Source organism: Parabacteroides sp. MSK.9.14, from assembly GCF_019041495.1.
GTDB classification, from domain to species: Bacteria; Bacteroidota; Bacteroidia; order Bacteroidales; family Tannerellaceae; genus Parabacteroides; species Parabacteroides merdae.
Genome location: NZ_JAHPXO010000011.1, coordinates 1 through 57,671, shown reverse-complemented (window position 1 = coordinate 57,671; position 57,671 = coordinate 1). Strand labels below are relative to the sequence as shown.

General features: G+C 47.4%; 41 protein-coding genes (1 of these 41 running past the window's edge). 16 read left to right on the top strand and 25 right to left on the bottom strand.

The annotated features are described in order from the left end of the window. The 4 genes from KTG12_RS07830 to KTG12_RS07815 all read left to right on the top strand — a co-directional run. Nucleotides 1–172, top strand: partial view of a P-loop NTPase fold protein gene (locus KTG12_RS07830; protein WP_009291489.1) — the final stretch only. Its footprint begins 1,709 nt before the window's first position; only the last 172 of its 1,881 coding nucleotides appear in the window; the start codon falls outside the window, past its left edge; its stop codon occupies nucleotides 170–172. Between the two features lie 25 nt (nucleotides 173–197). Continuing rightward, the gene (locus tag KTG12_RS07825; protein WP_025813736.1) at nucleotides 198–437 is read left to right on the top strand and encodes a hypothetical protein; all 240 of its coding nucleotides are present in this window, start codon (nucleotides 198–200) and stop codon (nucleotides 435–437) included. Between the two features lie 80 nt (nucleotides 438–517). After that, the gene (locus tag KTG12_RS07820) at nucleotides 518–811 is read left to right on the top strand and encodes a helix-turn-helix domain-containing protein (RefSeq protein WP_008640965.1); all 294 of its coding nucleotides are present in this window, start codon (nucleotides 518–520) and stop codon (nucleotides 809–811) included. A gap of 1 nt (nucleotide 812) precedes the next feature. Then, nucleotides 813–1,130, top strand: a complete 318-nt coding sequence (locus tag KTG12_RS07815; protein WP_008640967.1) for a helix-turn-helix domain-containing protein — start codon at nucleotides 813–815, stop codon at nucleotides 1,128–1,130. Between the two features lie 91 nt (nucleotides 1,131–1,221). Here KTG12_RS07815 and KTG12_RS07810 read toward each other — a convergent pair whose 3' ends face one another. The 5 genes from KTG12_RS07810 to KTG12_RS07790 form a co-directional block, all read right to left on the bottom strand. Then, nucleotides 1,222–2,517 (bottom strand): site-specific integrase, encoded by a 1,296-nt coding sequence (locus KTG12_RS07810; protein WP_216945423.1) that lies wholly within the window; start codon nucleotides 2,515–2,517, stop codon nucleotides 1,222–1,224. A gap of 745 nt (nucleotides 2,518–3,262) precedes the next feature. Next, the gene (locus tag KTG12_RS07805; protein ID WP_122116173.1) at nucleotides 3,263–4,294 is read right to left on the bottom strand and encodes a DUF4925 domain-containing protein; all 1,032 of its coding nucleotides are present in this window, start codon (nucleotides 4,292–4,294) and stop codon (nucleotides 3,263–3,265) included. A 159-nt stretch (nucleotides 4,295–4,453) separates the two neighbouring features. After that, a complete protein-coding gene (locus KTG12_RS07800) occupies nucleotides 4,454–5,821 on the bottom strand; it encodes a TolC family protein (RefSeq protein ID WP_005638721.1) in 1,368 nt (455 codons plus the stop codon). After that, nucleotides 5,821–8,949: an efflux RND transporter permease subunit gene (locus KTG12_RS07795; protein ID WP_138273025.1), complete on the bottom strand. Its 3,129-nt coding sequence runs from the start codon at nucleotides 8,947–8,949 to the stop codon at nucleotides 5,821–5,823. Before KTG12_RS07795 ends, KTG12_RS07800 begins: the two co-directional genes overlap by 1 nt. Beyond that, nucleotides 8,949–10,016, bottom strand: a complete 1,068-nt coding sequence (locus KTG12_RS07790) for an efflux RND transporter periplasmic adaptor subunit (protein ID WP_122206169.1) — start codon at nucleotides 10,014–10,016, stop codon at nucleotides 8,949–8,951. The genes KTG12_RS07795 and KTG12_RS07790 overlap by 1 nt, the downstream gene beginning before the upstream one ends. Before the next feature lie 351 nt (nucleotides 10,017–10,367). On the opposite strand from KTG12_RS07790, the gene KTG12_RS07785 reads away from it, so the two are divergent. The 8 genes from KTG12_RS07785 (at nucleotide 10,368) to KTG12_RS07750 (ending at nucleotide 25,522) form a co-directional block, all read left to right on the top strand. Next, nucleotides 10,368–14,234 (top strand): TIM-barrel domain-containing protein, encoded by a 3,867-nt coding sequence (locus KTG12_RS07785; RefSeq protein ID WP_046451944.1) that lies wholly within the window; start codon nucleotides 10,368–10,370, stop codon nucleotides 14,232–14,234. A 163-nt stretch (nucleotides 14,235–14,397) separates the two neighbouring features. Further along, entirely contained in the window at nucleotides 14,398–16,062 is a 1,665-nt protein-coding gene (gene menD, locus KTG12_RS07780) for a 2-succinyl-5-enolpyruvyl-6-hydroxy-3-cyclohexene-1-carboxylic-acid synthase (protein ID WP_005648772.1), read from the top strand. Nucleotides 16,063–16,099: 37 nt separating this feature from the next. Further along, nucleotides 16,100–16,924, top strand: coding sequence for a 1,4-dihydroxy-2-naphthoyl-CoA synthase (menB, locus tag KTG12_RS07775; RefSeq protein WP_005638730.1), 825 nt, complete (start codon nucleotides 16,100–16,102; stop codon nucleotides 16,922–16,924). A gap of 12 nt (nucleotides 16,925–16,936) precedes the next feature. Next, nucleotides 16,937–17,986, top strand: a complete 1,050-nt coding sequence (locus tag KTG12_RS07770) for an o-succinylbenzoate synthase (protein ID WP_046451943.1) — start codon at nucleotides 16,937–16,939, stop codon at nucleotides 17,984–17,986. Next, nucleotides 17,961–19,076: an AMP-binding protein gene (locus KTG12_RS07765; RefSeq protein WP_022322096.1), complete on the top strand. Its 1,116-nt coding sequence runs from the start codon at nucleotides 17,961–17,963 to the stop codon at nucleotides 19,074–19,076. The genes KTG12_RS07770 and KTG12_RS07765 overlap by 26 nt, the downstream gene beginning before the upstream one ends. Nucleotides 19,077–19,129: 53 nt before the next feature. After that, nucleotides 19,130–21,097: a DUF3857 domain-containing protein gene (locus KTG12_RS07760; protein ID WP_022322097.1), complete on the top strand. Its 1,968-nt coding sequence runs from the start codon at nucleotides 19,130–19,132 to the stop codon at nucleotides 21,095–21,097. Nucleotides 21,098–21,141: 44 nt separating this feature from the next. Continuing rightward, the gene (locus KTG12_RS07755; protein ID WP_022322098.1) at nucleotides 21,142–22,836 is read left to right on the top strand and encodes a DUF3857 domain-containing protein; all 1,695 of its coding nucleotides are present in this window, start codon (nucleotides 21,142–21,144) and stop codon (nucleotides 22,834–22,836) included. A 190-nt stretch (nucleotides 22,837–23,026) separates the two neighbouring features. Beyond that, entirely contained in the window at nucleotides 23,027–25,522 is a 2,496-nt protein-coding gene (locus KTG12_RS07750) for a beta-N-acetylglucosaminidase domain-containing protein (protein ID WP_022322100.1), read from the top strand. A gap of 77 nt (nucleotides 25,523–25,599) precedes the next feature. Here KTG12_RS07750 and KTG12_RS07745 read toward each other — a convergent pair whose 3' ends face one another. The 5 genes from KTG12_RS07745 to KTG12_RS07730 all read right to left on the bottom strand — a co-directional run bounded on the left by KTG12_RS07745 (nucleotide 25,600) and on the right by KTG12_RS07730 (nucleotide 29,551). Then, nucleotides 25,600–26,577, bottom strand: coding sequence for a Gfo/Idh/MocA family protein (locus KTG12_RS07745; RefSeq protein WP_005644058.1), 978 nt, complete (start codon nucleotides 26,575–26,577; stop codon nucleotides 25,600–25,602). A gap of 101 nt (nucleotides 26,578–26,678) precedes the next feature. Beyond that, a complete protein-coding gene (locus tag KTG12_RS21715) occupies nucleotides 26,679–27,440 on the bottom strand; it encodes a 6-bladed beta-propeller (RefSeq protein WP_240142638.1) in 762 nt (253 codons plus the stop codon). After that, nucleotides 27,341–27,916, bottom strand: a complete 576-nt coding sequence (locus KTG12_RS21710) for a DUF4934 domain-containing protein (RefSeq protein ID WP_240142639.1) — start codon at nucleotides 27,914–27,916, stop codon at nucleotides 27,341–27,343. Before KTG12_RS21710 ends, KTG12_RS21715 begins: the two co-directional genes overlap by 100 nt. A 7-nt stretch (nucleotides 27,917–27,923) precedes the next feature. Then, nucleotides 27,924–29,132: a M56 family metallopeptidase gene (locus KTG12_RS07735; protein WP_022322102.1), complete on the bottom strand. Its 1,209-nt coding sequence runs from the start codon at nucleotides 29,130–29,132 to the stop codon at nucleotides 27,924–27,926. A gap of 44 nt (nucleotides 29,133–29,176) precedes the next feature. Then, nucleotides 29,177–29,551, bottom strand: a complete 375-nt coding sequence (locus KTG12_RS07730) for a BlaI/MecI/CopY family transcriptional regulator (protein ID WP_005644064.1) — start codon at nucleotides 29,549–29,551, stop codon at nucleotides 29,177–29,179. Between the two features lie 408 nt (nucleotides 29,552–29,959). On the opposite strand from KTG12_RS07730, the gene KTG12_RS07725 reads away from it, so the two are divergent. Continuing rightward, complete coding sequence (locus KTG12_RS07725) at nucleotides 29,960–30,796, top strand: DUF6261 family protein (protein WP_005638750.1); 837 nt, start codon at nucleotides 29,960–29,962, stop codon at nucleotides 30,794–30,796. Nucleotides 30,797–32,096: 1,300 nt separating this feature from the next. Further along, complete coding sequence (locus KTG12_RS07720) at nucleotides 32,097–32,381, top strand: HU family DNA-binding protein (protein WP_005638763.1); 285 nt, start codon at nucleotides 32,097–32,099, stop codon at nucleotides 32,379–32,381. Nucleotides 32,382–32,422: 41 nt separating this feature from the next. Here the strand turns inward: KTG12_RS07720 and KTG12_RS07715 are convergent, their stop codons facing one another. The 8 genes from KTG12_RS07715 to KTG12_RS07680 all read right to left on the bottom strand — a co-directional run bounded on the left by KTG12_RS07715 (nucleotide 32,423) and on the right by KTG12_RS07680 (nucleotide 42,695). Then, nucleotides 32,423–34,861 (bottom strand): DPP IV N-terminal domain-containing protein, encoded by a 2,439-nt coding sequence (locus KTG12_RS07715; protein WP_005638765.1) that lies wholly within the window; start codon nucleotides 34,859–34,861, stop codon nucleotides 32,423–32,425. Between the two features lie 129 nt (nucleotides 34,862–34,990). Then, nucleotides 34,991–35,443, bottom strand: coding sequence for a hypothetical protein (locus KTG12_RS07710; RefSeq protein WP_005638767.1), 453 nt, complete (start codon nucleotides 35,441–35,443; stop codon nucleotides 34,991–34,993). 76 nt (nucleotides 35,444–35,519) lie between these two features. Then, entirely contained in the window at nucleotides 35,520–37,340 is a 1,821-nt protein-coding gene (locus KTG12_RS07705) for a V-type ATP synthase subunit I (RefSeq protein WP_005638769.1), read from the bottom strand. Then, on the bottom strand, nucleotides 37,337–37,960 hold the full coding sequence (locus KTG12_RS07700; RefSeq protein WP_005638772.1) for a V-type ATP synthase subunit D: 624 nt from the start codon (nucleotides 37,958–37,960) through the stop codon (nucleotides 37,337–37,339). The genes KTG12_RS07705 and KTG12_RS07700 overlap by 4 nt, the downstream gene beginning before the upstream one ends. Nucleotides 37,961–38,035: 75 nt before the next feature. Continuing rightward, the gene (locus KTG12_RS07695; protein ID WP_005638774.1) at nucleotides 38,036–39,355 is read right to left on the bottom strand and encodes a V-type ATP synthase subunit B; all 1,320 of its coding nucleotides are present in this window, start codon (nucleotides 39,353–39,355) and stop codon (nucleotides 38,036–38,038) included. Nucleotides 39,356–39,363: 8 nt separating this feature from the next. After that, a complete protein-coding gene (locus tag KTG12_RS07690) occupies nucleotides 39,364–41,121 on the bottom strand; it encodes a V-type ATP synthase subunit A (RefSeq protein ID WP_122116162.1) in 1,758 nt (585 codons plus the stop codon). Nucleotides 41,122–41,230: 109 nt separating this feature from the next. Further along, a complete protein-coding gene (locus KTG12_RS07685; RefSeq protein WP_005638778.1) occupies nucleotides 41,231–42,103 on the bottom strand; it encodes a DUF2764 domain-containing protein in 873 nt (290 codons plus the stop codon). Between the two features lies 1 nt (nucleotide 42,104). Next, nucleotides 42,105–42,695, bottom strand: a complete 591-nt coding sequence (locus KTG12_RS07680) for a hypothetical protein (protein ID WP_005638780.1) — start codon at nucleotides 42,693–42,695, stop codon at nucleotides 42,105–42,107. A gap of 768 nt (nucleotides 42,696–43,463) precedes the next feature. On the opposite strand from KTG12_RS07680, the gene KTG12_RS07675 reads away from it, so the two are divergent. Together KTG12_RS07675 and KTG12_RS07670 are read left to right on the top strand one after the other, a co-directional pair. Next, a complete protein-coding gene (locus KTG12_RS07675) occupies nucleotides 43,464–43,967 on the top strand; it encodes a GNAT family N-acetyltransferase (RefSeq protein WP_005638787.1) in 504 nt (167 codons plus the stop codon). Next, nucleotides 43,964–45,487: a cobyric acid synthase gene (locus KTG12_RS07670; RefSeq protein WP_005638788.1), complete on the top strand. Its 1,524-nt coding sequence runs from the start codon at nucleotides 43,964–43,966 to the stop codon at nucleotides 45,485–45,487. The genes KTG12_RS07675 and KTG12_RS07670 overlap by 4 nt, the downstream gene beginning before the upstream one ends. A gap of 10 nt (nucleotides 45,488–45,497) precedes the next feature. Here KTG12_RS07670 and KTG12_RS07665 read toward each other — a convergent pair whose 3' ends face one another. The 7 genes from KTG12_RS07665 to KTG12_RS07635 all read right to left on the bottom strand — a co-directional run bounded on the left by KTG12_RS07665 (nucleotide 45,498) and on the right by KTG12_RS07635 (nucleotide 57,293). Then, nucleotides 45,498–46,040 (bottom strand): UpxY family transcription antiterminator, encoded by a 543-nt coding sequence (locus KTG12_RS07665; protein WP_005638789.1) that lies wholly within the window; start codon nucleotides 46,038–46,040, stop codon nucleotides 45,498–45,500. Nucleotides 46,041–46,491: 451 nt separating this feature from the next. After that, a complete protein-coding gene (locus tag KTG12_RS07660; protein ID WP_371745027.1) occupies nucleotides 46,492–48,729 on the bottom strand; it encodes a GH92 family glycosyl hydrolase in 2,238 nt (745 codons plus the stop codon). A gap of 66 nt (nucleotides 48,730–48,795) precedes the next feature. Further along, nucleotides 48,796–51,105: a GH92 family glycosyl hydrolase gene (locus tag KTG12_RS07655; RefSeq protein ID WP_022321484.1), complete on the bottom strand. Its 2,310-nt coding sequence runs from the start codon at nucleotides 51,103–51,105 to the stop codon at nucleotides 48,796–48,798. A 169-nt stretch (nucleotides 51,106–51,274) separates the two neighbouring features. Further along, nucleotides 51,275–52,456: a TolC family protein gene (locus tag KTG12_RS07650; protein WP_022321485.1), complete on the bottom strand. Its 1,182-nt coding sequence runs from the start codon at nucleotides 52,454–52,456 to the stop codon at nucleotides 51,275–51,277. Then, the gene (locus tag KTG12_RS07645) at nucleotides 52,453–55,569 is read right to left on the bottom strand and encodes an efflux RND transporter permease subunit (RefSeq protein WP_138273029.1); all 3,117 of its coding nucleotides are present in this window, start codon (nucleotides 55,567–55,569) and stop codon (nucleotides 52,453–52,455) included. The genes KTG12_RS07650 and KTG12_RS07645 overlap by 4 nt, the downstream gene beginning before the upstream one ends. A gap of 23 nt (nucleotides 55,570–55,592) precedes the next feature. Next, a complete protein-coding gene (locus KTG12_RS07640; RefSeq protein ID WP_138273030.1) occupies nucleotides 55,593–56,789 on the bottom strand; it encodes an efflux RND transporter periplasmic adaptor subunit in 1,197 nt (398 codons plus the stop codon). 93 nt (nucleotides 56,790–56,882) lie between these two features. After that, a complete protein-coding gene (locus tag KTG12_RS07635; RefSeq protein WP_081579096.1) occupies nucleotides 56,883–57,293 on the bottom strand; it encodes a DUF6769 family protein in 411 nt (136 codons plus the stop codon). Nucleotides 57,294–57,671: the final 378 nt, after the last annotated feature.

Sequence of the window (57,671 nt, the reverse complement as noted above, 5' to 3'; positions counted from 1 at the left end):
TTGGGGCAGTGAAATAGAACACTTGAGCAAATATTGTCAATCAGATTTGCCACAACTAAAATTAATCAATGAAAGACTAAAGGCAGAAGCGGCAAACAGGAGATTGATAGAAAAGTATTCCATTGAGAAGATCACGAACCTGATAGATGAAATTACCGCAAAAGTAAAATAACTATTCCAGTCCGTTTTCGAAAGAGATGGCTTTGACAAGGGGCAAGCCGGTGACGAAATTTGCCCCGTGCCCCATCAACTTGCATCGTGGCTGGATGAGGGTGAAGTCGGTGCGTAGTACACATTTTCCTTTGAACCATCCGGAATTGGTGCTATGGATTCCGTTCTCGTGCGTACCCTTGAACTGGGTACGTTTATGTAGGACTTTTCCCCGCCTTTCATCGTTTGGGGTACGACAAGGCTACGAACGTGAAGCAAAACGCTGACAAGCTATACGGTTTTGATACATAGTTTTATATGAATCCATATATTTGCAGGGAAGTATAATGAAAAATGTATCAGAACGATGGAAATAGTAAGTATTGAAAAGAAGACCTTTGAGGAGATGAAGGAGCGGTTCGGCTGCTTCTCACGGCACGTGAAGGAACTTTGCGCCCGTTACCGCCCGCCCGGGAAGATGAACTGGATGGACGGGGCGGACGTGTGCGAGAAACTGGGGATCAGTAAACGGACGTTGCAGACCTACCGTGACCGGGGACTGCTGCCGTACAGCCAGATCAACCATAAGATTTACTACCGGACGGAGGACGTGGAGGTATTCGTGGAATCCATGAGCCGGGAAATAATGGAGGACGAGTGACATGGAAGTGATAACAAAAGACACGGAAGAGGTACGTGCGTACTTCGAGGCTCTGGAAGAGGGCATGAGGTATATTGATACGGTGACGGCGCATTTCCGTCCGGCGATGAACGGCGAGGTCTATTTCACGGGTGAGGATGTGTGCAGAATGTTACATATCACGTCAAGGACGTTGCAGGGCTACCGCACACAACGGTTGATCCCGTACATATCGCTGCCAGGCAAGACGCTTTACCGCCAGTCGGATCTGCTGCGTATGCTGGAAGAAAATTACGTGGACATGAGACAAAAGCGCAAACGGGGGAAAAGTCCAACATAAACGCACGGGGATATACATCGGAAAATGCAGCAAAGGCAGGAGCACTGTATCGGGGTTCCTGCCTTTGCCGTGTTTCGCATGGAGAAAGGTGTCAAGCCGTTTCCCGGAGGGACCGGTGCACCTGTTTCCTGCCTTGCTTCCTGTCCCTTTTCTCCAGTACGCTCCGCTGCATGGCGGCGAGGTTGCCAAAGATTGCCCGGAAATCTGAACTTACCATCTTGTTGGTTACTTCAGCGTAGATCTGCGTGGTGCTGATGTGCTTGTGACCGAGTATCTTGGAGAGCGCCTCTATCGTGCCGCCGTTGCAGAGATAGACGGTCGTGGCGAAGGTGTGGCGGCTCAGGTGGAATCCGATCTCCTTGCTGATGCCGCAGGCTTTGGCTATCTGTTTGAGATGCTTGTTGCATGTACCGTTAGAGGGCATGGGAAATACGAAATCGCCTCCGGCAAGTCCCTTGTACCTTTCTATCAGTTCCTTGGCTATTTCCATAAGGGGAACGTTGCTCGACACACGGGTCTTGGTGCGTCGGGTTATGATCCACTCCTCGCCGTCGAAGTCCATGCGCTGGATCTTGTCATGGGTGAGTGTCTTTATATCAATGTAGCTAAGTCCGGTGAAGCACCCGAAGAGGAACATGTCACGTACGAGGTTGGTCTGTTTTTTCACGAACACGGCGTTAGCCAGGGTGCGCAGTTCCTCTTCCGTGAGGTAGCCCCGGTCTGTCTCCTGCATTTCAAGGCTGTACTCACCGAAAGGGTCGGAACGGACGATACCACGCCGCCATGCCTTGTCTGTCAGGCTGAGCAGTGGCATGGTGTATATCCAAAGAGTGTTGTCACTCAATCCCTTTTCCACGCGCAGGTACTTATCGAAATCGGTGATAATCTCCTTTGTCAGTTCCTTGTAAGCCATATCGGTTCGTTTCTTCTTCTCCCAAAGGAAGGTGGCAAAATGGTTGTACACGGCCAAGTACTTGTTGTAAGTGGATTTGGCACGCTGTCCTTTCTCCACCATCGCCTCAAATTCCCGGTTCATGTTCTCGAAATCTTTCAGGATGCAGTTTTCCATCACACCGATACCCAGAAAGGCGTTACGCAGCTTTTCGGCGGTGACAAAATCCTCTTCCCGGAGGATGCGGTGATAGTGGTTGGTAAGCCGGGCACTGACTTCTTTGAGCTGCCCGTTTATCTCTGTCGCCTCGGCGGACTTGCCTTTTGCCTTACCATTCTCCCATAAATCCGGCGTAACGAATAGTTTGGTTCCCAATGCTTTGTCATCCCCATCAATGGAGATCTTCACCATGATGGGGGCTTTTCCGTCCCGGTTTCTCACTGCCGATCTCTTGATGTAGAACGAGGTTGCAAACGTACTTCTCTTTGTTTTCATAACTCTAAAATTTTCGTTTCTAAAGGTAGTTAATTATTTGTTACCAAGAGTTATGCAAAACAACGCAAAGTTATGAAACAGAACTTGTTATATTCCATATATCCTCTTTAGGACTGGTAGCTGCTTAGTAGCCGAACTTTGTCTGAAAGGGGGATTTTCAAGCGTTTTATGCCAAAGCTTGTTTCAATCCGTCCTACATACAAAATACTGACCTCCAATTATTTAAGTAGAACTTTGCTTTTCTTTGCGTCTTATGCCGATTTTTTAAACAAAACGACCTCGTTTTGTCGATGGCCATTTGGGCTTAAATAAATGCAAACAGCCCATTATCAATCATATAAGTAAACCAGCAAGTAAAAAGCATGATAGATGCATGATGGTAGAATGATAGTGGAAAACAGCAACTGTCATACTTTAATATATTGTGTAACAACAGCTAATAACCCAAAATGATAGTATGATGGTTGGTTTGCGAAATTTTCATGAAAGAAGAGAGGTAATCCCGAATAGTAATTTTTGGTGCGGTTACCCTGATTACCTTTAGAGTTTTCCAAAAGCAACAGGCAGCTCTTTTAGCTAAAACCCTCGTTTAAGATAGGTTTCATCCCATCTGAACGGTTTTGAGGAATGTCGAAGGGCCGGCATCCGGTGTCAAAAGGAATACCGGATAAAGGCTCATGCCGAGCATACAAAAAAAGAGGATACATAGTCTCGATGCATCCTCTTTTCCTTTAAATTTAATGAATTACTTAATCAATTTCAATCCAACTTCAAACTTAGTTGTCTTTTCCATCGCTTCGGGGAAGGCTTTCAGTATTGACTTAACCAATTGTCCCATTCCGTTTAAAGCGTCATCTCCGATAAGTTCAGCCAACGTAGGCAATAAAGGAGCGATCTGGCTAACTAAAGCTTTGTCAATATAGACACGGGCTGACTTGCCATCAGAAGCGATTTCATAATTAACAGGAATGCCATTCTGCAATAAAGCCATAATTTGTTCCAAAGGATCTATAGCAGCCTTACTCTTCAAACTTCCCATGATCTTAGTTATATCCAAGAAGACAAGTATTTGCTTATCCGTCACATTATAGGAAGCATATCCTGGTTCCGAAGTTTCCCAAACAGGTGTGACAGGCTTGCTCAAATCCACTCCCGCTTTAGAAATAGAAGCAACAATCTGCCCGTCTTCCTGGAACGTAACACTCTGAAGGACCTGTACCAAAGCGATACTTCCAAAACCTTCAGCTATATTAGGAATAGAAGTCACAGGTAAAAAACCAAGCATAGTGCCTTCAGCAGCTTCCCAAACCATAGACACAGGACCTGATACAAAAGTTTCACTCTCGTCTTTTGCTATTTCAGCCAATTTCCAAGTACCTGCAATAGGAGCTGTTATTTTCAAAGTTGCATCCAAAGTCAAAACACCGGCTCCAACGGTTCCTTTTGCAGAGACAGTTCGCAAGTCATTCGTGTTGCTTCCTTCCAATGCATAGCTTTCACCTGTCTTGACCATTTTGGCTTCAATCTTGACTTCTGCTTCACCCGGAATCAAATTCGCCAACGTAATAGTTGCCTGTTCAGCCGAACTTGCATCTACTTTTACAGATTGGTCAGCGACTTCAGTGCCTCCCATCGTCAATTTCAATGTTTCTGCCGTATAAGTCGCAGAAATAGCCTTCCAGCCGTCATCAGTCTTATTGTCATCATCGTCACTACAAGCAGTGAAGAAACTCAATGCACAAAGCATCGTAAACACAAAAAATAGATTTTTCTTCATAATCTTCTTTTTAAATTATACATAAAAACAGAGCGAAGATAAGTAATCTTAATGAGACATACAATACAAAAAAGTTAATGCCGGTTATTCCGAAAAAATAACCGGCATTATCATAAAAATAGACAATTCAATCGATAAAATTGAATCAATTATACAAGATTATTTTTTGACTTCAGACAACGCTCCCGCCGCTTTCAGATATTCGACATAATTCAAGTAGAGTTGAAAATGGGCATCGACCTGTGTTTCATAAGCCTGCTGCCACAAAGCCTGTGCTTCGAGATAGTCCGAGAGTGTCTCCAAGCCCACTTCGTACTGGCTTTTACTGACCTTCATGTTTTCTTCGGCCTGGAGGAGAGAACGGTCGGAAAGTTCGCTTTCCAGCCGGGCTTCGTCGAGGTTATTGGCGGCTTGTGTCAGTTCCAACATCATTTGTTCGTTCATGTTTTCCTGTTCCAGGCGGGATTGCATCAACTTGGCTTTGGCGGCACGCACCTTATTACTTCGCTCGCCGAAATGGAAAAGCGGGATGCTCACGTTCAGCAAGACGGAGAAACTGCCTTTGTCCATCAACATCTGGTCGTTCAGTTCAAAGCCGTGTACATAATCATAAGACCCCATGATGCCGACTTTGGGCAACAGCTCGCTACGGTTCAGCCGCACCTGCTGCCCGGCGATCTCGACCTGTTTATCCAAGATGGCATATTCGGGACGGGCACTGATATCGGAAACCTGGACATCCATCCCCTTTTCTACCGCCGGATAATTGCCGGAAATACGGATATCGGAGACAAGCGGTTTCCCGATCAGATGGCAAAGATTCATAGTCGCCAACCGCAGGGCGTTCTCCGCTTTACGGATGGAGAGTTCGCTTTCGTTCAGCTTCACCTGCACTTTCAAGACATCGTTCTGCGGTTTCAGGCCATGTTTGTAAGCGCTCTCGACATTCGACAGCAGTTCCCGGAGCACAGCGTTATATTTATCCGCCACCTTTTTCATCTCCTGCGCCTTCACGACCAGGGCATAGGCTTTGTCTGTTTTGAGGATCACTTCCGTCGCCGTCAGCGCCTCGTTCATCTCGGCCATCTCTTTCCCCAAGACAGACATCCGGTAGGCAGCCCGGATCTTACCGCCCATATAAAGCGGCTGCTCAACCCGGATTCCGCCCATGTAAACTGTCCCGACTTTATAATCGAGATTGATACCGGGGAAATGGGTATAAATGCCTGTCGGGACCAAGTTCCCGGCTGCATCATACAGAATGACGGGCATTTTGCCACCTTCAATTCCGAATCCGCCGTCCGCCGTACTGTAAAGGCCCATCCCGTTAGCGGTAAAGTTCGGGAAGAAATTCCCTTTATAGCTTTTCATCGTGTACAGGGCACTTTCGGTCTGTTTCACCGATGCCGCCATTTCCTTATTATATTGCAGCGCCATTTCCCGGCACTGCTGCAAGCTCAACGTCTCCTGTGCGAAAAGAGACGACGGGCAGAGAATAGACAACAGGATAATAGATATTTTCTTCATCAGTCTACATGTTTAATATGAAAGAATAATGCGTATAGGACAGGAATAAAAACGAGTGTGATCACCGTTCCGAACAGCAGGCCGCCCATAATGGATGCAGCAAGCGAACCGAACATGGCGTCGGTCAGCAACGGGATCATCCCTAAGATCGTGGTCAAGGCCGCCATCATCACCGGCCGCAGACGGCTCTGGGCACTGTCGATCAAGGCGGTGACCGGCTCCGTCCCCTGCCCGATCTGCAAAGTGATCTCGTCCATCAGCACGATACCGTTCTTTATGATCATTCCTATCAACCCCAATGTCCCGACAATGGCGACAAAGTTGAACGTCTTGCCGGTCACCAACATCGTCATCACCACTCCGACAAATACCATCGGGATACTGCAGAAGATGATAGCCGGCTTGCGGTAATCCTTGAACAGCATGATCAAGATCGCGATCATCAGGATAATGGCCAGCGGAAAATTCTTGAACAGATACTTCATGGACTGGTCGCTGGCGTTCTTCTCACCCTGCCATTGCAGCGAATAGCCTGCGGGGAGTTCGATCTGCTCCAACTTTTCCGCGACTGCCAATCGTGCTTTTTCCGTCTCGACACCCGGCACGGGAGAGCATTGCACGCGCTGGCTGCGTTGTCCGTTGTAGCGAGGAACAACCGGGTCCTCCCATCGCACGTCAATTCCCTTGCTGATCTGTTTCAACGGCGTGCTGCCCATCAGGCTTTCGATCAGTTCTTCCTTCGATAGTGTCCCGGCTTTCAGTTTCACCATGTTTTCTTCGTTCAGCAGGCCGTTCAGCGAAGGGAGCGTCGAAAAGACCTGCGTGTTTCCTAAATCCTCGATCGGTTTTCCCTGTCCGTCCAGGCATTTCAAGTAAATATTGTTTTTATGGATGCCTTCGTAGAAAGAACCGATAGGTATACCGCCTGTAGCTGTCAGTAACGAAAGGCTCACGTCGCTGCGGCTCAATCCCAACGCACGGGCGGCCGGTTGGTCGTACTCGATTGTCAGGACCGGAACCTGCGGTTCCCAGTCGGTCGTGATCAGGCAGACTTCTGGCGTATTCTCCATAATATGTCGTGCACTGTCCGCCAAACGGTGCAGGACGGCAGGATCAGGTCCTAAGAATTGGGCCTCGATGGGATATTTCTTAAACATCAGGTTATAACGTTTCAACTTGACGTAAGCATCCGGATACTGCCGTGTCAGGTACTCTTGTATCTCGTCGATATTTTCGACTAGCTCGTCGGGAGATGTAAAGTCGATGATCAACTCCCCATAGGCCAGCGAAGGATTGGCAATGCTTCGCACCAGGTTGTAACGTCCCGGCGTCCCACCGATGGAAGCTGTCACGTTCGTGATCTCCTTCCGGGTTTTCAGATAAGCTTCTATCTCTTTCAGGTCATTCGCCACACGGGTAGAATTATTGCCCTCCGGAAGTTTGTATTCCATATACAACTGATCGTACACCATATCGGGGAAGAATCCCTGGCGCAGGAACCGATAGCTATAGGCGGACAAGAGCAACAAAGCGACCATCGTCAGCGTAAAGCCAAGGCGGTGCGACAAACCGAAACGCAAAGCAGCCCGCAAGATGGCATATATCTTACCTTTATATACACGCTTGCCGGAATTATCGTTTTCCACCGCCGGATGTAACCGCCTGTTTGCCATCAAGGGAACGTGGAGTAATGCCAACACCCAGCTCAGCAACAGTGAAACGGCCAGTACGATAAACAGGTCGCACGTATAAACGCCTGCCGTATCCGGCGACATATAAATCGGCAGAAAGGCTATGATAGCGATCAACGTCGCTCCCAACAACGGCATCGCCGTCTGCCGTCCGATAGCGGTCATCGCTTCCATCCTATCTTTCCTGGCTTTCAAGTCCACCAATATGCCGTCGATAATCACAATGGCATTGTCTACCAGCATCCCCATCGCCAGCACGAAAGCCGCCAGAGAGACACGCTGCATCGTTCCCCCGGCGAATTGCAGGAAAAGAAATGATCCGAAAACAGTCACCACCAAACTGATGCCGATAATCAGGCCACTCTTGAACCCCATCGCCAGCATCAGTATAAACACGACGATGACGACGGATTCGATCAGGTTGATGACAAACGTTCCCAGCGAATCCCCCACACGCTCGGGCTGATAGAATATTTTATGGCAATCTACTCCGGCCGGCAGACGGTTATCTTTCAACTCCGCCAACTTCGCTTCCACGGCTTTGCCGACCTTCACGATATCCGAACCGCTCGAAGCAGCTACCAAAATGCCGATAGAGCGCTCCTGGTTATAGAACATCTCGTTACGGGTTGGATCTTCATACCCCTTTTCGATCAAGGCTATGTCGCGCAGACGCAATTGGTCGTCGTCATGGCCCTGGATAAACATCTTGCCGATGTCGTCCACCGTTTTGAAACGATCGTTCACCGTCACTCGGATGCGGTTGTCCCCGTTATCATAGTAACCGCTATAGGTTGTCTCGTTTTGTCCGTTCAAGGTAGCCAGGACTTCGGCCGGTTTCACGCCGAGGTTGGCCATGCGGTCCTGCAACAGGGAGATATTGATACATTCGGAACGTTCCCCATATATATCCACCCGGTCCACTCCTTCTATTTCGACTACTTCCCGTTTGATCAGTTCGGCATAATCAGCCATCTCCCGATCGGACAGTCCATCGCCCGTCAGTGCGTAGAACATGCCGAACACCTTGCCGAAATCGTCTTGTACGATCGGTGTATTAGCTCCGGAAGGAAGTAAGGCGGAGGCATCGTTGACTTTCCGCCTGAGAAGGTCCCAATGTTGCTCCACGTCATCGTCCTTGACGGTGGTCAGCAGTTCGACCTGGATCAAGGACAGATCATTGAACGAATAGCTTTCGACATTATCGACATTGTCCATCTTACGGATACTTTTCTCAAGCACATCCGTCACTTCCAACTCTACCTGATGGGCCGATGCACCCGGATAGGTAGTTGCCACCATTGCCAGCTTTACCTTGATCTCCGGATCTTCCAGCTTACTCATTTGATAGCAGGCCAAAGCTCCGCCCGCCAACAAAACCGCAACCAGAAAATAGACCAGGTTCCGGTTCTGAAATCCCCATTTGCTTATATCCATCACAACAATCCTCCTACATTCGTTTTAGAACCGGTGGCCAAAGGCCGGACATTTTCTCCATCTTCAATATGATGCACGCCGGAGGCAACCACGATTTCACCGGCATGCAGCGTATCGGAAACAACCATCGCACGTCCGTCGGACAACAGGCGCAGAACCGTCACCTCGCGGCTATGGACTTTCCCCGCGGACGGATCATAGACAAACACGTACGTTTTACCATCCTTTTGCAGAAGTGCCCCGCCCGGAACGGAAACCGGCTGCGAATCGCCCTCATTGCAATAGATCGTGACCATCGTATTCATTCCCGGCGAAGGGAGCGGCAACTTGCCGGGAACCATTTGCAGGCGCATCGTGTACAGCTGGTTCGCATTGGCTTTCGGAGTGACGCTGATCAATTTCAAAGGATAGTTTTCTCCCGGATAGAGGTCGAACGTACAGTGGTAGCCATCGAACCGGTCCCGCCGGATATAGTCGGCTGCCGGAAGATTGATTTCCACCTCCGGAATGCCGGCGCTGACCATCGAGATCACGGGCATACCTGCTCCGATCGTTTCATGTGCATCGAACAGCTTTTTCTGTATGAAACCACTGAATGGAGCATACAGCCGAGTATATTCCAACTGGTCTTTATGATGCTGATATTTTGCAGTGATCTGTTTCAGGCCGTACACGGCTTTATCGTTGGCATTAGGCGTGGTCCCGTTTTCTTTATAAAGAGCCATGACACGTTCGGCTTCCGCCTTGATCTGCTTGTATTCAGCCTCCGTAGCATCCAGTTGCACCCGATAATCTGCCGGATCCAATTCGGCCAGCAGTTGTCCTTCCCTCACGCGGGCGCCGTCTTCCACATATATTTTACGGATTGTCCCGCTCACACGGAAAGCCAGGCTGATATCCTGCGCAGCTTTCACTTTTCCTGGGAACTGGAGGGCAGTCTGACTGCTGGCGGAAACGACCGTATCGATCTTGACTGTCTGAGTATCCTTTGTCCCCTTCTCCGAACGGGCACAAGACATAAATAGAATCAAGGATATACCTGCTAAAATAAAATAAATTCGTTTCATAATTTAAGTGTATTTATTTAAAGACAAAATTATCCCGACAGAGCAACCTCGGAAAGGTCAATATGAATAATAAATTGTTCCATTTGTATATTTTCCTCAAAAAGAAGATATAAATATTCTGCGATTTGTATTTTCTTTACCGAAAATTCTTAACTTGATAAAAGAATGTCACCTAAAGAATACCGTAAGTAGCTTTTGGAATTGTTAAAACGCCCAAAACATGTCGTCATACATTTGAAAGCAAAAAGCCAGTTTTAGTATAGTTGTTCCACTGCTCCACAAGAACTATAGAATATTTTATGTACTTTTGTCTCAGAATATAAAAAAACTAAATAACTCAAATTAATCAACATGAAACGCTTAATGGCTAATCATAAACAGAAAAAAGCGATCCTGATCGCTCTTGCTGCGCCATTGATGTTTTCTCCTGCCCTTTTAATGGCTGTGACCGGAACCTCCGAGCCTGTAGTAGCTATCGCCCGGCAGGCGCAAACGATCGTCAGTGTGCAGCAGATCAATCCGACTACGGTCGATGTTGTGTTCTCCAACAATCAACGGATGACATTCGATTTCTATGGAGATAATATTTTCCGTATGTTCCAGGACAACAACGGTGGTATCCTTCGTGATCCGGAGGCAAAACCAGAGGCCCGGATTCTCGTAGATACCCCCCGTCGCCCAGTTTCCAAACTGGACATTCAAGACGATAATGGGCAAGTGACCATCACGACCGGAAAAGTCAGACTCCAGTTGGACAAATCGACCGCCCTGCTGAAAGTCACCAATCTCACCACAAACAAAATCGTTTTCGAAGAGACGAAACCCGTGGTTTACGAAAAAGGAAAAACGATCCTAACGCTGAAAGAGAACCCTGATGAATATTTCTACGGCGGCGGTGTGCAGAACGGACGCTTTTCACATAAGGGAAAAGCTATAGCCATCGAAAACCAGAACAGCTGGACCGATGGCGGCGTGGCTTCTCCCACTCCTTTTTATTGGTCCACAAACGGCTACGGCTTTATGTGGTACACTTTCAAACAGGGGAAATATGATTTCGGCGCCACAGAAAAGAATACGGTAAAACTATCCCACGATACAGACTATCTGGATGTTTTCTATATGATCAATGATAGCCCGGTCGCCCTATTGAACGACTTTTACCAACTGACCGGTAACCCAATACTGCTGCCCAAGTTCGGATTCTATCAGGGACACTTGAACGCTTACAACCGCGACTATTGGGTAGAAGACGAAAAGGGTATCCTTTTCGAAGACGGCAAGCGCTACAAGGAAAGCCAAAAAGATAATGGAGGTATCAAGGAATCGCTGAACGGAGAAAAGAACAACTACCAGTTCTCTGCTCGCGCCGTGATCGACCGCTACAAGAACCACGATATGCCGTTAGGTTGGTTGCTGCCGAACGACGGTTACGGAGCCGGCTACGGACAGACCGAAACATTGGACGGTAATATCCAAAACTTAAAGAGCCTCACCGATTACGCTCATAAGAACGGTGTCGAAATCGGTCTTTGGACACAATCCGATCTGCATCCGAAAGACAGCATCAGTGCCTTGCTGCAACGCGACATTGTAAAGGAGGTACGAGATGCCGGTGTACGAGTCCTGAAAACAGACGTGGCATGGGTCGGTTGGGGCTACTCGTTCGGTCTGAACGGTGTGGCTGATGTCGGACATATCATGCCGTATTACGGAAACGACGCACGTCCGTTCATCATCTCTCTCGACGGTTGGGCCGGCACGCAGCGTTATGCCGGAGTCTGGTCGGGCGACCAGACAGGCGGACAATGGGAATATATCCGTTTCCACATCCCGACTTATATCGGCTCCGGGCTTTCCGGACAACCGAACATCACATCCGACATGGACGGTATTTTCGGTGGCAAGAACCTCGTGATGAATACCCGCGACTTCCAGTGGAAGACCTGGACGCCGATGGAGCTGAACATGGACGGCTGGGGATCGAATGAGAAATATCCGCATGCCTTAGGCGAACCGGCAACTTCCATCAACCGCTGGTACCTGAAAATGAAATCCTGCCTGATGCCGTATGCTTACAGCATTGCCCGCGAAGCGGTAGACGGCAAGCCGATGATTCGCGCCATGTTCCTTGAAGATCCGAATCCTTACACCTTTGGTAAAGCTACACAATACCAGTTCATGTACGGGCCGTACTTCCTCATCGCGCCGATCTACCAAGAGACGCAAATGGATGACAAGGGAAATGACATCCGTGATGGTATCTACCTGCCTGAAGGCGAATGGTTCGACTATTTCACCGGTGAGAAATATACCGGCGGCTGCGTGGTCAACAACTTCGCTTCCCCACTTTGGAAACTTCCGGTATTCGTAAAAGCCGGTGCGATCATCCCGATGACGAACCCGAACAATAACGTAGGGGAAATCGACAAGAATTTGCGCATATATGAGCTTTACCCGTCCGGATATAGCGAGTTCGTCGAATATGACGATGATGGTATAACGCAGGCTTATCTGAACGGCAAAGGGACAACCACACGGATCGAAATCAAGAACAATGACCCATCAAAAGTCTCAATCACTATCCATCCGACAACAGGCGATTTTGACGGTTTCGTGAAAGACAAGGCAACCGAACTGCGTATCAATCTCTCGGAAATGCCGAAGAAGATCACCGCTAAAGTCGGTTCCTCCAAAGTGAAACTGGTAGCCGCCCGTTCGATGAACGAATACCAGAACGGTACGAATGTCTATTTCTACGATGTTGCCCCGAACCTGAACAAATTCGCCACCAAAGGAAGCGAATTCGAAAAGAAGACAATCACCAAGAACCCTCAGTTGTTAGTAAAACTAGCTCCGACAGACATCAGCATGAACGGAACGGTTATCACCATCGATGGTTACCAATTCGACACGCCCGACACCCACCGCGTTTCTACCGGTTCTTTGGCCGCGCCGATCGCACAGGTGACGGATGGGAACACGGAAGCTTACACACTAAAACCGACTTGGAATAAAGTTCCCGGCGCCGACTTCTATGAAATAGAATTTAACGGCATGCTTTATACGCAGATCAAGAATGCGGAACTGCTGTTCGACAACCTCTCAGCCGAAACAGACTATTCGTTCAAAATTCGCTCAGTCAACAAGGACGGTTATTCAGACTGGTCTACCTTCTCCGTCAAGACCAAATCCAACCCGCTGGAATTTGCTATCAAAGGCATCCGTGGAGAAGTGACAGCCGAAGAACAGGAAGGCTTTGAAATCTCCCGCTTGTTCGACTATGCCGAGTTAGGCGATATGTTCCACACGAAATACCGCAAGAACGCAATGCCGTTCGATATGATCATCGATCTACGCACCATCAACCAACTGGATAAGTTCCATTATCTGTCCCGCCAGGATGGAGGCAACGGAACGATCCTTGCCGGCGACGTGGCCTACAGCATGGATAAGGAAAACTGGACAGCGGTCGACTCGTTCCGCTGGGAACGTAATGGTGACATGAAAGTATTCACTTTCAAGGACCAACCGAAAGCCCGCTACATTAAATTGCATATTACGGAAGGTGTCGGCAACTACGCTTCCGGACGCGAATTATACGTATTCAAGGTTCCGGGCACGGAAAGCTATCTGCCAGGTGACATCAATAACGACAAAAAGATCGACACAAACGACTTGACCTCGTACATGAACTACACAGGGCTACGCCGTGGTGACAGCGATTTCGATTATGTCAGCGCAGGTGATATTAACCGGAACGGTCTGATCGATGCTTACGACATATCGGTCGTGGCAACCCAATTGGAGGACGGCATCGAGAATCCAGGTACGGACCGTGTAGCCGGAACGATCTTCCTTTCCACTCCGAAACAGACGTACAACGCCGGCGAAACAGTCGAAATCACCGTCAAAGGTGACAGTGTCAAAGCTGTCAACGCTTTGAGTTTCGCATTGCCTTACGACCAACAGGATTATGACTTTGTCGGCATCGAACCGGCAAACCTCGGTACGATGGAAAACCTGACATACGACCGCCTGCATACCAGCGGTCAAAAGGCGCTCTATCCTACTTTCGTCAATCTCGGAGACAAACAAGTGCTCGAAGGTTCTGAAGATCTCTTCACCATCAAGTTGAAAGCGAAACGCAAAGTTACATTCAACCTGAAAGCAGTCGACGGCATCCTGGTTGATAAGAATCTGAATATGCAGAAGTTCTGAACAATGAATTTCTGATATAAACGAAAGCAGAAAGGCTTCGCCTACCGGACCATTCCGGGGTGAAGCCTTTTTCATTAAGATTATGAATGTTTTCTGCCCCACAGATGTTATCTTTGCAGAAAAAGCGATAGAACCATCGCATGACAAAGCAAACAAATACATTATGTACTCAGATAAAAAAAACATCCTGCAGCTCGTAGCCCTGCTCATCGAGCATAACATCAAGAAAATCGTTTTGTGTCCCGGCAGCCGCAATTCACCTATTGTACATACGATTGCCAATCACCCTTTCTTCTCCTGCTATCCGGTGACAGACGAACGGAGTGCGGCATTCTTCGCGATCGGGCTGGCATTACATGGCGGTAGTCCGGCTGCTGTCTGCTGCACATCGGGCAGTGCATTACTTAATATTCATCCTGCCGTATCGGAAGCCTTCTATCAGCAAGTGCCATTGGTCGTGATCTCAGCAGACCGTCCCGGGGCCTGGATCGGACAAATGGACGGGCAAACGTTTCCTCAACCGGGTGTTTTCGGTTCGCAGGTTAAAAAATCCGTCAACCTGCCGGAGATACATACTGATGAAGACGAATGGTATTGCAATCGTCTTATCAACGAAGCTCTGCTCGAACTGAACCATCATGGGAAAGGACCGGTGCATATCAATGTACCAATCTCGGAACCGTTGTTCCGCTTCACTACGGAGGAATTGCCCAAGGTACGCGTCATCACCCGCTACCAAGGATTAAATGTCTACGACCGTGAATATACAGGGTTGATCGAGCGGCTGAACAACTACAACCGTCGCATGATCGTTGCCGGTCAGATGAACCTGATCTATCTTTTTGAAAAGAAATATTCCAAACTGCTATACAAGCATTTTGCCTGGCTTACCGAGCACACAGGTAACAAGACCATTCCCGGCATCCCGGTAAAGAATTTCGACGCCGCCCTTTACGCCCTGCCAGAAGAAAAATTAGAGAAGATGGTTCCTGACCTGCTGATCACATACGGTGGACATATCGTGTCGAAACGCCTCAAACAATTTCTCCGCAAGCATCCGCCACGCGAACATTGGCATGTTTCGCTTAGCGGAGAAGTAACAGACCTTTACGGTTCCCTGACAACCGTTATCGAGATGGACCCGTTCGAATTTCTCGAAAAAATCGCTTACCTGCTGGAAAACCGGACAACGGAGTTTCCACGCATCTGGGAAAACAACACCCGCGACCTGCCACAACCGGAATTCAGCTATTCGGAAATGGCTGCTATCGGAACATTGATCAAGTCGCTTCCAACACCTGCGGCCTTGCATTTAGGCAACAGTTCAGCCGTACGTTACGCCCAGTTATACACACTCCCAGAAGATGTCGAAGTCTGCTGCAACAGGGGGACGAGCGGCATAGAAGGATCGCTTTCGACTGCCATCGGTTACTCCGTTTGTTCAGACAAACTGAATTTTGTAGTGATCGGCGATTTGAGTTTCTTTTATGATATGAACGCACTTTGGAACAGCAATTTCGGCTGTAACCTACGTATCCTGCTGCTCAATAACGGAGGAGGTGAAATATTCCAAGCACTTCCCGGACTAAAAATGGAGGATAAAACACGCCGTTTCGTGACAGCTACACACAAAACTTCTGCCAAAGGATGGGCCAAAGAAAGAGGATTCTCTTACCTTCCCGTCCATAACGATGAAGAACTGACGAGTGCAATGGCTGTTTTCACCCAGTCCGCCCCCCACAACCAACCAATGTTGATGGAGGTATTCACAGATGCGTCTGAAGATGTACGGCTACTCAAAGAGTATTTCCACCAACTAAAAAAATAAGAACATAACTCATAATTTATAATTCTAAATTCATCTTATGGAAACAAAAAGAGAATGGACAACCATCAAAGAATATGAAGAAATCCTGTTCGATTTCTATAACGGAATTGCCCGCATCACTATCAACCGCGAACGCTATCGCAACGCTTTCACTCCGACAACGACGACGGAGATGAGCGATGCTCTCTATATCTGCCGTGAACGACCGGATATCAATGTTGTCGTGCTGACAGGAGCCGGAGACACGGCTTTCTGTGCTGGAGGTGATATGCATGTGAAAGGTCACGGTGGCTACATCGGTAAAGATGGTGTGGCACGGTTAAATGTACTCGATGTACAAAAGCAAATCCGCTCGATTCCAAAACCGGTGATCGCTGCCGTAAACGGTTTTGCAATCGGTGGCGGGCATGTGTTGCATGTGGTCTGCGACCTGACGATTGCTTCTGAAAACGCAATATTCGGACAGACGGGTCCTCGTGTGGGGAGTTTCGACGCAGGTTTCGGTTCTTCCTATTTAGCTCGCATCGTCGGCCAAAAGAAAGCACGTGAAATTTGGTTTCTTTGCCGCAAATACAATGCACAGGAAGCACTCGACATGGGTCTCGTGAACAAGGTCGTACCTTTGGATAAGCTTGAAGACGAATATGTCGGATGGGCCGAAGAAATGATGCTGCTCAGCCCGCTTGCCCTCCGTATGATCAAGGCAGGCCTCAACGCCGAACTAGACGGTCAAGCCGGAATCCAAGAGTTGGCTGGCGATGCCACCATGCTCTACTACATGACCGACGAAGCCCAGGAAGGTGGCAAAGCTTTCCTTGAAAAACGCCGCCCCCGTTTCGAAGATTATCCGAAATTCCCATAATCCAAAGTCACAATGGCTATGCACTATCACATAGAGATCCGCCCTAAGACCTTGTACTTCAAAAAGCCGGCAGGGACTTCGCGCGGGACCTACACGGAGAGGAAGAGTTGGTATATCTACCTCACCGCAGAAGAAACACCCGGCCGCCAAGGAATAGGCGAATGCGCTCCTCTGCCTAAACTGAGTTGCGACGACGTGCCTGGATATGAAGAAGTTTTGGCCAAGGCTTGCCAAAACTTCACCCGCACAGGCAGAATCGACGTGGACGGACTGCGCGATTATCCATCTATCCTGTTCGGTCTGGAGACTGCTTTCCGCCACTTTGAAGCCGGCTCCTTTGCCTTGTGGAACACTCCTTTCTCGCATGGCGAGGTGGGTATTCCTATCAACGGACTGATCTGGATGGGAAGCTATGAAGAGATGTTGGGACAAGTGACAGACAAGATAGAATCCGGCTTTCGTTGCATCAAGCTGAAAATCGGAGCGATCGACTTCGATAAAGAATTAGAAATCCTTCGTATCATCCGCAAACAATTTTCATCTGATGAAATCGAACTGCGTGTTGATGCCAACGGTGCTTTCTCGCCGAACGAAGCCATGAGAAAACTGAACTGTCTGGCAAAACTGGACCTGCATTCGATCGAACAACCGATCCGTGCAGGACAGTGGGAAGACATGGCTCTGTTAGCTGCTTCTTCTCCAGTTCCCATCGCCCTCGACGAAGAACTCATTGGCTACAACACACCGGAAAAGAAGAAAGAATTGCTTTCCTTCATTAATCCGCAATATATCATCTTGAAACCGTCTCTTCACGGAGGCCTATATGGTTGTAGCGAATGGATCAAGGAAGCTCAGGATCGGCAGATCGGCTGGTGGATCACTTCTGCATTGGAATCAAATGTCGGCCTGAACGCCATCGCTCAATGGTGCGCAACTTTCGACAATCCGCTTCCGCAAGGGTTAGGAACAGGTGGCCTCTTCACCAACAACATTGACTTGCCGTTGTCAATTAACAACGGACAATTAATAATTGACAATGGACAACAAACAATTGATAAGTAAGAAACATCCCGATAATTGTCAATTGTCAACAGTCAATTGCCAATTATCCGAATTCATTTCCGATTGGAAGTCTGCCTCTCCTTACTTGGAAGTACAAACTTCCGGTTCGACCGGTACACCCAAACGAATCATGGTCCGCAAGGAACAAATGGTAAATAGTGCCCGCCTCACCTGCGATTATTTAGGGCTGCGGCAGGGGGATAAAGCCCTCCTTTGTATGCCACTCCGATACATTGCCGGAAAGATGATGGTCGTACGGTCACTCGTGGCAGGGTTAGATTTGGTCATACGTGAACCTTCCGGGCATCCGATGGCAGACATCGACATGCCACTCCGATTCGCAGCCATGATTCCGTTACAAGTATACAACACGCTACAGGTTCCGGAAGAACGAGAGCGCCTCTGCCAAATCGATATCCTAATCATCGGTGGCGGCTCTATCGACCATGAACTGGAAACACGGATACAAGAATTGCCTATCTGCGTTTACTCCACCTACGGAATGACAGAAACTCTTTCGCATATCGCCCTCCGACGGTTGAACGGACCGGATGCATCTCCTTATTACACGCCTTTCCCGTCTGTCAAGCTATCACTCTCGACTGACGACACACTGATAATAGACGCTCCACTCGTCACCGACGAAACACTTGTCACTAACGATGTCGCCGAACTGCTCCCAGACGGCCGTTTCCGCATCTTAGGGAGGAAAGACAACATCATCAACAGCGGAGGCATAAAAATACAAACGGAGATTGTGGAAGAAATCTTGCGCCCCATCATTCCTACCAATTTTGCCATAACATCCGTTCCAGATCCAAAGTTCGGAGAGGCTATGATTTTATTGATCACCACAGGAAATGACCACTTCCCGAGTAAAAAGACAGCCTCTTCCCTTATTGGAGAACAATCTCTCTCATTACCTGAAAACAATCTCTTTTCCGAGCTGGAAGAAATGATATTTGGAATATTACCCAAATACCAACGTCCGAAGCACATCCTCCGGATTGAATCAATTCCTCTTACCGGTAGCGGAAAGATCGATCGGGCGGCATGCCGGAAATTGGCAATGGAAAGATATACAGGATAAATTAATTCGGGCATCAATTATTTAGTAATAAACATACAAAAACACTATATTTTATGAAGTATTTATCAATCTTCGCCTCCGTCCTTCTCGCCACGGCGTCCGCTTACGGACAAAGTGGGGAAAGTTGCCGGACAGCATCCGATCCGACTCTACAAAAGCCGGAATTATACGCAGGTTATGACTGTGTAAACCTACTCGACAGCACCGCTGTGACCGTGCAGCCTACCGGCTCCGGTTCTTTCACGGTCTGCAAAATCGTCAAAGTTATGAACACGCGCGGGGCCGTCGCCAATCGCATCCTCAAATACGATTACGATCCGCTGACGGCACATGCAGAGTTTCATCGTGTCACCATCTACAAAGCCAATGGCGACGTAATCAACCTCGATATCACCCAACAGCAGGATTATGCCGCTCCTGCCCGCGCCATCTATTGGGGAGCACGGCAGATCATGATGGAAATAGGCCGTCTCGATCCGGGCGATATCATCGATTATCAGATCAACAAAAAAGGTTTCACCTATGCCCTGTTGACTGGCGGTACAGGCAACGACGAATCCCGTTTCATCCCGCCCATGCGCGGACAATTCTATGATATCGTCCCCTTCTGGACAACCGAGCCAACTGTCCGCAAGGTATATAAGGTAAACATCCCGATGGAGAAAGAAATGCAGTTCCAGTTCTATCAAGGAGAATGCACCTCTTCCATGCGTTACGAGGACGGTCGGAAAGCTTATACGTTCGTCAGCACAGACATCATGCCGACCCGACGCGAACCGAACATGGTCGACCTGTTCGACGCCGCACCGAAACTGATGATGTCCAGCACACCACGCTGGCAAGACAAATCCCTTTGGTTTAACAAAGTGAACGAAGACTACGGCAGTTTCAGAGCCATTCCTGAAGCCCAGAAGAAAGTAGACGAATTGATCCAGGGCAAAAAGACGGAGATGGAAAAGATCGCCGTCCTCACCCACTGGGTTGCCGACAATATCCGTTACTCCGGTATCTCGATGGGCAAAGGCGAAGGCTACACGCTGCATAACCTGAAGATGAACTACACGGACCGTTGTGGTGTCTGTAAAGATATTGCCGGTACCCTGATCGCTTTCCTGCGTATGGCAGGCTTCGAAGCCTATCCAGCCATGACAATGGCCGGTAGTCGCGTGGAAAGCATCCCGGCCGACCACTTCAACCACTGTGTCGCCGTTGTGAAACTTTCCAGCGGAACCTATATGCCGCTCGATCCTACCTGGGTCCCCTTCTGCCGCGAACTGTGGAGCAGTGCCGAACAACAGCAAAACTATTTACCGGGAGTTCCCGAAGGTTCCGATCTCTGTCTCACGCCGGTTTCCGCACCGGAAAACCATTATGTCCGCATAAAAGCCAACAACCGCTTGGATGCCAAAGGTACACTGACAGGACAGTTCACGATCACAGCCGAAGGACAGTCGGACAGCAATATCCGCCGTATCTTCACCACCGGCTGGCAGTCGCAATGGCAGGCCGCATTGGAAAGCCAACTTCTTGCCGTATCACCTAAAGCTCGTCTTATCAGCGTGGACTATGGCAAAGACCCGAAGAACTACCAGGCTGCACCGATCAAAATGACATTCCGTTATGAAATACCAGGTTATGCCCTTTCAGGAGAAAGAGAAATGCTGTTCAAGCCGATGGTGATGAATAACCTTTATAACCAAGTAAAAAGTTACCTGCGCATCAACACCGACCTCGAAGAACGCCGGTATGGTTTCAAGGATGCCTGCTCACGTCTGGTCGAACTGGACGAAACGATCCAACTCCCCACAGGTTATAAGCTAGCGGGTAATGGAAAAGAAGACAGTGTGCAAAGTTCTGCCGCCGACTTCGAAGGTTCCCTCCGCCAGGACGGTAACAAAGTGGTGTTGCACCAAAAGCTAGCGCTGAAGAAACGCGTGTACGAGGCAGGCGACTGGAATGGTTTCCGTAACGCCGTGAATGCACATAAATCATTCGGGGATTATATCGTCATAAAACGATAAGGTCTTCCCTCTTCATAAATCACAAATTATAAATCATAAATCAAATGATACGAAACAAACATAAGTTCGCCTTCCTTCTTTGTATGCTACTAATGACTACGACAGTTTTTGGAGCATCGGAAGCCGAATACAAGAAATTAGCAAAGACCTGGACACTCAATGCCGACGGCAGCCAAGAGTTCCGCTATGACATGGAACTGACACTTTTCACCCACACGGCCATGAACGGCACATACGGAGAAAGCTTCATCGTGTACAATCCGCAATACCAGGAACTGAAGATCAACTCGTCTTACACCAAACAAAAAGACGGCACAATCATCAAGACACCGGACAATGCTTTCGTGGAAGTCCTTCCCCGCAACGCGGCTGATGCTCCGGCTTACAACCACCTGAAAGAAATGGTTGTCGTCCACACAGGCCTAGAACTGGGAGCAACTATCTATCTCGACTACACAGTCACATCCAAACCAGGCTATCTGCCGGAGGTAGACATTTTCGAAGAACTGCTCCAATCCTCTCCCGTCAAAGAATACACACTGACGATCGTGATACCCGAAGCCAAAGAACTTGCCTACACACTGACAAACAATCCGGCAAAAGCATCTGTCAAACGATCCGGTGGAACCTGTACGACAAGCTGGACATTACGTAACCTGCCAGCATCTTCCCGCGCTCCGTTCGTCTATGTCAAGAACGGCGACGTTCCTTTTCTCGCCGCCACGACTTACGCATCCGAAGGAGAAGCATTGGCAACCCTACTCAAACAGTTCAATCCGTCCGGCGATCCACAACTCACGACTCTGGCTGAGAGCCTGACCGAAGGGAAAAAAAAGGACGAAGACAAACTGGAAGCTATCCTCGAATACACGACCAACCACATTGCCAACAACGGGCTGACACTGGATCAGACCGGCTATCGCCTCCGCCCTGCCGATGCCGTCATGAGCACAGCGTACGGAACTGAAGCCGAAAAAGCCAATTTGCTCGCAGGCTTGTTGGATGGGGCCGGCTTCAAAGCCGAGCCAATGGCGACTTACCAGGCTTATGCAGACAAAGGGCTGGCGCTAAAGGCTGTCGACCAACTGTTCGTCTCCTGTATGGTGAACGGCGAATTATATTTATTCTCCACCTCTTCTACCCACCGTCCGCAAACGGTGAACTTTGACCGGACTCCTCTTTTCAGCCTGCAAACAGGAAAACCGGTAGCTATTGCCGTTCCACAGGATTACCTGATCAAGAGCGACATCGCAGTTCGTTTCAAAGATGGAAAAGTGACGACATCCACTAAAGAATCTGTCGGTAAAGAATTGATGCCTTATTTCACAACAGGTAACAGCGAAAACGAACAAACTGCTCCTTTAAAGGTGGAAAACGGGTATGCAACGATCTCACTGCCGGATGCCGGATATGGCTTCTCCCATCTGCCTTATGGCTACCTGAACAGCCAGCGGAAAGAAAACCTGCTGATCCCACGCCCTGTCAACGAAGTCTATACATACACGATCGAATGTCCTGAAAATATGGAACTGCGCACCCCGGAAACCGACAAGACGATCCGCAATGCCGCCGGTAGCCTGACCATCTCCGTCAAGAAAAACGGACGTACGGCAACCGTCACCCGTAGCCTGGAACTGAACAAACAACTCTATACACCTGCCGAATACAAGGAATTGCGCCAGCTTCTGACAGAATGGAGCGACATAAACGGAAAGACTCTATTGTTTTCAGTACGATAAAGACAATTACTTTTAGGATGGCCGATACTGCCTGTTATATTAATGCCGATATCAGCCATCCCCAAAAAGCCTTGATCTTTTGGTAAGAGGTTTCAAAATGTACTTGCCCCGTACTTGACGCGGGAACAAGTACATTTTGAGACACCACCAACAGATAAATCATTAATTAAACATCTAAAATAAATCAAATATGAAACTACTAAATCTAACCGCTGCCCTCTTTTTAGGAGGTGTTCTGCAAGCACAAAACCCTTTACCGGCCATTCATCCGCAGCCACAGGAAGTTACATTATCTACCAACCGGATGAAAGCGCCTCATGGCTTTACTCTTTCCGGCATGCAACATCCGGATGAAGATGCTATGCGCCTGATCAGACAAACTTTGTCGATAACAGACAACTCCGAAGCGCTACCGCTCAAAATTACATCGCTGGAAGACCGGACACCCGAACTGAAACGTTCAGGAGCCTATCTATTAGTTATCACACCAGAAGAAATCGACATTGCAATTTCCGACAGTCGCGGTCTTTTCTACGCAGCACAGACATTGCAACAATTGGCCCAAACCGACGGACAAGGCAATACGACACTGCCACTCGGAGTTATCAAAGACTATCCTGACGTCGCCTACCGTGGAACTGTCGAAGGTTTTTACGGCGATCCCTGGAGCCATACCGACCGCATCGAGCAGCTTCGTTTTTATGGAAAGATGAAGATGAACACCTATATCTACGGACCGAAAGATGATCCTTACCACAGTTCCCCAAACTGGCGCAAGCCTTATCCGGAAAAGGAAGCAGCACAGATCAAGGATCTCGTGAAGGAAGCCGCCGCCAACAAGGTAGACTTCGTCTGGGCGATCCATCCGGGCCTGGACATCAAATGGACAGATGAAGACCGGATGAATGTGCTGAACAAGTTCGGTATGATGTATGATTTGGGAGTCCGTTCCTTCGCAGTCTTCTTCGACGATATTTCCGGTGAAGGGGCCAAGGCAGACAAACAAGCCGACCTGCTCAACTTCCTGCAAAAGGAGTTTATCGAGAAGAAAGAAGGCGTCAGCCCGCTGATCATGTGTCCGACCGAATATAACCGGGCCTGGGCGGGAAGCGACTATCTGGATGTGCTGGGCAGAACGCTCGACCCGGCAATCCATGTGATGTGGACCGGCAACAGCGTGATCCATGATATCACACTCGAAGGGCAGGAATGGGTGAACAAACGTATTCAGCGCCCTTCGTATGTCTGGTGGAATTTCCCTGTAAGCGACTACTGCCGCGACCACCTGCTGATGGGACCGTCTTACGGGCTCGATCCGAATGTGGCACATGCCATGTCCGGTTTCGTCGCCAACCCGATGGAACGGGCGGAAGCTTCCAAAGTAGCCCTTTACGGAGTTGCCGATTATGCCTGGAACATGAAAGCCTATAATCCCGAAAGCGATTTCGCAGAAGCCTGCCGTTATGTTTTGCCAGAGGCACCGGAAGCATTCCGGACGTTCTGCGAGAACAACTGTGATCCCGGGCCAAACGGACACCGTTACCGCCGCGACGAATCCATCCGCTATGCCGAATCTGCCGAAGCATTCCTCCATGACTTCCGCCAGCACAACTATAATGCAGATGCCGCTGACCGGATGAACCGACTGTTCGCCGAGATCACAGCCGCCCCTGCCGCCATCGAGACAAGCCGCAACAAGGCGCTGATAGACGAAATCAAACCGTGGCTGATGCAGTTCCACCTGTTAGGGAAAGCCGGACAAAAGGCTATCCGCACTGCCGAAACCGGACAAGGCGAGGATCGTGCCGCCACCTGGCAATCGTATCTGTCGCTCACCTCGTTGCTCGACAGCATGCGCACGATCGACCGGACCTACAATCAGAATCCGTATCAGAAAGGCGTGAAAGTCGGCTCACGAGTCCTGACCCCGTTCGTACAGGAGATACATTCAGGTGTCGGAAGCAACCTGCTGTTTGCAGACCAGACAGATGCTGCCACCCAGATGAGTAAGGCCTCTATCCTGACGGATATCGAACAATTGAAATATCAGCCGTTGAAGGAAGGCAAAGACCAGATCGGATACAACCGCCTGAACGAAGTACTGCGTATCGAGCCGGGACAGTCCTTCGGCCTTACCTGGGAATTGCAGAAAGAGGCCACCTCTTTCAACTTCAGCCTGCCGAAAAGCGAAAACAGCGGACGGGTATTCGAATGGTCCGCCGACGGCAGACAATGGACGACTATCGCCGACATCCCCGCCGACCAGGCCCGCTTCAAATTGGAAAAGCTCGCTCCCGGAGCACGCTATATCCGTATGCGTAATGCAACTGACAAGCAGATGCAAATCTACCTGTACGAATTTGCCGTGACAACGAAAGAAGATACCTCCATCGACCCCGTCCGCCTGATGTATGACAAGAACCTAGAATCTGTCAACACATTGACCGCAAGTTCACGCATCACGATTGATAAGGAAAAGGACGGTTCACTCGAACTGTACTTGTCCGGCTCCCCTTGCAGCCAAGTTGTGGTAGAAGGCGCACCGTTGAAAGGGAAAGTGAAACAAGTGCTTTACTCCGGCCCGGCAAATTATATCAAGCTGAAAAAAGAAGCCTTGGAGAGTGTAAAGGCATTAGAACTATATAACGCAGGATCATCCCCTGTCAACATCCACGAGATCAATTGACAAAGAACAACGGACAATTGACAATCAAGCTGCAAAAACATTTAATTGTCAATTGTCCATTCTCAATTGTCAATCGTTCAATCCATCGGATACCGCACCCCCCATTCGGAGCGAAGATCATCCAGCATCTGCATGATGTGCAAAGTTTCCGCATGCGGCATACAAGGCGTTTCGATCTTTCCCTCACGGATCGCGTCGATGGAAGCCTGCACCTGATACTCGAAACCCGTTATCTGTGGCGGACAGGTATAGCGAGCCACTTCCTCATGATTGACCGAATAGACGACTGCCAACTGCGGGTTGTTGATATTATCGACGATTATATATCCTTTATCCCCCGAAATAACTCCCTGACGATCGTTCGCACAGAAAGCGGTCATTTGTAAAACAGCCATCCGATGATTCCGATACACAAAAGTAATGCTGCTCTGCAAATCCACTCCCGTCTCCCCTTTCACGCAGGCAGAAGTAATCCCCGTAATTTCCGAGCCGAAAAGCATCCTTGCAAAGTTGATCGGATAAACGCCGATATCCAGCAAAGCACCGCCACAAAGTTCCGGTTTGGCGATGCGCTCCTTCTCGGCAATCGGATATCCGATATTGGCCGTCAGCATCATCACGCGTCCGATCGTCCCGCCGTCAACCAGTTCGCGGAGCGTCTCGGAGAAAGGCATATAACGTGTCCAAATCGCCTCAGTCAGGAAAACCTGTTTTTCTTTCGACAGGCGTATCAACGTCTCCGCCTGCTCTGCATTGGCGGTAAATGCTTTTTCACATAAGACCGGCTTACCCTTTTCGAGGCACATCCGCGCCTGCTCAAAATGATGGGAATGCGGGGTGGCGATATAAATCAACTGTACTTCGGGATCATCTGCCAAATCCTCGTATGATCCGTAAGCCCGCGTAAAACCCCATTCACAGGCAAACCCTTCGGCATTTTCCTGGTTACGGGAAGCGACTGCATACGGTTCAACCCCTTCCATATCGCGCAACGTATGCGCCATTTTGCGGGCGATATGCCCGGCTCCTATAATTCCGACTTTAAAACGTTCCATTAGCTGTCATTTTTTATCAGGTAAATATACAAAAAATTCCATGCCCATGAAACTTTTACCTCACAAGCATGGAATTCAAAAGCGATCCGCAATACTATATCCTACTCCATAATCACCACCACCGGATTATCCTCCTCACCCACCTTTTTCAAGGCGGCCACTTCGGCAGGGATATCCGTTTCACCGGCGTTATCCTCGAACCAGGAGACGACTTCTTCCGAAGGGAGAATGGCAGCAAATTCGCCCGAAGCGGAGACAGATACGGGCTGTAAGGGAAGGAAGCCATTCGTATCGTCGGTTATCTTGTCATCGAGAGGAGAAACCCTGACGGCTCCGTCCGCCTTCCGGTAAAGGGCATTATAAGTCTTCTGTTTGTCGTTATAGACATTCGTCATAAAACGGAAAAGGATCACATCTTCGTTTTCCATGAACTTTGTCGGGTAGATAGCATCTTTCTTATCCTCGAAACGCTCGTTGTAAGACCAACTGTAGACACCTAAATCCAGCACGCGCACAGGTTGCAGCTCTTTCGCTGCCGACACCCGATAGATCGTATCATTATAAGACTGGCGGAAATAAAGATCCTTGCCCGCATGCCAGAAACAACTGTTGCCAAGCGGATAAATGGCAGACCTGCCATCCTTATATTTTATGAACGCCAAACCATCTCCCCCATCTTTCAAGACCGAGATGGAAACAATATCGTCCGGAGTGATCGCCTTGTCTCCTTCCTGCCCGACCGGTAACGATTCCACACGGACAATCACATCTCCACGGAACAGAGCGATACGGGCCGGCAAACTGTCGGTAGCCGAATAATAACCAGCGATAAGATCCGCATCCAGATAGTCGAACACTCCCATTGCCGGAAACTCATCGACGGAAACCGAAGGAGTCCAGATATGGTCGAATCGACCGTCCGCCCCGTAAACAACGATTTATTTTTCCAGCCATGAAAACTTAATTGGCCGGTATACGGGTTCTGCCATCCTCCGTAGACATCCGAATAGCCTTCAGGATCTTCCCCCACATGCCCGACCGAACGGATAAAGCGACCCGTTTTTTTGTCGAATAGCTGGCAGCGGTCCCGACCGGATGTCACAACAATCCAATCATTCAGGATAGTTGCATACGCTCCCTGCCCCACCAGGCAACTATCGGTCGTTTCCAAGGCGACATAGCGTATTTTCTTGAAACAGTCGGAAGTCTTCAACTCCGTCTGATTCTCAAAAGCAACTCCCAAAGGAATCGCTTCGAGTTTTGCCACCTTTGTTTCCCCTCCGTCACTGCAAGCAGCAAGAAAAAGACATGCCACTGCCACAAACACATGATTTTTCATACGATTTTCATTTTACTTTAGAAGAGGCTTTTTTCGTTGTGATCAGGATCACGCCTCCGACTGCTTTTTTTCCGTACATTTCGATGGCGCTCTTATCTTTCATTATCGATATCGATTCGATTTCGTTTGGATCGACCTTGTCCAGTCCACCCGTATATTCGACACCGTCAATCATGACAAGCGGGTCCGGCTTGGCATACCGGACACCTTCGGCAGGACGCATATTCGATTTAAATTCCAGAGGACGCAAGAGAGGCTTGTCTTTTTTTGTTTGCAACATCTTTTTGTCCTGTCGGGATGTGAGGACTTCGGCAAACTCCACTTCGGAGATATTTTCCAACCGACGGGAGATTTCAGGGCGGGCGAACGCAGCAACGGCAACGGCTGCAAGAGGAAGCACATAAAGGAACTTCAAGCGAGCCCAGGGGTTCGATTTTTGTTTTAACATCATAGTAATCCGCTTTTTAAGTTTACTGTGGTCGAAACTGTTGGCCATAGAGGTAAAACGCTGTGCTCCGACCGCTTTCTTTATTAATAACAATTGATAATGCTTTGCATCCACGCCATGTGCGATCACACTCTCGTCCGCCTCATACTCATGCACGTTCTGCAGTTCCTGCTTGAGCAACCAAACAGCGGGATTGAACCAATGCAGGACGGCACAACATCCGGCAAACCACATATCCAATGAATGGCAAGCTCTGATATGCGCCTGTTCATGCGCCAGGATTTCAGCTCCGCTCTCTTCCATATCGATGCGGGAGATAACAATATATTTCATCCAACTGAAAGGCGGGACCGTCAGGTCGGTCACGACAAGCCGCGTACCATCTTCCAATACGGCCCGCTCGCCCGAACGTATCAGACGCACGATCTGGCAGACGGAATAGAGGAACCGTCCTGCAAAAAAGAGGCATCCGCCGGCGTAGATCATAAACAAGGCCGCCAACCAAGACGGAAAGCGACTCTCTTCTTCCACAGGAGTTCCGCCCATTTGCAAGAACCGTTCGAGTTCCAACGCCGTACGTTGTACGGCGACCGGCTCATCGGCGGCAAGCTGTACAAAAGGAATCGCGATTGAAAAAACTATCACACCAAGAAGAGCCATCCGATTGAAACGGTGGAACGTATCCCGGCTCAAAAGCAGGCGATAGAACAGATAGAACACTGCCAGACAGCAGGTGGATTTTATTATGAATACTAAAAATGCTCCCACGTTGAAAGAATTAAAATTAATAATAATGAATCCCCCCCCCTCTCTTAATCATCAATTGTCGATTGCCTGTTGTCAATTGATTCTATCAGCTCCTTCAGTTCCTCCACCGAAATCTCCTCCTCCTTCACCAGCGAAGAGATAACACCGAGGTAGGAATTGTTGAAATACTTGGCAATGACGTTTTTCAACGTGCTCCGGCTATAATCGGCTTCTGTCACCGCAGCATAATATTGGTAGGTATTGCCAAACGTATGATGTGCCAGAAAACCTTTCTCCTCCAATCCGCGTACGATCGTGGAAAGGGTGTTGAAATGCGGCCTCGGCTCATCGTAAAACTCAAGCAGTTGTTTGACGAACAAAGGGCCTTTCGTCCAGAAATAGCCCATGATTTCTTCTTCTCTTGCAGTCAGTCGTTTCATGATATCTTGTTTGTTCGGGGCAAATATAACTAAAAAAAATAGTTTGCAAACTATTTCAATTAGTTTATAAACTATTTTTTTTAGTGGAACAGGAGTTGTAAAAAGTAAAAAATCCTGTCCGAAGTTCGGACAGAACTTCAAGAGTCCTAAAAACGCTGTCCGATCTCCGGATCGCATTTCAAAAACACCAAAAGTCCGGTCCGGGCTTCGGACAAAACCTCGAAAATCCTCAAGATGCCATCCGAGCTTCGGATCATATCACAAGAAGATTTGAAGTCCTTGCCGAAATCCGGAACGTATTTTTCGAGTATTTCAAATCATTTCCGAAATAAATGAGATTATTTGATAGACTGTGAAAATTAATGACTATCTTTCGAATCAATTAATTACAATCAATAATAGAACAACATGAAAAAAATTATCCGGATTCTAAATCTAGACATTCATTCCCTGAATAATGCCGAATACAAAAACTTCATGGAGCGCTTCTTCAAACTGATCCCGCTCAAGGCTGTATCAGGAGAGGGAGACCGCCCCAGTGAACTCCGCCTCTTGGGCGAAGAAGAAAACATGACATCGGATTTCGTAGGGATCAGCGATGAGGACAAGGCGACATTCAATGCCGACATGCTTCTCCTGACAGATGTCGTCAACCAGTCGCGCACGAACGACAACACGGCTCTGCTGCTCAATCTCGACAAGCGTCGCGATCCGTTGGTTTCATTCATCATCAACACGACCTCCATCGGACGTAAAAGTTCGAATCCTGCATATGCACAAGCATGCATCAGCTTGTATAATATCTTGAAACCGTATCGCGGCATACAAAACATTCCGATGCAACAGGAAACCGCACAGATCAAAGGCATGCTCTACGATCTCGACAAACCGGAAAACAAACAGAAGATAACGCTTCTGCATCTCGACGACACCGTCTCCGAGTTGCGTAACGTAAATGACGAATTCGACGCATTGTCCAGCGACAGAACCAACGAACGGGCGATCAATGCAGTCGGGACGGCGAAGGAAATACGCCACCGCCTCAACTCGCAATACGACTATATCACTACCACCATCTTTGCCCACAGCATTGCGGTCCCGTCGGACGAGGCAACGCTTTTCATCACGCAACTCAACCAGCTGATCGATGAAACCCGCACCGCCTACAACCTGCGCAAAGGTATCACCGCATCCAATAAGAACAAAGGGCAGGGCGGCAATGACGAACGTCCGGGCGAACTTTAAGCCCTCTCATCCCTTCTGCAACAGATAACCCATCAAGCACGAACCGACATGGTTTACAACAATAACCCATGTCGATCCGTGCTTATTTTCACCCTTTTCATACGCCTCCGAAGGACTATTTCATGATAAGAATTATTAAAATACTTATTGATAACATTTTTTAATAGGCACTGAACATTTCCCTTTTTCCAAGCTGTTTACCTCCACACCACCTCCCCATCCATCCCTGGAATAACATCGGAGGACAGAGCAATCTCATCCAATTGCAAATCCAAGGGGGACGAAAAATAAAATCGTAATTCTCTATAATAATCAAGCAGAACTTTTGCATCGGAAAAACACCAGCTTCCGCTACACTCCCGCTCCCCTTTGCCGCAATCGCCACTACACACCTCTTCCCCTGCCGCAGAGCTTTTTAAGTTAAGAAACGGATTAATCCGCATTTCCTTCCGGCTCCCGGAGTCGTAAACAAATCAAAACGGCTCTTGGTTATTGAATGCAAAATCGTATCTTTCAGTCACAAATCCCGAACATCTCATTGAAAAGGCGATCAGGTATGGAGGTAAAAACCAATTCATCGGAGTAGGAATCTAGACATTATTATTGCTATAGGGAATTGGAAATTATAAATTCACGCCCTTATTAAATTCTCAAAACCTGCGAATAAATAAGAGCTTTTTTAATGAAATGAATCGGGTTTTTCATATATGTTTTCTATCTTTGTCGTGGTAATTGGACCTTGAAGCGTCAAGGAAACATTATTTTATGATTTATATAAAAAGCGTTTTGGTTTATCCTTAAGTAGAAATCTAGACAATTTCAAGCCATAGAAGGGTCATAAACAAAAATGCTCATGTTTCGATTATATACCCAATGTATATAGCATAAGGGCGTGAGCAAACTGTTGTATAGTACTGCATGGCGGGTTGTCTAGAACCTCTACTTAAGTCCGAACAACAGTCCTCACGCTTTTTCATTTTATAATACGCCCGATTTTGGAGGACTACCGGACAATTTAACAAAAATGCCTATGAATTAATAAGATAATATTTTTTCCCACAATAAGCGATTTTAGTATTATCCCTAAGTAGAAATCTAGACAATTTCAAGCCATCCGGGAGAAGTAGCTAAACAATGAGTTCCTTACGTTTTATCGTATCTGTAAAGCGTGGGCTATGTTTATACTTATCAGGATTAGCGATAGTATTAAAGACAACAGTCCCGCGCTTTTTCATCTTAGACAAATCCACCCGGGGACAGGGTACGGAAAGAAAAACAATAACGATAAAACAACTATTATATGACTACAAAAAGAGCTCTAATCAAGGAATTGGCACAACGGATGGAATGTACGGACGTTGCCGCGAAGAAGTTTCTGAATTCATACATCGAACTAATAACCGAAAAACTTTCAGAAGGTGAAGGGGTGAGCATTCATTATTTTGGCAAACTGGTTCCCCATTACCAAACAGAGCGTCCGGGACGTAACCTTCGTACAGGTGAAGAATGTAAAATACGCGCCCGCACATCAGTAAAATTCAAAGCCAGTGAAATACTGATTCAAAAACTGAATCCTGGAAAATAAAACAAAAAGAGTGCACCGAAATCCGGCGCACTCTTTTTGTTTTATCGTTTCGGGATATCTACCGATGTTTCCTGTTCACCCAATAAGTGGCGGGAGAAATAGTCGACCATACGCCAGTAGAAATATTCGTCCATATCGCCAAAACCGTGGCGTTGCTGCGGAAGGAGCAACATGTCAAAACGCTTTCCGGCACGGATCAGGGCATCTGCCACACGTAGCGTATTGCCCGGATGGACATTGTTGTCGATGTCACCATGTACGAGCATCAAATGACCTTTCAGCCGACTTGCGATCTCTTCGTTCGTCTTGATGTTGTAGACGAAAGTCGTATCACCCTTTTCGCTGACCACTTCCTTCACGCCATGATGCGTCTCGCTCCACCAACGGTTATAGATACGGTTATCATGGTTTCCGGCACACGAGACGGCTGCCTTGAAGAAGTCGGGATATTGCAGTATAGCAGCCGTAGACATGAAACCTCCACCCGAATGGCCGTGGATACCGACACGGTTGATGTCGATGAATGAATAGCGGTTGGCCAGTTGCTCGATAGCCGCTTTCTGATCCGCCAACCCATAATCACGCAAGTTGCCATAGCCGAAGTTATGATACCATTTCGAACGGCTCGGATGTCCGCCCCGGTTTCCGACCGTGATCACAATAAAGCCGGCCTGTGCCAGACGATCCGTGCGCACACTCATACGGCTGAACGGATAAACGGTTGCTTCGACTTGCGGGCCCGGATATACATAATCGATGATCGGATACAGGGCCGTCGAATCGAAATTAAACGGTTTATACATCACACCATAGAGGTCGGTCACGCCATCCGCAGCCTTCACCTTGAAAGGTTCGGGAAACTGGTAACCGGCAGCCAGCAACCCAGAGAAGTCGCTCTCTTCAAGCGTCATCAGCTTGCGGCCGTTACTATCCATCAAATCCGTACGCGGGATAGTGTTCACACGCGAATAATTATTGACCACAAAGGCTGCATTGTCATCCATGCTGACCGTGTGGAAATAGTCGCCCGGAGTGACTTGCTGCAAACCACTTCCATCGAGGCCCACACGATACAGGTGTTCGTAGTAGGGATTCTCATCTTTCTCTTTCCCGTTAGCCAGGAAGTAAACGACACGTTTGGCTTCGTCCACTTTCACGATCTGGTCTACATGCCAGGGGCCGCGTGTGATGCGGTTCTTCAGGTTACCTTCTCCGTCATAGAGGTACAGGTGCGCCCAGCCGTCACGTTCGCTCCACTGGATCAACTCCTTGCCATCACCTACGGCTGCCAACGGGCGGACTTCCTGATAAGTATTCATACGTTCCTCGATAATCGGACAGATCGAATCCTGTCCGACCGTATACGAACAGATGTCGATACGGTGCAGGTCGCGGCTCGAACGAGTAACGAAGAAACGGTTATTGTCGCCCAGCCAGACACTCGCCACCTCTTTCCGATCACGGTCTTTCTGCCTCCACGGCTTACGTGCCAAGCGCAATGTCTGATCTTTGAATGCTGATGTGCGGATTTCCTTATAGCTGTTGTCGTTCATGTCGAACAAGAATAGATGCTGGACAGGCGCTTCTTTCTCACCGGGCATCTGGTATTTATAGGTTTCCAGCGTCGGACGAGGCGAAGCCATAGAGTTGATTACCCACAAGTCTTTCACGGCACGCTCGTCTTCAACCGTCACGGCAAAATAACGGGAATCGGGTGACCAGACAATCCCCCAAACACCTTTCCGCTTGCCGTTGCAAAGCGTGTCGGTGTTCAGCAAGCTATAGGGCTGGCCGAAACCAAAGTCTTTCACACCGAAAGTAGTGAGTTGTATATCCGTAACCGTACTATCCTTATCGTCTTTCTTCAACTTCTCGTAATCCTCGCGGGACATCCGATAGAGGTTCAGGTCTTTTGCATACACGACTGTTTTGCCGTCGGGCGAGAAAGAGGCCCAGTCGGGATATTCCGTTTCTTTCTTCTTTTCTTTGAGCCAAGTCAGCTTACGCGTGGGATAGTCGTAGGAGAAAAAGAATATCTCTTTCTTCGGACCTTTGTCTTTGTCGGTACTGTCTTTTTTAGCCTCTTGCGAAGAGGTGATCTGGAAAGTAAAAGTGCGACCGTCCTCTCCAGCTTCGAGCTTCTGGATGGGTAGTTGCTGGGCAGTGAACGGGTCTTTGACGATCTCGGTTATCTGTGCGGCAATATCGTCGAGGTCAAAAAGCGGACGTTTCGTCTTCGCCACCGGATCGACGACATACCAGACTTTGCCGTTGCCGGTCTTATATTCATACCAGAAACTACTGCCCTTCCGGAACCAGTGCGGATCGACAGATGTGGAGAAAAGCATCGTGTTCAGCTTCTCCTTCGTGAAACGTTCGGCCTGGACGTATCCGGATAGCCGCTCCGCTTCCTGCCCTTTCGCTTCCGTGCCACAAAACATCCCAGCACAAAGCATCACTAATAGTAGTTGTTTTTTCATTTGACGTTGTTTATATATAAGTTGTTATTGCAGATAAATCATCATTTAACCATGAATGATTACATAAATAAAAAGGCTGCATATAAAGTATTGACATTATATACAGCCTCTTTCGTTTGTTTATTTATATTATACCGGAAGAGTACCACCGATCAGGATAACAACCAGCAAAGCCAAAATTGCATACAATTCGGGGAATACGGCCATCACCATAGTAGCACCGAACACATTGTGGCCGGCTCCAACGCCTGCGATACCATTTGCACAAACCTCTGCCTGACGGATAGAAGAGAACAGACCTGCAAAACCCAACACCAGGCCTGCACCGAAGATAGCGGTCGCATTCAACATTGTGATGCTATCAACTAAAAATTTCTGCATCATGAAGTAACCTACAAATCCATACAATCCCTGAGAAGAGGGCAACGCGCTTAATGCGATGTAAGTACCCAGTGCATCGGGATTTTTCTTCATTGCTCCGACAACGGCATTACCCGCAATCGTTACCCCATAACTACTACCGATGAAAGTCAGACCTGTCATCAACGCAATACCCAGATAAGCTAATAAAATTGGTTCCATAATGATAATTGTTTTAATTTATTTTTTTGTTATTGTTTAATTTACTTTTAATAATAGATAAACATACCTCGTTTGCCTATGCTTTCTTAAAAGGCCGGTACTCTTTACCTCCTCCTTCAAATTCGGCATTTTTATAATATTCGACAAAGATAAGACGTAGAGGATGGACAAGCGAACTGATCGTACAAAGCCCGATGTTGATAGCATGGCCGACCAACAGGATCAGCAACATGCATACCGCACGCAGCACGATGTTCATGCCCTCCGTCATATCTACAGCCAACTGGTTGAATACACCCCCCAAAATCGCACCTGTCAAACCGATTGCAAACAACCGGATATACGACAAGGTGTCACCCAGCAATCCGGAAGCCATGTTGTAGGTATTCCAAAGCCCTGTACCGAAATTCAGGAAGATATTCTTTCCCGGCGAATTATACAGGTAAGCTACAACCAAGCCGATAACCGCAATACCGATAAAGACCGTCTTGACGGTTTCGGGCAATTGCAAATTCAGCATCGGCAGCCCGAATGCCAGTGCCAATGCCGTAATAACAAAAACCCAGGCAAAAGGAGCAATACTATATTTGACACCTTTTTGCGCTTTCATCTTAAAAGCGGCAACCGTCTTTCCGAAGATAATCTGAACCAGACCGATAACGATTGAGAAGGTCATCAAATTGTCACTGCTTACAAAGTAGTCTTTCACTTTCGATAATGCCGGAACATCGGCCAATGCGATCCCAAAGAAAGAACCCGTACACGTACCGACGATTATCGCCGCCAAGCCCAAATACTGGAACAAGGTAAGATAAGGTTTGAAGTCCGGATTGACTTTCCGCTTGAAGAACGAGCAAGCCAATAACACTAACAAACCATATCCTCCGTCTCCGAAGCACAGTCCGAAGAAGAGCATGAAGAAGGGAGCAAAAAGAGGTGTCGGGTCGAACTCGGTGTAATTCGGCAAGGAGAACATCTTGGTGATCGGTTCGTACAACCGGTTGAACTTATTATTTTTCAACTTGATCGGAACACGATCCCCATCCTGTATATCCAACTCCTGGAAATAGTAACCTTCTTTTTCAAGGGCGACCTCCATAGCCGGAGCCTCTTCCGTCGGAACAAAACCTTCCAGCAACATCAACTTATCGCCGGCTTCGCGATCCGTCTGCACCAGCGTATTGGAAAGATTGAATTCGTTTTGGATATTCTTTTCCAACTCTACCAATGTATTGTATTGCTCAGCTGCATACTCTTTCAACTGATTGTTCAATACCTTGATATTATCCAGCAATTGTTCCATCGCAAGATGAAGTTTTGCCAATCCCCGGTCGGGCATTTTCGGACGTTCAGCATCGATATCGATTGGCGTTCCCGTCTTGGTGACCGTCACGAAATAGGTAACCGACTGGAAATTATTGACAAGAAAAGCATTGTACTCTTCTCCCCATTTAGGTTCGTATTTGGAAGTCGGGCAACTAAAAAACGTCACGTCGAAGCCAGCCTTTTTCAACCGCCTGATATTTGCATAGCTGAACTCTCCCCAGATATCCATATAAGCGATATCCTTTTCCAGCGAAACTTTCGCTGCCTGTAACTGGGCCTGCTTTTCTTGCATTTCTTCCAGCTTGCCTACCAACTTCAATCCTTCGGCTTTTGTCAGTCCGCGTGCCGGAGCAACAGTCACCTCTTTCGTCTGGGAATTCAAGTTCTTGCAATAGCGGATCGCTGTACTTACCTGTTTCCGTTCGGCCAGCAAAGCCTGTAGTTCCGCATTATCCAGAACAGAATTCGTTTCCTTCACATGCACAACACCCAATTCGCGGAGAGTCGTGAGGAATGCATCATATTCTCTATGATATACCATAAAGGCATACTTGCTCATCTTTACTATCATACTTCAGCCTCCTCTTTTTCTTCTTTCGCTTTACGCTTTTCCTGATTAGCCCGCATGATCTTTTGTGATGACTTGGAGAGACTTTCCTCGTCTTCCATGAATCGTTTCACTTTGCGGATCGCATCTTTATAACCCGGAATCTGTACCTTCTCAAAAAGATTCACTTTCTGAGTGGTTTTCTTCCGCGCATGCTCCAACAACTCCAACTTCATACCCGAAAACTCAGCTTCGATGCCGGTACGCGCCAACTTCTTCAACAGTTCGATACCGTCGGTAAACCAAGCAGGGGCATTGAACAGGCTGTAACGGCCGATCTCGAATTCGATCTCGTCCAACACAGGGACCACTACACCGGCTATCTTTTTGGTAGAAAGAGAAACATCCCGTACCGCAATCAGTTCGGGATTAAACTCGTTCCACAAAGCCATCATGTTTTCATAGCTCTGTATCTCCTGTTCAAGCTGAAGTTCCAATTTCGTCACTTCATCTTTGGTCCGCTTCACTTCGATACGCAGGGCGCTTTCCTTACTTTTGATCGTCGGCAGGGAACGCTCACGCATCTTCAGTTGCTTTTCCAATTGCTGAAGAGAGGTTTTATTATATTGAAACTTTATTGCCATTTTCTATACATTTATGATTTCTGATTCATAACTTATGAGTCGATGATAATTCATAAATTATGAATCAGAATTCTTTTATTTCTTCCAGTATTTGTCGACCAACGCCTGTTTGATGTTCACTTCGGCAGGTTCGAAATACTCACCGAACAAGTCCCATGCCACATCGAGCATTTCGGTCGTATCGAGATTGACATCGATAGCCAATAGCTTTTCGGAATAATCCTTTGCAAAAGCCAACGTACGGTTATCGTAGTCCGTCAGGTCGAAACCGTTCTCCATCTTCGTCTTCGCATTAGCGGCATCGGCATATAGGCGAACGGCGGCATTCATCACCTGCGGATGATCCTCGCGTGTCTTCTTCCCGGTCACCAATTGTTTCAGACGGGACAGACTTCGGAACGGGTCGACGATTACCTTGCCGACATCGCTATCCTTACGGAGGTACAACTGCCCTTCGGTGATGTAACCTGTATTGTCAGGCACAGCATGCGTGATATCACCACCGGACAAAGTCGTCACGGCAATAATCGTGATCGAACCACCGGCAGGGAACTGAACTGCTTTTTCGTAAATCTTAGCCAAATCGGAATACAAGGAACCCGGCATGGAGTCCTTCGACGGGATCTGGTCCATACGGTTGGACACGATAGCCAAAGCATCCGCGTAGTTGGTCATGTCGGTAAGCAACACCAACACTTTTTCGTTCTTCTGCACGGCAAAATATTCGGCCGCACATAAGGCCATATCGGGGATCAGGATACGTTCTACAGAGGGGTCTTCCGTCGTATTGATAAAGCTGACGATACGATCCAGCGCACCGGCATTGCTAAACGTATTCTTAAAGAACAAATAGTCGTCATTCGTCATCCCCATACCGCCTAGGATAATCTTATCGGACTGGGCACGCAAGGCAACCATTGCCATTACCTGGTTGAACGGCTGGTCGGGGTCAGCAAAAAACGGGATCTTCTGTCCAGTTACCAACGTATTGTTCAAGTCGATACCGGCAATACCCGTAGCGATCAGTTCGGAAGGTTGCTGACGACGAACCGGATTCACAGACGGACCGCCGATTTCAACATCTTTGCCTTCGGGAACAGGACCGCCATCGATCGGATCACCATACGCGTTAAAGAAACGGCCGGCCAACTGGTCCCCGACTTTCAACGAAGGCGCTTTTCCCATGAACACGACTTCGGCATTCGTACGGATACCTTCCGTACCGGAAAAGACCTGCAAGGTCACTTCATCGCCGATAATCTTTACCACCTGAGCCAGCTTGCCGTCGACAGAGGCCAACTCGTCATACCCTACTCCCGTCGCTTTCAGCGAACAGGTAGCTTTTGTAATCTGGGTAATCTTTGTATATATCTTTTGAAATGCTTTTGTTGCCATACACTCTATTATTTATCTTCGCGCTCTGCAATCAGTGCGTCAAGTTGGTCGTTAAACTTCTTGAACTGTTCGCTCTCATATTCGGAATAGTTCATCTGCTTAAAGATGTTGATCATCTTCTTAAAGTATTCCATTACTTCGAGGAAAGTGTTGAACTTGAACTCGGCATGACAAATCTTCACAACCTTGTTCAGCATAAACTCCTGACGCGCAAGAGGGGTTACCGCGTCGATCGCATCGAATGCATCCTGTTGCAGGATCACGAAGTCGATCAGTTCCGATTTCCAGAAAATCACGTGATATTCTACAGGTACGCCGTCGTCACCGAGGATATTGATCTGTTCGGAAATTTCCTTACCGCGCAACATACGAGTCTTGATCTCGTTCACCTTGTCGATCCAGGTCGGAGAGATATGACCCGCAATATATTCCTGGAATTCGGGATATTCCAGATACTTGGAATAACTGTCGATCGGATTCACGGCCGGATAACGTTTACGGTCGGCACGCTCCTGTTCCAAAGCATAGAAACAACGGGCCACTTTCTTCGTATTTTCCGTCACAGGCTCTTTCAGGTTACCACCGGCAGGCGATACCGTACCGATGAAAGTTACGGAACCCGTTTCACCATTATTCAAATGTACATAGCCGGCACGTGCATAGAAGTTAGCCACGATTGCAGACAAGTCCATCGGAAACGCGTCCGGTCCGGGAAGTTCTTCCAAGCGGTTGGACATCTCGCGCAAAGCCTGTGCCCAACGGGAAGTCGAGTCAGCCATTAAAAGCACCTTCAATCCCATGCTCCTGTAATACTCGGCGATCGTCATAGCCGTATATACGGATGCTTCACGGGCAGCCACAGGCATGTTTGACGTATTCGCGATAATGATGGTACGCTCCATCAACTTACGGCCCGTATGCGGGTCGATCAGTTCCGGGAACTCGGTAAAGATTTCCACTACCTCGTTCGCACGCTCGCCGCAGGCGGCAATGATTACGATATCTGCCTCAGCCTGTTTGGAGATAGCGTGCTGAAGCACGGTCTTTCCGGTTCCGAACGGTCCGGGGATAAATCCTGTACCACCTTCTACGATCGGATTTACCGTATCGATCGTACGGACACCCGTTTCGAGCAACTTATAAGGACGTGGTTTTTCTTTGTAACAGGTGATGGCACGTTTTACCGGCCAGCGTTGTATCATCGTCACCTCCACATCTTTGCCGGTTTCGTCCGTCAAGACGGCTATCACCTCTCCTATTGTATATTGTCCTGCTTCTTTCAGGCTCTTGACCGTATATTCTCCTTTGAAGGTAAAAGGAACCATGATCTTGTGAGGCTGGAAATTTTCGTCCACTTCACCCAACCAGCCACCAGCAGCCACCTTGTCACCCACTTTGGCAAGAGGTTTGAAATCCCACAACTTATCATTGTCCAACGGGAACGTATATTCTCCACGCCTGAGGAAAACGCCTTCCATCTTATCGAGGTCATTCTGCAAACCATCGTAGTTGCGTGACAACATACCCGGTCCCAACGTTACCTCCAACATATGTCCTTCAAACTCGGCTTCGTCACCCACCCGCATACCGCGAGTGCTCTCAAATACCTGTACAAAAGCATTCTTGCCTATTACCTTAATAACTTCCGCCATCAGCTTCACGCCTCCTACGGAAATGTAACAGATCTCATTTTGGGAAACCGGTCCATCCACCTCTACGGTAACAAGGTTGGAGACGATCCCTTTTACAATTCCTTTCGTAGCCATAACGTTTAATTAATTAAGAATTAAGAATTAAAAAATCAAGATTGTGCGTCGAACTCAATCCTTGAAAATTCCTTACTCCTTTATCCTTAACTCTTTTATTTTTTAATTTTTAATTCTTCATTTTTAATTTTCCAAATTCTTCCAGGGCATGCTCGCTGCCTTTCTTCATCGCTCCGACGATCTCACGGAAAGTCTTTTCACCGGTCGCCTTATCCAGCATCACCCAGCGTTCGATCATTTCCAACTTCAGCAGATAAGCAAATACACTCTCTATATCGAAAGGCTTAAAGAATGTATGTTCTTCGAGCCATTCCCACTTCAAAAGGTCCACTTTCTTCTCGCGAACCATCAAATCCGTTTCCTCAGCAATACGCCAGAGATCAGGCAAATAATCCACCGTGTCTCCCAACCCGAAATCACGGGCATTGGATGTACGAAGCGCCTGGGCTACTTCATTATCTCCGACGATATACCCGGCTTTATCGAAACCATGTTTACGGCAGGTAATAGCGGTCAACATATTGTTGATATTCAAGTTTAAGCAGAACCAATCGCTGACGAACTTATTCGCATTTTTCATGGCATACGCATAATAGAGGGCTGCCAGACGGTCTTCCCAGGGAATTTCCTGTTTGTTTTCTTTGCCTTGTGCTTCAAGATAAAGCTTGAAAAACTCTTTGAAATAAGGAGGTATCCGGTCATTCTTGGGTGGCTTTTCTTCTTCCTTCAACGCTTTGTAAAGAGCATCAAACTCATCATACGTTATACGTCCCCGTGGATCCGGATCACGATCCGGTTGTTTGGCATGAGCAATCAGGTTCTTATTGTCGAATTTGAGAAAGAACAGATCGATCAACTTCTTATCGGCCTTCGTCAGTATACCGTCCAATTCCTGTCTGAATTGACTGATGGAATAGGTCAATTTACTATCATCGAGCGCAATATTGGGGAGTCCTGCGATTAAGCAATAATATTTACCCATATCAGAACAGCATTTCTACCAATCCTGGACGAAGGAATTCCTTGAAGAAAGCAACAAACTCGTCTTCTCCGAAACTTACTTTATACGAACCGTCAGCCGGGACGATTGTGAAAGAAGCATCATGGCCGCTCACTTTTTCAATCTTCACACCTCCGTCCAAGAGGCTTTTGGCATTGGCTTCAAAATATTTGGTGAGAGCATCGGCATCGGCCGTCCGGATCGTAATCGCCTCCTTCACAACCCATTCCTTTGCCATTTCTAAAATCACTTTCTGCATAAATGCAGTATCAGAAACGATCGCTTTCACATTGGAGGAAGTAATTTTTCCCGTAATGAGATTTACCACTTCGCTCTTCAGTGCTTCTACAGATTGGGTAGCAAACAGCTTCAACTCGGCTTCCGTATTCTTTTTCAACTCGGCGGCCTGCTTTTCAGCCTGTGCCACAATACGCTTTGCTTCTGCTTCTGCCTCAGTCAAAATAGCCTGTTTCTGAGCATTTGCATCGGCAATGATTCGCCCTGCTTCTTCGTTGCCTTTCTCTACACCTTCTTTGTAGATTTTGTCGGTCAGTTCCTGAATCTTTGTATCCATTTCTATATATTTTTTTAAGTTGTTCCCACGTAAGTATTAAACGCCTACAAAGTTATTCTTTTCTTTGAATTAGCATTCAGTCTATCCTAAAAATTTGCGATTATACAATTTTTCACACCACTGGTTAGTCGGGATGGTCGCCACCAGCTTGTGATAGATAACAGATAAAATACCCTTTTCGCAAAACTTTTCCAAGTTTGAATTAAAAAATATCAGAACCAGACCATATCTATCATATTTATATATTTTGAAAAACTACTGTCATACTATCACTAATCGCCTTTTATCAATTGAATATCAAAGGACAAAAGCAATGATAGTAGGTATGATGGATGCCTTTTCCATCTATCATACTGTCATTAACTGCCTGTCCGATATTTTTCTTCACATGACTTATTTTCAATAACATAATAAGATAAACCCATTGACACCCGGGTCTCGATATCATTCACACTCGGGTGTCAAGACCGTTCACATCCGGGTGTCAAAAGCCTGTAAACGGGAATCTTCGGCACTTTTTCTGCCTGTTTGAAGCAAAATAAGTCACGTGTTTCATGAAAAAAGACGGCATCTCCTACAGAAAAACATCAATACAACTCTCAAAACCAACAAATGCTAAATTCAAACAGGCTCTTAGCGGCAAGCATAGCAAGTAATATTTTTTAACGTTCCAAATCTATTCAAAACAGTCTTTTTTCTATCGAAATGACAATTCGCATTCTATCTTTGCGTCACAATTTTTTATCATTCATTGTAAATCCAAAATATATGTTTTCCATCGAAAAAGCAACCCTTGCCGATTGTCCCCTTATCCAGACTCTGGCATCCAATATCTGGGAACCGACCTATGGTTCCATCCTCTCCCGCGAACAACTCGACTATATGTTCGAGATGATGTACAGTAATGAAAGCCTTCAAAAGCAAATGAGCGAACTTCATCACCAGTTCTTCATCATCTATGCCGACGGTGTCCCTTCCGGCTACTTGTCTATCGAGACCGTAGAAAAGGATTTATATGAATTCCAAAAAATATACTCTTTGCCTTCCCTACATGGTTCGGGAATCGGGCGTTTCATTATCGAACAGGGAATAGCCTACCTGAAAACGATCCATCCGAGCCCCTTTACGATAGAACTGAACGTAAACCGCCACAACCCAGCCGTAGGTTTCTATAAACATATGGGATTTCACGAACATGCAACCCGTGATTTCCATATCGGGAACGGCTATTACATGAACGATTACATAATGAGAATGGAGGTAAAGGAATGAACGTACGCCTAAAACCGATCATGTTTGTCGGGACTTGTTCCGATGCAGGCAAAAGCGTTATCAATGCAGCTTTCTGCCGTATATTCAAGCAAGACGGATATCATCCGGCACCATTCAAGGCGCAAAATATGTCACTCAACTCCTACTCCACTCCCGAAGGAGGAGAAATGGGACGTGCACAGGTGGTACAGGCCGAAGCCTGCGGGATCGCCCCGCATACGGATATGAACCCGGTGTTGCTGAAACCGACGAATGATAAAAGCTCCCAAGTCGTCTTGAACGGCCGGCCGGTCGGAAACATGTCGGCACAGGATTATTTCGGTATGCAAAACCAAAAAGAGGTATTATTCAAAGAAGCGATTGAAGCCTTCCATCGCCTGGAAAGTCGCTATAGCCCGATCGTCCTGGAAGGGGCCGGTAGCATTTCCGAACTAAACCTGCGCGACCGAGACATCACCAATATGCGGATGGCCGAGCAGGCAGGAGCGGCCACCTTTTTGGTTGCCGACATAGACAGAGGCGGCGTTTTCGGATCTGTTTACGGAACAATCGCCCTTCTGAAGCCGGAAGAAAGAGTTTTGATGAAAGGGATCATTATCAATAAATTCAGGGGAGATGCATCTCTTTTTGACGATGGCAGGAAGATTATCGAGGACTTGACCGGTGTGCCGGTAGTAGGTGTGATTCCTTGGTTTCGCGATATCAAAATCGAAGAAGAAGATTCGGTCGCCCTCGATATGAAACACAATACTTACCGGGACGGAAAAATCAACGTGGCGATCATCTTGCTGAAACGAATGTCTAATTTCACCGACTTCGACGTATTGGATATGGACCCTCGCTTCAATGCCTATTATACGAACAATATCGACGAGATAGAAAAAGCAGATATCATCCTGCTTCCCGGCTCTAAAAATACACTTTCGGATCTTCAAAGCCTGCGAGCGTGCGGTATAGCCGATGCAATTATCCGTGCCCATAAAAACGGGAAAAAAGTTATCGGCATCTGTGGAGGGTATCAAATGATGGGAGCACGCCTCGAGGACCCGAAAGCCATCGAAGGAAACCTGCCCGCCGTTCCCGGACTGGGCCTGCTACCGCAATGTACGATCATCGAACCGGAAAAAATAACTCGCCAAAGCACCTTTGCCTTTCTGCCTGGGCTATGCAAGGACGGTTCCTGTAAAAGCGGTTCGCGAACCATCTCCTACGGCTGTCGCGGCTACGAGATACACATGGGACGAACAACTCTGCTTGGCGACGCTCCAGAAAATCCGGTGGCCGTCCTCAACGACGGACGGACGGACGGTTATTATCTGGATAACACATGCTGGGGCAGCTATATGCACGGAATACTGGATAACCCGGAAGTCCTGGACAACCTGGCCGAAGGATTTGATAAAGAAACAACAGACCACCCTTTCGACTATGCAGCATTCAAAGAAGAACAATACGACAAGTTGGCGAATTTAGTCAGGAAACATGTCGATATGGATTATATCTATCGGCAACTGGTTTGACAATTGTCAATTATTTCAACCGGTCCACCCTGGCAACGTCATCTAGTTTGACACAGACTGTAGCCCCTAATTGTTCAAGGTAAAGAACTAAATGATTCTTTTTAATCTTCTTTACTTTTCCGGAAACATGTTTCATGGCTCCGCAAAGGATCTCGACCTCTTCGCCGGGGCATAAAGCATGTTCGGATGCTTGGTCGAGAAAATCCTGAATGGCATCGATCTCCTTCTGGCGGACAACGGCCGGTTTTCCATTGTAATAGACGATACGGGCCACGCCATACACTCGGGTCAGATTTCTTAACTCCGGGTCGGTACACCGTACAAACAGATAAGAGTTAAATAATGGCAACTCCACGATTTTGACACGGTCAGACCAGACCCTGGGCGCACGATGAAGCGGAAGCCAGCACTCGACTCCAAGCGCATTGATCCGGTCCCTCACCTGCTTTTCCGCCCTGGGAGCGGTATACAACACATACCAACTTGTCTTATCGGCGTTTATCTTAAGTTCTTTTTTCTCCATAACGTACACAAATATACGACTATTTTTCATACATGGAATGGCCCATATTCAATAAACCTTTATCCATTTCCGAACGAGCCGGATTAATCTTGTTATTTTCCCTGAATATCAATAATTATCTCTGTACGAACAAATATACACACTATTCAAGAGAAGACTTATCTGAATTTCTTTGATGCTGAACGTATGTATATCGACATCAATATATTTCAAAAGCCGAATATTCCGGAAGACAATCAGTAGGACCATCATCGAGAGTTTGAACGGGGCAATCGGGGTCGACTCTGTAAAAGGTTCCGGTTCTACTTTCTGGTTCACACTACCACTCGAATAAAAACGCGGTGTGCAAAACAGCCTTGTTCCCGTACTCCACATAGGATCACATAAAAACAGACCATATAAATATCTGATTGATAAGACCTGTTCTTTTGCACCCCCCTGTAGGAGCGGAGACAAGTACATTTTGACACACCGCTTTTCATTACTTCTGCATCGGACCCACCGATGGCGGAGGATTTCCAATCCCCCATTTCTTATTTGCTTTCGGTCCCATCTTCAGAGACAGGACACCGCCGGCGGTAATCCGACTATGGTCAAACCAAGGCCCACTCAACTCTTCGCCGTTCAACGTAGCCGATTGCACATATTTATTATCATGGGAAGCGCCATCAGCCACGATCTCGAACACATTGCCACCTCCGAGGTCGATCTTCACATCCGAAAAGACCGGACTGCCGATATTGTAAGTCGGAGATCCTGGTGTCACCGGATAAAATCCCATCATGCTAAACACCACAAAGGCAGACATGCCTCCCCCGTCCTCATCACCTGGAACTCCCATCAGGTCGTTACGGAACCATTGGTCAAGCAGGACACGGATGCGTTTCTGCGTCTTCCAGGGTTGTCCGGCATAATTATACAGATACGGGATATGCAGGCTCGGTTCATTTGCCATCGAGAACATTCCGACATTGCCGGTATGATCAGGCAAAAACGAGTAGAATTGCCACTTGGACATTCCTAAAGGAGTATCAAACATCGAATCGAGAGCAGCCGTAAAGACCTCGTTTCCTCCGATAAGCGAAACCAAGTCGCCGATATTGTGTTGTACATCCCAACGATAAATATAACCATTATTTTCATCATAATAATCGCGAGCACCCAAACCACCAGAATACCGATAATCCACACCTTCGATAAACTTACCGTCCTTATCCTTCGGATGGAAGAAACGGGTTTCCGGATTAAAGAGATTCCGGTAGTTATAAGACCGGGCAAGGAAATATTCCGCATCCTCTTTCTTCCCCAGTTCGGCCGCGATCTGAGAAAGACACCATTCGTCATAAGCCGTTCCTAAGGTAACGGCAACCGGTTGGCGCTTTTCCCACGGAGAGACATCAGCCACCGTTTCTTTTTCACCCGGTTTCAAAGCTGGAATATAGCCATGTTCCTTATAAAATTCATCCAACCATCCGGAAGGAGCCGCCGACCAGGGGATCAACGTTTTCTCTTCGATACCCTTACGGGCTGCTTCATATGCTTTTTCAAGATCGAAACCGCGAACACCTTTCCGCCAAGCATCGATAACAGTGGCAACGGCATGGTTGGAGTTCATACGGCGGGAGTCGCCGGTCACTTCAGGGAATGTCGGCATCCAGTTCGTCCCCATTTGCTGGGCCATCAAGAGATAAGAGTTGATAATATCGGTCTCACGTTCTTTATCGATCAGGATACGAAGCGGATGGGTAGCACGATAGGTATCCCAAATCCAGTCGTCGGTATAGAACGAACGGCCACCGTCTTCATGTATCTTGCCATCAAAAGCACTATAGTATTTACCGTCTTCGCTCAGATTCACCGGACGTTCATAACAACGGTATAAGGAAGTATAGAAAACGGTCTTGTCGTTTTCACTTCCTCCACTTACCTGTATCTTGCCTAAAGCATCGTTCCATTCGTTTCGTCCGATCCGGGCGATTGCACTTACATCATATGAGTTGATCTCACGTTCCAGGTTCTTCCGGGCTTGTTCTGTGCTAATAAAAGAGATTCCATAGCGCACACCGATCTCTTTCTGACCGGAGAAAGCCAATGTCAAGGCGGCATCTTTTCCCTCTACGGACGATTTACCATACTTCACGGTTCCACTGGCCAGGACACCGGATTTCTCCGGTGTCTTGTCTGTTTCGGCATATAAATAGACCTTTGTTTTCTTATCTACATATTGAAAACCACTGACAGTGTTTCCATCACATTTCAACTCTCCATTCCGGCTATTGAACACCAGATAAGCCGGTCCGTCTTTCTCGAACGTAAGGCTATAAACCGCGCTCTGGTGAGATGGAGCATAATCGACCTCGATATTCGCCTCATCCAAATATACCTGATATCGATACGGGACAATCTTTTCCCGATCGTAACTATACTGGATAACAGGTTTCAGACCCGCCTCATCACCCTGATAAGGACTCAGGTTGAAAGCCGAACTACCTCGATGGCTTGTCACGATGAGAGGCAACCCACCCAACCGGTCTCCCGTAAAATCACCACGTTCGGGATAGACACGCAACATACTGTTAGGCAGATGGACGGTCGGATAAGTCGGCACCAACAGATGGCTGATGTTCCCCATATAAGGGTTAACATATTCTACCGGTTCTTTCGGCAGGTTATCGGCGATCAACCGTTTTCCTTTGACATAATACCTATCGGCAAACATCATGATGGCAACTCCGATCACGACGCCCAATAAAAATTTTCCTGTTTTCTTTAGTATCTCCATTGTTTATTTCTTTTGTTTTTCATTTACTGAAAATGAATATGGAAAATCTTCCGGACTCACTCCTCTGTTCATATTCGGCTCATCTCCCATTTTGATATCCAAGACACCGCCTTTCAGCAGTTCGAAATGTTCCAGATAGTTTTTCGTATAATTCTTTCCGTTAAAAGACATAGACTCGATATAGATATTCTTGTCGCTGTTCTCCGGTGCATTGACAACCAAGCTCTTTCCATTTTCAAAATGCAAAGTGGCTTTCTTAAACAAAGGTGCGCCCAATACATATTGTGTCGTTCCGGGAGCAACCGGATAAAAGCCAAGAGCAGAGAATACATACCAGGCGGAAGTCTGTCCGTTATCTTCGTCACCACAATAGCCATCCGGTGTCGGAGTGTACATACGGTCCATCACCTGACGTAGCCAATATTGGGCTTTCCAAGGCTCACCGGCATAATTGTACAGATAAATCATATGCTGGATCGGTTGGTTGCCATGTGCATAGTTTCCCATATTCATAATCTGCATTTCACGAATCTCATGGATAACCTGTCCATAATAACTATCATCAAATACGGGAGGAACAGCAAATACGGAATCCAGCATAGTGATGAATTCTTTTCGTCCCCCCATCAAATCGATCAATCCCTGCGGATCGTGAAAAACCGACCATGTATAATGCCAGCTATTCCCTTCTGTAAAAGCATCTCCCCATTTCAACGGCGAGAAAGGAGTCATGAAGTTGCCGTCCTTATTCTTTCCGCGCATCAATTTGGTCTCCTTATCAAACAAGTTTTTATAGTTCATTGCACGTTTGGCATACAAATCCAGTTCTTTTTTGGGACGTCCCAGATCTTTTGCAATCTGGTAGATACACCAATCATTATAGGCATATTCCAACGTACGAGCAGCATTCTCGTTAATCTTTACATCATAAGGCACATAGCCCAATTTGTTGTAATATTCATGTCCTAAGCGGCCGGTGGAAGAAACCGTCGGATGTACATTTTCCGTTCCGTGGATCAAACCTTTGTACAATGTTTCGAGATCATCCACCTTTATACCTTTGACGTAAGCATCCACCAAAACCGAAGCGGAATTGTTGCCCACCATACAACCACGATGTCCGGGACTTGCCCATTCGGGGAAGAAACCGCTTTCCTTATAAGCATTGATCAAACCTTCCTGCATTTCTTTCGACATGGTCGGGTACATCAGGTTCAGGAACGGGAACAGACTACGGAAAGTATCCCAGAAACCAGTATCCGTAAACATATAGCCCGGTAATACTTCTCCATTATAAGGACTATAATGTACAACTTTCCCTAAGGCGTCTATTTCATAAAACTTACGGGGAAACAGAAGCGAACGGTACATGCAGGAATAGAACGTCCGATACTGGTCCAGAGTGCCACCTTCCACTTCGATCTTACTCAACTCCTTATTCCAAACATCTTTGCCTTTTTGTACCAATGTGTCAAAATTGTCAGAACCCAACTCTTTCAGATTGAGCGAAGCTTGTTCGAAACTGATAAACGAAGAAGCGACCTTTGCATGTACAATCTCGCCTTTCGTCGTCTTAAAACCGATAACGGCACCGACATGGTCGGATTGTTGCTCACGAACACCTTCCTTCAAAGTTGCATCGGCAAAAGTTGCTTCATAAGTGAAAGGTTTATCAAATTCGATAACGAAATAGTTTTTGAAATTATCCGGTACACCACCGCTATTCTTGGTCGTATAACCGATAACCTTGTTTTCTTCAGGGATCACTTTGATATAGGAACCTTTGTCAAACGCATCCACTACGACATAGGAATGTTCGTTTTCCGGGAAAGTGAAACGAAACATGGCAGCACGATCAGTCGGTGTCAGTTCGGTTTTCACATCATGCTCTGCCAGATAGACTTCATAGTAGTACGGTTTTGCTATCTCACTCTTATGAGAGAACCAACTGGCCCGTCTATCCTGATCAAATTCAGGAATACCGACAACCGGCATGATGGCAAACTGCCCGTAATCATTGATCCAGGGACTTGGCTGATGGGTTTGTTTAAAGCCACGTATCTTATTGGCGGTATAGGTATACCCCCATCCATCCCCCATCTTACCGGTTTGCGGGGTCCAAAAATTCATACCCCAAGGACGTGCTATAGCCGGATAGGTGTTACCGGTTGATAGCTCAAACGACGATTGCGTCCCCATTAAAGGATTAACAAACTCTACCGGGTCAAAAGCACCGTCTGACGCAACGGCAGACCTTCCCAGGCAGGTTAGCATAGCAATAAGAGCAAAAGCCCATATACTTTTTTTCTTCATTTTTATTTATACGATTAATATTCTACTTACAAAGATAAGTCAAACAACTCCTTAAGTAAAAGCAAGTAATGTGGATTTTTCTCAAAAATCAATAAAAAGGGAGGTTACCCATCTATGAACAACCGCCCTTCTGATCAAAACTGCTTTTTAATGAGTCCTGATATCAACTCTATAGTTTGAACTTATACAGTTGCGCCATCACCTTCTGGTATTCATTCTGCAACTGCATATGATTCTGCATACTCTGATAGAGCGTGGTGACGTCTACAAAATATTCGATCATCGAGATTTGTCCCGCTTGGATCGCCTTATTCAACAACGCCAGGTTATTCTGGCTCTCCAGCACTTCGCCATACTCGTCGATGGAAGTCTTCAAGGCTACCGACTGGTTATAGAGTTGGAGCAATTCATTCTCTACCGCCGTCATCGTGCTTTCCAGTTGCAAATCGGTGTAAAGGTTCTGTGCTTTCGCCTGTTTCACATTGTTGCGGTTTGAGAAAAGAGGAATACTGATGCCGACCAAAAAGCCATTGAAACGTTCGCCACCCGAAGATGGGTTCATACGGTAACCCAACTCAAACGAAGGCAGCCCCATCGTCTTGTTGACACTGATTTGTCTCGATGATACGGCCTTCGCACTTTGCAAAGACAACAGACGCCGATCATTCTCCAAGATTTCCTGGCGCAGGTCGGCAAACGAGAGCGGAAGCTCCACAACCTCGTAAGCCGTATCAGTCAACTGAATAGAAATCCCCCCGTTCAGCATTTCTAGTTCCCGCTGTTTATTCACACGGGCCGCTTCGTTCATGCGTACCTCGTTACGGACGTTCAAAAGTTCAAGTTCGATCTTGTTCGTTTCCAAAATATTGGCATCACCCTGTTCCAAGCGTTGCTGATAGAGTGCGGCAAGCTGTTCGGCGCTTTTCCGACGGATATCCAGCAGGTTCTTTTGCTGATTCAGAAAGATCAAGTCCAGGCAAGCTTCTTTGGCTTGCAACAAAATCTGCTGGCGCACTTCTTCGCCCTGTCGGTCGTAGTTTTCGCCCTTCTGCTTGGAGAGCTTGTTCCGTTGCATATATAAAGACGGGAAGTCAAATGATTGCGAAGCGACTAATTCACCGGTGAATCCCATTCCCTCTTTGTTTCCATACAAATGGGAATAAGTAACGGTAGGATCAGGCAGGTTGTTGTCCAGTTTGGCTTCCAACTTTTGTGCCGTCACCATCTGACGGTTTGCCTGCAATTCCTTGTTATTGGTCTCTACACTCCGGAGCACTTCCTCGATGGAAGTTTGCGCCCCGGCCACCAATGCAGAAGAAAGCAATGCTATTGTTAATATGAATCGTTTCATTCTTTATCTTCTTTATTCATTAATAAATAAACAATCGGGATGATGAAGCCGTTCAGGAAAGTGGATGTCAGCAGACCTCCTAAGATAACGGTCGCCATCGGACTTTGTATCTCGTTGCCTGGCAAATCGCCGTTCAGCGCAAGCGGGATTAACGCGAGAGCCGAACTGAGCGCCGTCATCAGGATAGGATTCAAACGGTCCATAGAACCTTGCAGGACGGCTTGTTTCAACGGTACATTCTCTACAGTCCGAAGATGCGTGTAATGGCTGATCAGCAACATACCGTTACGAGTGGCAATACCGAACAGGGAAATGAAACCGATAATAGCCGGAATACTCACCTCGCCGGAAGTCAGCTTCAAGATAAACACGCCCCCGATCAACGCCAACGGTAGGTTCAACAGAATAACCCCGCTCTCTTTCGCATTCTTAAACTCATTATAGAGCAACAGGAAGATCACCAACAGAGACATCAACGAAGTAAGCAGTAACGTACGGCTGGCAGCCTGTTCACTCTCGAACTGCCCGCCATATTCGATATGATAGCCTTCAGGCAACTGGATGGAAGCATCTATCTTCTGCTGTATCTCATTGACGATGCTGCGGAGGTCGCGCTCGGAAACATTACCACTGATCACGATCTTACGCTGCACATTCTCGCGATTGATCGTGTTCGGACCTGTCACGGAACGGATTTCGGCGACATAGCTCAACGGGACTTTCTTACCACCCGCATCGATCATCAGATTACGGATATCCTCCATTGTGGCACGGCTTTCATCCGAAGTCTTTACCGTCAGGTCAAATGTCTTGCCATTGTCATACACCTGGCTGACAGCTTCGCCCCCCAGCATGACATTGACATACTCCTCAAACTCCGGCAACGTGATGCCATATTGTGCCATCAACTCACGCTTCGGTGTAATGGTAAGCTGCGGACGCTCGATCTGTTGTTCCACTTTCAAGTCCACCAGACCGGGGATTCCTTGTATAGCCTCCTTGATCTGGTTACCGACCGTAAACATCAGATTCAAGTCCGTACCGAACAATTTGATTGCGATATTCGCCTCCGTACCGGAGAGCATGGCGTCGATACGATGAGAAATAGGCTGTCCTATTTCGATGTTAGCTCCACTGATGGTAGACAATTTCTCACGGACATCATTCATAACCGCATCGCGGCTACGGTCTTTCAAGACAAACGGAGCTTCGATTTCCGATACGTTTACCCCTAAAGCATGCTCGTCAAGCTCGGCACGTCCGGTCTTGCGGGCAACAGTCTGGATTTCGGGAACCTGCATCAGCAATTCTTCTGCCCGTCGTCCCATCTCATCCGATTCTTCGAGGGAAATGCCCGGAAGAGAGCTTACATTGATCGTAAACGAACCTTCGTTAAATGGCGGCAGGAAGCTACGTCCCAGCGTAAAGAACATTCCCAATGCAACAAGAAACAGGCCAATCGTACACCCTAACACCATATTTTTATGTGCCAATGCTCCATTCAAGGCTTTGCCATACAATTCTTTCAACTTGCGGGCCACCCATGCCTCCTTCTCTACTTTCTTGTCTGTAGACTTCCGGTTCAACAGGTAGCTGCACAACACGGGGGTCAATGTCAACGCCACGACCGTAGAGGCAAACAGCGCAACAATAAAGGCGATCCCCAGCGGCACCAGCATACGCCCTTCCATCCCGCTCAGGAAGAAAAGGGGCACGAAGCTGACCACAATAATGAGCGTCGAATTCAAAATCGGCATACGTACTTCGCGAGATGCATCGAACACGACTTCCAAAATGGAACGTTGCTGATCGGAAGGCAACAAATGATTTTCCCGTATCCGTTTATATACATTCTCCACATCAACAATCGCATCATCGACCAACGAACCGATAGCAATCGCCATTCCTCCCAAACTCATGGTATTAATAGTCAATCCCATATAATGCAATGTCAGTATGGAAACTAACAAGGAAAGAGGCAAGGCAACCAGCGAAATCACCGTTGTACGGATATTCATCAGGAACAGGAACAGAACAATAACAACAAAGAAACTGCCTTCGAACAGACTGTTCTTCACATTATCAATAGAGCTGTCAATAAAGCGGCTCTGACGGAATATGTCGGTCGAAACGTGCACATCAGCAGGCAGGTTCTTCTGCAAGTCCGCCATAATCGCGTCTAACTTTTCCGTCAAGTCGATCGTACTGGTGTTCGGCTGTTTCGTGACCGTAATCAACACGGCAGGTTTCGCCCGTTCGGAAGCAGTTCCAAGCTTCGGACTCTTGCTGCCAATCTTCACTGTTGCGATATTTTCCAATAAAACGGGGAAATCTCCGACAATCTTGACAACTCCCTTTCCGATCTCCTCGGCATTCGCAGTAGAAAGAACACCCCTGATGATGTATTCATTATCATATTCATAAAGGACACCACCATTGGCATTCCGGTTCATGTTGCGGGTAACGGCCAGTACTTCACCCAAGCTTACACCGTAGTGCTTCATGCGGGTGGGATCAAGCAATATCTGGTACTCCTTGATATCGCCACCAATCACGGCAACCTGTGCCACTCCTCCCGTCGAGAGTAATCGCGGACGGATGGTCCAGTCGGCAATCGTACGCAAGTCCATTTGGGTTGTAGGGGCGATTCGTGAACCACTCTTACTATCATCAACCGTCAGCCCGATAATCATCATTTCCCCTAAAATGGAAGACTGCGGGCCCAGCGTCGGTTTCCCGACATTCTCCGGCAGGCTCTCACTGACGACAGCCAACTTTTCGGAAACGATCTGACGGGCCCGGTAAATATCCGTTCCCCAATCGAATTCAACCCACACGACAGAAAAACCTGTCGTAGAAGACGAACGGACACGGCGCACATCCATCGCACCATTCACAGCCGTCTCTACCGGAAAAGTAACCAGACGTTCTACCTCTTCTGGCGCCATACCGTTTGCCTCCGTCATAATGACAACGGTCGGCGCATTCAAATCCGGGAACACATCCACATCTGTATGGAAAGCGGTATACGTACCGGCAATCATCAGCAGCAAGGAACAGATCAATACAACCAACCTGTTATGCAGCGAGTAATATATTATCTTATTCAGCATAATCTTTTTTAATTGTCAATTCATTAATGATTATGTGTATGTGCGGGAATTGCATTAGAAGCAGAAGCCAGCTTGATCTGGTAAGCACCGACCGTCACAACTTCGTCACCTGCATTCAGGCCGCTCAATATCTGGACTTCGGAGCCGTTGTCGGCACCTAATGTCACAGGAACCTTTTTATAGGCTTCTTCATGCACGCGAACAAAGACTGAATAAACACCCTGCTCCTCGATAAGGGCGGAAACAGGGACACTGATAACATTCTGCATCGGAGCCGTAAGCAGATAGATCTCGACAAACGAGCCGGGAATAATAACTCCCTTATTATCAAACTCGAATGTAACCGAAACATAAAAAGAGTTAGTATCGGAGGCCTTGCCATAAGAAAGCAGATGTCCACGCAGATCGGACAATTTATAAGTCACGTTATCGTACGGCGTACGGAAATTAGCGGACTGTATAGATGGCAAGTAGTTGTAATATTTCTCTGAAACCTCCGCACGCAACACCAGGCGGCTATTCTGCGAAATCGTGGCCAACGGCTGGCCTACCGTCACATAATCACCCTCTTTCACTTGCAAGTTTTTCAGATAACCGTTTATTGGCGAAACAACCGACACACCGTTAGCAGTCTGTTTTCCTGCTACCGCTTCCCAAGCCACCTTCGCATTCTCGTAATTCAGACGTGCCTGTTCAAAATCTTTGGCAGAAACGATCTTATCCCCTACCAGGGTTTCCATACGTTCATATTCTTTCTTTGCATTCTCATACGCATATTTGGCTTTAGCCGCCACATTACCGTCAGACAAACTACTCGAAGCAAGACTCAGAATAGCCTGTCCCTTGCGAACAGCCGTTCCATCGACAAATGACAGGTTGCCGAATGTTACCACACCGGGAACCGTAGCCACCACAGTCGACTCCTCTCCCTGCGCAGCCATCACCCGCCCGCTTGTTTTGATCACATCGGTAAAAACACCCGGCTCAACCTTAGACGTCTGCAATCCGACTGCTTCCGCCAATGCTTTCTTAAACGAAATTTCACCGGCATGTCCTTCTCCGGTCTCTTCATGTTCATGGTCATGCCCTTCGTGATCGTGGTCGTGTCCTTCTTCGTGTTCGTGGGCTTCATGTTCATGCTCTCCATGTGCCGCAGTATTGCCATTGCAACCTGCCAGGATGTAGGCGAAAATCACCCACACTAAATATATTTTTTTCATTATGATGTATGAATTTTGATTTATGAGTTATGAATAAAAGAAGGTTCATGATTTATGATTTATATCATCAACACATAAATCATAAATCATAAATTATAAATCAAATTCATACGGAGGCGCACGAAGCCCTGACGCAGAAACAATCCACGTATCATGCAGGGACTCGATGTAGTAGGCCCGGTCATTCTCGAACAAGAGCTTGTAAAAGACCGGAACAGGAGGGTTTATATAATCAAACAATACAAGCAAAGGGAAAAGAAACTGATTCACGTTTCCATCTGTCACATGCGAGAAAATGGAAGTGTAGAGTGCGATGTTATGCCCGTTGCATCCGCAATCATGTGATTCGGAACTTCCATGCCCACCATGAGCCGCCTCGGCTGAAAGTGATTTATAGCAAGGCAACCCGTTACTATGGTGATGGTGCGGTACGACTACCGACATAAGCATCACGATACTAACAAGCAGCATCACATATTGGTATATTTTCTTTTTCACTCTCATACTTCCGATACAAAAATACGAAGTTTTTTAATTACTACGCAATTATGCTTCCTAAATTAAGAAACTGTTTTGTTTTTTACCAAACCAGGCGGTTTTCATTGTCTGGCAAGGCACTTTAGTTGCCAGACACCCCCATGTTGCCACCCTTTACATCCGGGTGAAGAGGGGTGGTACACCCGGATGTAAAGGGTGGCAACATGGGGGTGTTCGTGAAATTATGTGCTTATTTCTGCCAAAAAAAGAGATAGCTTTTGTGGAATGAAGAACCATATTGTTTTTCAATCATATGATAAAAGCTCCATATTTCATGAGTGACAAAGGAGTGTCTCGTCCTGAAATAGGTTGACTTCATAAAAGTCAACAAAGATGAAAAAAGAG

Coding starts and splice junctions, on each gene's coding strand:
- KTG12_RS07645 (WP_138273029.1), bottom strand. CDS start 55,569: ATGCTGAATAAGATAATATATTACTCGCTGCATAACAGGTTGGTTGTA.
- KTG12_RS21710 (WP_240142639.1), bottom strand. CDS start 27,916: ATGAAAAATCATGTGTTTGTGGCAGTGGCATGTCTTTTTCTTGCTGCT.
- KTG12_RS07690 (WP_122116162.1), bottom strand. CDS start 41,121: ATGGCTACGAAAGGAATTGTAAAAGGGATCGTCTCCAACCTTGTTACC.
- KTG12_RS07790 (WP_122206169.1), bottom strand. CDS start 10,016: ATGAAACGAATTTATTTTATTTTAGCAGGTATATCCTTGATTCTATTT.
- KTG12_RS07635 (WP_081579096.1), bottom strand. CDS start 57,293: ATGAGAGTGAAAAAGAAAATATACCAATATGTGATGCTGCTTGTTAGT.
- KTG12_RS07725 (WP_005638750.1), top strand. CDS start 29,960: ATGAAAAAAATTATCCGGATTCTAAATCTAGACATTCATTCCCTGAAT.
- KTG12_RS07640 (WP_138273030.1), bottom strand. CDS start 56,789: ATGAAAAAAATATATTTAGTGTGGGTGATTTTCGCCTACATCCTGGCA.
- KTG12_RS07755 (WP_022322098.1), top strand. CDS start 21,142: ATGATACGAAACAAACATAAGTTCGCCTTCCTTCTTTGTATGCTACTA.
- KTG12_RS21715 (WP_240142638.1), bottom strand. CDS start 27,440: ATGGGAGTGTTCGACTATCTGGATGCGGATCTTATCGCTGGTTATTAT.
- KTG12_RS07785 (WP_046451944.1), top strand. CDS start 10,368: ATGAAACGCTTAATGGCTAATCATAAACAGAAAAAAGCGATCCTGATC.
- KTG12_RS07670 (WP_005638788.1), top strand. CDS start 43,964: ATGAACGTACGCCTAAAACCGATCATGTTTGTCGGGACTTGTTCCGAT.
- KTG12_RS07710 (WP_005638767.1), bottom strand. CDS start 35,443: ATGGAACCAATTTTATTAGCTTATCTGGGTATTGCGTTGATGACAGGT.
- KTG12_RS07745 (WP_005644058.1), bottom strand. CDS start 26,577: ATGGAACGTTTTAAAGTCGGAATTATAGGAGCCGGGCATATCGCCCGC.
- menB (WP_005638730.1), top strand. CDS start 16,100: ATGGAAACAAAAAGAGAATGGACAACCATCAAAGAATATGAAGAAATC.
- KTG12_RS07650 (WP_022321485.1), bottom strand. CDS start 52,456: ATGAAACGATTCATATTAACAATAGCATTGCTTTCTTCTGCATTGGTG.
- KTG12_RS07765 (WP_022322096.1), top strand. CDS start 17,961: ATGGACAACAAACAATTGATAAGTAAGAAACATCCCGATAATTGTCAA.
- KTG12_RS07665 (WP_005638789.1), bottom strand. CDS start 46,040: ATGAAAAATAGTCGTATATTTGTGTACGTTATGGAGAAAAAAGAACTT.
- KTG12_RS07810 (WP_216945423.1), bottom strand. CDS start 2,517: ATGAAAACAAAGAGAAGTACGTTTGCAACCTCGTTCTACATCAAGAGA.
- KTG12_RS07800 (WP_005638721.1), bottom strand. CDS start 5,821: ATGAAGAAAATATCTATTATCCTGTTGTCTATTCTCTGCCCGTCGTCT.
- KTG12_RS07685 (WP_005638778.1), bottom strand. CDS start 42,103: ATGGGTAAATATTATTGCTTAATCGCAGGACTCCCCAATATTGCGCTC.
- KTG12_RS07715 (WP_005638765.1), bottom strand. CDS start 34,861: ATGAAAAAACAACTACTATTAGTGATGCTTTGTGCTGGGATGTTTTGT.
- KTG12_RS07660 (WP_371745027.1), bottom strand. CDS start 48,729: ATGTTTGCCGATAGGTATTATGTCAAAGGAAAACGGTTGATCGCCGAT.
- KTG12_RS07820 (WP_008640965.1), top strand. CDS start 518: ATGGAAATAGTAAGTATTGAAAAGAAGACCTTTGAGGAGATGAAGGAG.
- KTG12_RS07760 (WP_022322097.1), top strand. CDS start 19,130: ATGAAGTATTTATCAATCTTCGCCTCCGTCCTTCTCGCCACGGCGTCC.
- KTG12_RS07695 (WP_005638774.1), bottom strand. CDS start 39,355: ATGGCAACAAAAGCATTTCAAAAGATATATACAAAGATTACCCAGATT.
- KTG12_RS07795 (WP_138273025.1), bottom strand. CDS start 8,949: ATGGATATAAGCAAATGGGGATTTCAGAACCGGAACCTGGTCTATTTT.
- KTG12_RS07750 (WP_022322100.1), top strand. CDS start 23,027: ATGAAACTACTAAATCTAACCGCTGCCCTCTTTTTAGGAGGTGTTCTG.
- KTG12_RS07815 (WP_008640967.1), top strand. CDS start 813: ATGGAAGTGATAACAAAAGACACGGAAGAGGTACGTGCGTACTTCGAG.
- KTG12_RS07730 (WP_005644064.1), bottom strand. CDS start 29,551: ATGAAACGACTGACTGCAAGAGAAGAAGAAATCATGGGCTATTTCTGG.
- KTG12_RS07675 (WP_005638787.1), top strand. CDS start 43,464: ATGTTTTCCATCGAAAAAGCAACCCTTGCCGATTGTCCCCTTATCCAG.
- KTG12_RS07805 (WP_122116173.1), bottom strand. CDS start 4,294: ATGAAGAAAAATCTATTTTTTGTGTTTACGATGCTTTGTGCATTGAGT.
- KTG12_RS07720 (WP_005638763.1), top strand. CDS start 32,097: ATGACTACAAAAAGAGCTCTAATCAAGGAATTGGCACAACGGATGGAA.
- menD (WP_005648772.1), top strand. CDS start 14,398: ATGTACTCAGATAAAAAAAACATCCTGCAGCTCGTAGCCCTGCTCATC.
- KTG12_RS07705 (WP_005638769.1), bottom strand. CDS start 37,340: ATGATAGTAAAGATGAGCAAGTATGCCTTTATGGTATATCATAGAGAA.
- KTG12_RS07700 (WP_005638772.1), bottom strand. CDS start 37,960: ATGGCAATAAAGTTTCAATATAATAAAACCTCTCTTCAGCAATTGGAA.
- KTG12_RS07655 (WP_022321484.1), bottom strand. CDS start 51,105: ATGAAGAAAAAAAGTATATGGGCTTTTGCTCTTATTGCTATGCTAACC.
- KTG12_RS07770 (WP_046451943.1), top strand. CDS start 16,937: ATGGCTATGCACTATCACATAGAGATCCGCCCTAAGACCTTGTACTTC.
- KTG12_RS07680 (WP_005638780.1), bottom strand. CDS start 42,695: ATGGATACAAAGATTCAGGAACTGACCGACAAAATCTACAAAGAAGGT.
- KTG12_RS07825 (WP_025813736.1), top strand. CDS start 198: ATGGCTTTGACAAGGGGCAAGCCGGTGACGAAATTTGCCCCGTGCCCC.